Consider the following 57,339-nt stretch of genomic DNA (forward strand, 5'->3'; position numbering starts at 1 on the left):
ACGGATTAACACAACTAGCTCCAGCTTACGATCTATTATCAACAAGGTTAGTCATTCCAGAAAAAGACGATCCAGAGGAGTTAGCCCTAACTATGGATGGTAGAAAACGAAAGTTTAGAATTGGTGATTTCCAACAATTAGCAAAGAGTCTAAAGTTAAAACAAAAACAGGTTGATAATATATCAAAGCGATTTCAGAAAGTGATGCCAACGGTTCTGGATTTTATAAATAATTCCTTCTTGCCTGAACATAAGAAATTAGAATATAAAGAATTAATTCAAGAGAGAGCTAGCAGGCTTTTTACTTAGTTTTATTCTTAGACGAGGAAAAACGGTTACTTTCCATAAAAAAATAGTATTAAATGAATAAATTATACCATAACGGGTATAAGTAGACCAGTACAGTCTTATATTATACCCGAAAGGGTATTGAATATGAAATTACAATACACCAATCCAAAAGGGAGACACATAGGTTTTAATTTTATGATACAACGGGCTTTTTATTTAACTCCTAACAAACTTTTCCAAGGGTTCATAATCATGTCTGTCCGCTGCCCTAAGAGCTTCAATATATTTCTTACGGACATCTCCTTTACTAGTCAAATCACCATTTCCCCATGTGAATGGCTCCAATCCAAAAACATCAGTCAATAAGGTATCGGCAATAAGTCGTGCATGTCGTCCATTTCCATTTGGAAAACAATGTATGGCAACAATGCGATGGTGCAATCTAACAGCAATCCCGTCGCTGTTAAATGTTTTGTTTTCAATCCAAAATTTAACATCATCAAGTAAATGCCTTAAATCGATAGCGATTTTAAATTTATCAACCCCGATATTTTTGTTGGTCTTTCTAAATGTTCCTGCCCAAGTCCAAACTTTATGAAACATCTGTGTATGAAGTTTCATGACAAAATCTTCATTGAGGATTTCAGATTTATTCTTCCGTTTATCCAGCCATTCCATGGCTTCTCCAATATTTTGCTGTTCCCAGCGATCGAGCTCACCACGGGTCTTAATAGTTTTTATCTTAAGACCTTCTAATTCATCTTCACTTAAGGGTGTCGCTCCTGGAGGATTACCGGTATCTATCATTTGCTCCAAAAATCTTTAGGGTTATCAATCAGTATTTTATCAACCATGTCTTTTAGGGCATTTTTTTTATCTTCATCTGAGAGTTCCTGAAGTTCAAGTGCCATTGTATGGTTCAACCGTTTCATTCTCACCATAGCAATTTTTCTAGCTTGGTCACGTACCATATCATCCAAAGTACCACGTGGTACAAAACCATACACGAATTCCATCCCCAAACCACGGGCAATATTCTGCAGGGATGATAGCTTGATGTTTCCATCAACTTCTGAATTCTCCAACCTCGAAATTCGAGATTGATCAATTCCCACTCTTTTACCAAGCTGTGATGTTGACATACCTAATGCCTCACGGATAGCTTTAATCCATCCGAATGATGTCGCTCCGGATTCTACCGCTTTTCTAAGAGGAAGAATCTTTTTATCAAGTTGTTCTCTAAGTATTTTCTTATCCCAATAACTCATTTCGATGCCTTATATAGCATTAATTATTTTCTATCTAATGCCAAAGGTAGCATTTATAAACAATTTTACAATGTCATTTATAGCATTATTAATTAATTTTACAATGCTATTAACAACATATATTTACCATTATTTTATGCTATATACAACATATATATTTGAGTATTTCTTGCTATTTATAGCATTTATAAACAATTCTATAATGAAATAAAGAGATAAAGGTAGGTTCTCTTACAGTAGTACAGTTTTAATTATGGAATTTGAAAATGATAGAATCTAAATTTAATGAATTAAAGATATAAGCGAATAAAAAGGATATTGTATTCCATGAAACTGACTCTATTTAACGTAATCATATCTATAAGACATTTAAAAATAAACTAAATTAAATTCAGAAGAAACAAGTCATTAATGGAGAGGTCTGTCTAATTGGCAAATCTTTAAAAGTTTAGCTGCATAATAGGTTTAATTTCAATAGCGTCCTAAATATCAATTTCAAAAAAATATAAACTAATAATTATAGGATTATACAAGCCTAAAATCTCATATTTCAAAACAAAACCCCTTGTATTGGCATTTCTGATTTAAATGGTATCTCATCAAATGGTTTATCTAACCATTTTTGCAATTCTATTTTCACAAAAAGATTCAATCTTATAAAGGCAACAAGGTTTGATAGTCTCCAACCAAATTTTGAGAGAGCTTTTAAATATTTTAGGACAAGTATGGTTATTAATGCAGTCCAAATTTGAATCATTACAGCATTTTCACTTGTTCCTATAAATGATTTAATATGGAGTAGCTGCTTTATTTCTCTGAAGAATATCTCGTACAGATTGACTTTTTGCAAATTGGCAAAATAACATCGATACTAAATGTGTCCAACTTGAATAACCTTTCTGGTGCTTGTCTGTTTCTCTTTCCTTTACTATAGATTTAAATGAACTACGGTCTAATTTTGAAATAATCTGAGAGAATAAATTTATCTTTGACATGTGAGAAGTTTTTTTTGTTGTGCAACTCAAAGATAATTTGAGATACTTAAATATCTTCTCACATTTTTAAATCGTTTAGGACGCTATTGGTTTAATTTATAAATGAATAAACATCTTACTTATTAATGCGACAGAACCGTAAATTAAAGTTGTCTCTGTTTTGCAAAGCTCTCAAATTAATTAATCTGCAAAACAGAAGCTATAAAAGATTCCAATATTAAAACCATTTCGATTTTCAATAATTAGGTTGCTCAGATTTTATTATTCATTGGGAAGTATATCAAATTTATACAATCCAGAATTGAGTAAATAAACAACCTTACCTTTCTCTTTTTTTAAGTATTTAATATCATTATTCTTATTTGTAACTACCTTTTGTCTATCATTTAAAGGTAAATATAACATAGCCGTTGTGTTGGCTGGCACTACAAAACGATAATGACAGGTATCATTTTTATTTTTCCAACTACTCTCTATCCGTCCATACATAGAATCATAATATCCTTTTGCATAAGTCATCTCTCCTGTAGGATCTGGCTCTGGTTGCAAAATAAAATGCTTGAATCCTGGATAATCTTCATTTCTCATAATACCTATCGAATAATTATACATCCATGCCCCTACTGCACCAAAAGAATAATGATTAAAGGAATTCATATGGTTATTCCCTCCAAAACCGTTGTTATGGGTATACGAATTTAACCGTTCCCAAATAGTAGTAGCTCCCTGTGTAACAGGATATAACCATGATGGATAAGAAGTTTGTTGCAGCAACCTGTATGCTATATCTGAATAACCATTATCGCTCAAAGCCTTATTAATCCAGGCGGTTGAAATAAACCCGGTCATTAGTGAATAGGGCTCACACATGGGGCCATTATCAATTTTATTCTCTCTTGTAATAGAATTAACAAAATGACCCAATACATTTTTCTTATTTTTCTCATTAATAACATTAAATGCAAGAGGAAGCACATAGGATCCTTGTGTATCAATTACTCTATCACCAAAAACAGTTTTTCCGTTATCTTCACATATATAAGTATGATTAAAGAATTTTTTTCGTTCTGTCTGAAGGCCTTCAAAATATCTTTGATCTTCATTTTCACCTAGAAAAGAAGCCACCTTTGACATGATTTTTAAATTATAAATGAAGTAACACTCCCAAAGAAGTGTTTTCTCATTCCTACTGTCTTCAAGCGACAACCAGTCTCCAAGAGCCCCCCACTGATTGCGTTCATCTTCACATAAAATGCCTGATTCAGGATTTATTCTAGTTACAAGATAGTCTATATATTTTTTCATGGCATCGTAATGAACTTTTAATAATCCAAGATCTCCATATTGTTGAAATGACTCCCAGGCAACTGTAATACCAGCACTTCCCCAGAGTGTTTCTCCAAAACCAACATCCAAAGGTGCAACATTTGGGAAATGACCATCTGCCCGTTGAAGATCACGCATTGCCAACATATGCCTGCGTAAAAACAAGGGAAGATCTGCTAAATAAGTTGCAGTTCTTGAAAAAACAGAGATATCTCCACTCCATCCAAGTCTTTCGTTACGCTGGGGACAATCAGTAGGTATCGACAAAAAATTACCCCATGTTGACCATGTGATATTCTCCCACAATTTATTAACCTTAGGATTTGATGTTTCATAATCTGAATTAATTTTATGAACAGAACTCAACACCACTCCTTTTACATCCTTGGGGGGCAAGGGGCTGGTGATACCTGTTATCTCTACATATCTATAACCATGATACGTAAACCTCGGTTGTATTATTTCTTGCTTTGATCCTCTTGTTATATAAATATCCTGAGCCATGGCTGCCCGGATATTTTCCAGCATAAGCATTTGCTCTTTCGACTTATACTCTTTTAAATTCGGATATAACACTTCTGAAAAGCGGAGTTTAATCTCCTTTCCCTCTGTAGTATTATGTAATATTATTTTAGGAACACCTACCATATTTTGTCCCATATCATATATAAAAACACCAGGGCGAACTTCAAAAACGCTTACCGAGGATAATTCCTTCACTTGCTGAACAGAAGGGTCTATTTGTCCCATTAATTTTGTATCTACAAAATCATTAAAATCCGGCCAATTGGCATTATGCTCTTTACTTACAGTACCATCTTCTTCTATTACCGAAGCCGGATGCCAGTTGGATGCATCATAAGATGAAGTACTCCACCCTTCTATGTTTTTCTCCTTACGGGCATCATAAACTTCACCCTGGAATATACTACCATAAATAACTGGTCCCTGGTTGTAATAGCTCCAGGTATCAGGTTTGGTAACAATCACCTTTTTACTACCATCCTCATAAGTAACAACCAGCTTGGCAAGCAATGATTGACGGTCTCCATAGTAATTCCAAAATTCACCCTGATAAGTTATTCCACCACTCCACCATCCTTCACCTAACTTAGCTTCCAATGCGTTTTTGCCACTATTTACAAATTCCGTTACATCATAAGATTGATACAATTGAGTTTTGTTATACTGTGTATTCTCTGGTGCAAAATAACTGTTACCAATCCTGTTACCATTCAAATACATTTCATAAATCCCTCTTGCTGATACATACAAACGAGCTTTTTTGACTGTAGCACCAGCATCAAAGGTTGTACGTAATAAAGGCATCGAATTTTTACTGGGATTTGCAACAATCATTGCTCCGCATTCCCCTCCTTTTATAACATACGAATTGTCCTCAACCCCAAATCCACTATCTTTTTTTGTAAATATTCCTTTATAATTTCCGTTGCTAAGATCTTCACTAAAAATCACATTTGAAGGTAATCTAAAATGAGAAACATTCACATTTGAGAACAAGGCTGTATTATTCTTTGGAACATGGAATCCAATATCTCCTAATACAGGAAATGCGAAATAATCTCCACCTCCTCGTCCTACAGGATTTAAGTTTACATTGCAGATTTTATTCTCATTTTTTAATCCATCAATAAAGATTGTAGTAATACCTAAATTAGATTGAATAGTAACACTATGTGAAAGGTATTTATTTTCATTATTTATAATTCCATTTAGAATTTGGTATGACTTGAAAGGCACCCCTTTTTTATCATCGGGATGATAACCAACCCTATAAATATTGAGCAATGCGTTTTCTCCTGATTCCAACGGTAAAAGATCCAATTCAATTTTTATATACGATCCGTCTTTTTCATTTTCTATATTGTAGATATTTTTATCACGATCCAATAACCTACTATCATTAGCTCCATATACGAAAGCGGCTTTTGTTGATTTTGTTTCCTCACCTAATTTAATAGTATAGTTAATTTTAAATACAGGAAGATAATGGGAGTATATTACCATATCCTCATTATTCCCACCAATCCAGCAAGCACCATCCCATGCAGGCGACTTATAATCAGGATTCATCAACCCCGTTTCAAACCATGAGCTTGATTTATGCTTTTTATTGTGATTGTCCCAAACTGTAACTTCCCAAAAATACTGGTGCGTTGAGGATAAAGACTCTCCTTCATATTTTATATTAAGGGACAAACCACTTTCTACTTTACCAGAATTCCAAACTGAATGCCCATTCTCATCAATAACATTTAACTGATAAGCCTTCTGCGAACAACCGTTTTGTTCTTTTGAAGCTTGCATTTGCCAGCTAAAATGAGGTTTATCAACATCTATACCTAATGGAGCCTGGACATACTCTACTTTAAGATTAACAAGGTTAACTTCTGCCTTCAATATTGAAATTGCAGCAATTAAGAGTAAAGGAATTATTTTTAGCTTATTCATCAACATCTATTTCTTATTATTTCCTATTATATTTCACCAACAAATTTTATCACTTTGCAATCCCTATAATTATGGCACAACCTGGACCTTACCTTTTTGAATTGATTAATCAACCAGAACTATTACTTCAAGAGGAGAGAATAAAAATCACATTATTCTCTCCTTTATATGTTTAAAAATACGGGTTCAACTCTGATTGTGATGATGGAATTGGAAACAATTGATTAATTGTAGTATAAGAGGAAGGTGAAACACCATATCCCTCAGGAAAGTAATAATCCTGAGGATTGGCTTTTACTCTTTCTCCATATTCTTTCATTACAGTTTCCGCTATATTAGTCCGGACTAAATCCAGCCATCTCTTGTTTTCAAATGCAAATTCCACTCTCCGCTCACGAATAATAGCATCCCGTACTTCATTCTGACCTGTAGCAATACTTCCTTCCAATCCGGCCCGGGATCTAACCTGATCCAAATATATCAATGCCTCATCTGTTTTGTTTTGTTCATTTAGGGCTTCTGCCATAAACAACAAAACCTCAGAATAACGGTAGACAGGCCAGTTGTCATCAGTATTATTTGTTAAAGAGTGAGGGTGAGCATACTTTTTAATAAATGGATAATCAACACCACTCGCTGAGATATAACCTATAGTAGCATCCTTTCTCAGGTCATTTACTTCGTAAGCATTAATAATATCCGGCGTAGGGATGTTATACCCTTCAATATTTCTTGCCACCTCTGTAATCCCTGTAACAACAGATATCTCATCTGCAGTTATTGGTTGAACCAGGAAAGTATAAAAGAAATTACTTTGAAAACCTTCAGTTCCTTCTTTATATTGAATTTCGAAAATAGATTCGCTATTGTTTTTCATTGAAGGATCAAAAACATCATTATAATCAGGCAACAAGCTATATCCCTTGATAGCTTTTAAAACAGTTTCTGCCTCTGACCAATTCTTTTGTACAATATATACGTTTGCCAACAGCGTTTTGGCAGAGCCTGTAGTAACACGTCCAGCTTCCTGAGTGTCTTTGTCAGGCAATAATTCAGAAGCCAAATCCGCATCGGCAATAATCTGTTGATAAATTTCATCTACATCAGATAATGGCAACGCTGTTTCATCTAAAGTTGCAGCTGGCGTAAGGTGTAAAGGTACTGCCCCAAAATATTGAACTAAATCAAAATAACAGAACGCTCTTAAAAACAATGCCTGTCCTTTAATATTATTTTTATCATCATTATCAAAATCCACACCATCAATCAAATCCAAAATTTGATTTACACGGGCTATAACATAATAATTATTGGCGTATTTAGTGTAAAGTATACCATTAGAGCTTTCTTCTATAAAATCAGCAATATATTCACCCTGTATGGTCCCCCTGTCATTGGGATTATACTTATAGGTAGAATTATCACTTCTCAACTCACCCATTGCCCATGCGCCATATGTACCATTATAAAGGGCTCTAAGAGGGGCGTATGCTCCATTTATGGCTTGTTCAAAATCACTTTGTGTATTAAAATATATGGGCGTACTTAAAGTTGTTTCCGAAGGGATCTCAACAAAGCTTTCATCACAACTAATAAAACAAAGCATCCCTAAAATTGATAATATTATTATATTCTTCATCTCAATATATTTTTAACCTTCAAATTATTTTAAATTCACATTTACACCAAAGGTGAATGTTCTGGGAACCGGATATGCTGAAAAATCAATACCCTGTGTAGTTGAACTTGGTTGATTTCCATTAAAATCCACTCCAACTTCAGGGTTTCCATATTTATAATTTGTAAAAACAAAAGCTTGTTGTACACTGGCATACACACGCAGGCTCTGTATAAAACTTGCAATTTTAGAAGGGACGGTATAGCCTAGAGTAATGTTTTTGATAGTAAAATAACTTCCATCTTTTACATACCTAGAATGGAAATCATCCCGATCGTGAGAAGTGGAACCTGTTGTTTTACCATATAATCCGGCACCTGGATTTTCCTCTGACTGCCATCTATCTTCAACATCTTTCAACACATTAAATACGCCATCCAGATTAACCATTCCTTGTTCTAATGCCGCTACAACTTTATTTCCATAGGAGCCCTTAGCAACAATTGACAAATCAAGGTTCTTATATTTAAAATTATTTGTAAATCCATAAACAAACTTAGGAAATGGGTTTCCTATTTCTGTCCTGTCGTCATTTTCAGTTACACCTGTTGTTATTACTCCATCACCGTTTACATCTTTAAACTTAATTGTTCCTACTTCTGAATCTACCAGCTTTGGAGAGCTGTCAAAATCAGCCTGATTTTTATAAACACCTTCTTGTTTCAATCCAAAATACTGGCCTATCCTTCCACCAACTTTCGTCCTTGTAGAAACAAATCCCTGCCATACAATTAACTGGTCGCTCAAGGAAGATAATGCCAATACCTTATTGTCACTAAATGATATATTAAAATTGGAACTCCATTTAAACTTTCCCACTAAATTGTCGGAGTTAATATTAAATTCGTGCCCCCAAAAACGAATCTTACCTACGTTACCTGTAAATGAAGAAAAACCTGATTCTATTGGAACTGAAAGAGTATACAATAAATTTGAAGTTTCTTTTTTATAATAATCATAAGTCAAAGCTACACGGTCTTTAAAAAATGCAAGATCAACTCCCAGGTCAAATTCCCTGGTTTTTTCCCAACCCAAATCATCATTACCTAAGTTTGTAACCGCACTACCACTATAAGTAGTATTATTAAAGGTTGTATTTACATCACCCTCAACTGTACTATATTGGGTATAATTACCAATATTATTATTACCTGTAACACCATAGCTACTTCTAACTTTCAAAAATGACACCCAATCAAACTTGCTCATAAAAGGCTCCTCACTAACTACCCACCCCACTGCAACAGCAGGAAAGTTCCCCCATTTATTATCTTTACCAAAACGCGAAGATCCATCACGCCTGATGCTGGCAGTTACTAAATACTTACTTTTATAATCGTAACTTAACCGGCTAAGATATGACAACATACTCCACTCCTGAATATCCATTGTTGGATTGTTTTTAACCAAAGCTGCATCTATAGTTTCAACCCTGTCATCAGTAAAATTATATCCACTTATTACACTTTGATCATATCGGTACTTTTGAGAAGTAAATCCTGCAAGGATATCTAAATTGTGCCCATTAATTTCTTTAGAATACTCCATGGTATTTTCTGTTAACCATGTCCAAAAACGTCTGTTAGTTTCTCTAAGGTTGGCAGTAAGCTGACCTGGAGCACTTGCAAATGCCCTTCCTGCTGTTGAGGGTTGAAAATAATGAACTAGTGTTTGAACTAATTCCACATTGGCCGCAGACTTTAGCTTTAATCCATCTAATACTTCATATTGAATGTATTCATTTGCTATTAAGCGTGTATCTATAGTTTTATTTGTTATCTCCTTAATTGACCTAACCCAGTTAGGCGTTGGAAATGAAGTTACACCGGGAGTAGTAACAGTGACAGGATAACTGCCATCTGCATTTTTATACGAAAGGATTGGAGGTGTAAGGGTGGCATTTGACAACAACCCACCGCCGCTAAAAAACTGTCCATCAGTAGATGGAGAATTATCGATATTGTAGGTAGGTGCAAGGTTTACGCCTATTGTTAGTTTATCATTAAGATCATATTTTACATTTGTTCGCAAAGAAAAACGGGTGTAATCAGAATTGAGCATTACCCCTTTTTGCTTAAAATATCCCCCTACAACCGAACTACTTAATTTTCCTTTACTTGAACTTATCGTTAAGCTATAATCATTAATAGTACCAGTCCTTAACATAGCATCATACCAATCATAACCTTTACCATATTGATCCGGATTCTGATAAGCCTCTGGCACTGATTGTCCCAAATCCTCATAATATTCCTTTTTAAACCGGGCCCATTCTGTACCATTCATAACATCCGGCCTTCCCTTATCCGGAACTATTTGAAAACCGGAATAAGCATTAATGGAAATATTCGATTTGCCTGATTTGGCTTTCTTTGTTGTGATTAAAACTACACCAAATGCAGCTCTGGAACCATACAATGAGGTTGATGCCGCATCTTTAAGTATGGATATTGATTCTATTTCATTGGGATTAAGATCTATCACCCCCCAGAAACAGGAAAACCATCTATAACATATAAAGGAGATGAGTTGGTAGATAAAGAAGCTGCTCCACGAATCTGGATATTCAATCCCTGCCCGGGTTTCCCTGTTCCCTGTGAAATATTTACACCGGCAAATTTACCCTGTAGCTTTTGCGTAAACTGAGTAACCGGAATATCTGTCAATTCCTTTGATTTAATGGATTGTAACGAACCCGTGGATTTTCTTTGCGTTGTATTACCGTATGCAATTGCAACAACTTCATCTAGCCCTATGCTCTGATCATCTAAAACAACATCAATCTGCAATTGGTTTGAAACCATGATCTCTTTTGTTTTCATACCAATAAAAGAGAAAACGATGATTCCATCATTAGGAACTTGAGCTAAAACATATTTCCCATCTATATCGGTTATAGTTCCGATACTTGTATTTTTAACAAACACAGATACCCTGGAATAGGTAAATTAGCTTTATCCACCACTATACCACTAATTGTTTTTGTCGCCAAAGAATTCTGACCGTGCAAAGTACTTTGTGTTATTTGCAACAAATTCAGAAGCGCAATAACAAACAGCAACTTTGGGATTAAATTTAACAGATAATTTTTCTTTTGATTCAAATTTGAACCCATTCTGATTTTTTCATTCATGATTAACAATTTTCTTAATACTATTTTTGACTTTTAAGGAACACATCAAAATTAGTTTGAGAAGAGACTAAAGGGGGGATGATATTTTACTTACAAAGAACTCTTTTCTTATTTAACAGATCTTTATTTTACTAATTATGGACGGTATTTTATCACCTGAAAAAATCAGGCTATACAGGCTTCATTTTAAGGACAAAAGGATTTATCTTTGTTAAGAACTCAAACAGCACTAATGAAGGAATTGCATACACCTTTTTATAAGTTCACCAATATTTCAAAATTTACAGGCTTGTACTTGTTCAATATTAAAAAGCTGGTTTTTATCATCATCATTTTATTTATAGTTATAGATTCATTTTCACAAAACACAACAACTATTGATAAAATAAATACTTCGCATGGCTTATCGGATAACTACATTCTAAGTATCAATCAGGACGAAAATGGTTTTATGTGGTTTGGAACTGAATGGGGACTGAATAGGTTTGACAGTAAAACTTTTAATGTATACAAAGCCAAACCATCCAATAAGTTTACGGTAAACCACAATGGGACTAATAAGGTTTTGGTGGATACTGTTGATCATTTAATATGGATTGGAACCAAGGGTGGAGGATTAAACGTACTTGATCAGAAAACACAAGAATTTTATAAATACCCTACCTCTCCTAATGAGCCCAACAGCACAAAAACATCAGGAATCACTGATTTACAACTCGATAAAAAAGGCAACTTATGGATTGCAACCTATAATCATGGCATAAAAAAACTCAATAAGAAAAACAACACCATTAGTGACATTAATTTAAGAAACATATCTCTTCCTAAAAATTACAAAATCAAGTGCATACTAGACGATCACCAAGGTAATTTATATATTGGACACTGGGGAAATGGGTTTACTGTTCTTTCTACAGAAAAACTAACCACAAAACACTTTGAATATGATCCAAACACTCCTGATGGGCTTCCAGGTAATGAAGTTATGAGCATTTTTATGGATTCTTTCCATAACCTATGGGTTGGCACACATAATGGTCTTGCAATTTATGACCCTAAAAAAGATACATTTACCAATTTCCATCATAACCAGGAACATTTAAATGGCTTGTCTGATGATGACATTCATGTAATAAAAGAAATAGATGAGCAGCTTTGGATAGGAACCTGGAAAGGAGGAATAAATATTCTGGACCTAAAAACGGCTAATTTAGATGATACTAAAAGCGTACACTTCAAACACATCTTGTCAAATGATTTACCTTCGGGACTATCCTCGCCTTCTATTGAAGATATTTTCCAGGACACGTATGGCAATATTTGGATAGGCACTTCCGGTGAAGGTATAAATGTAATAAGTCACACAAAACCATACTTTAGCAAACTATCTTATTCGCCAATAAAAGGTTATACAAATAGTCTAAGTGATAAAACTGTAAATTGCGTAAAAATAGATTCGAACAATAATTTATGGGTTGGACTTGGGAATGGGTATGTTGACCTTTATAAAAAAAATAATACAACAGGGGTTCATAACAAGTATAAAAGCATTTTTCTCGACAATTATATTCTCTGCTCAATGGAAGACCATGATGGTAACATGTGGTTTGGGAGAAATATGGATGGTATTATATTTTATAATCCAAAAACTGAACTCTTAAAAAAAATTGATGTATTTAATAACGAGGAACAAATCGAATATATTAGTTCTCTTTACGAAGATCAAAACCAAAACATTTGGATTGGAACAAACTATGGCATCATTGTTTATAATTTAAATGATAAATCTATCATCAAATATGATGGAAAAGCCATTGGCCTGGTTGATAATTATATTAGAGATATTGTACAGGATATCAATGGGAATTTTTGGATCGGGAGTGCAATAAATGGAGTTAGCGTAGTAACTCATGATTTTGAGCTGATTCGGAATTTTAACACATCAAATCGCTTGCATTCAGATATTATCAGCCATATCTATGCCGATTCTCAGAATCAGATATGGATATGTACAAATAATGGGATAAGTATCTTTCCCCATATTAAAGAAAAAGATTATGACTATATCGAATTTATTAATGATAGTAATGGTATTCGCGACAACTACACCCATTCAATAAGCGAAGGCAAAAATGGTGAAATGTGGATAACAACCAATTCAGGTATCTCCAAATACATTACCAATTCCGGCCGGATAGAAAATTATACCAATAGTGACGGGATCCTTACCGCGACATTTAAAAATGGAGCGGTTACAAAATCTTCGGATGGGACTATATATTTCGGGTCTCAAAACGGTATTTGCTATTTTAATTCAACCGATAGTATTATTCAAAAAAAAATGCCTCCGGTTGTAATAACAAACATCGACATATATGACTCTAAAGATGATATTACTATTAAAAAGACCCATCTCCCCAATCATAGGATGAATAAACTAAAATATTCACAAAATACAATATCCATTGATTTTAACATTCTTGATTATGGATTAAAAAAACAAGTTGAGTATGCTTTTCTTTTAGAAAGGATGGAAGACTATACCTGGCATCAAACTCAAATGCAAAACAATGTCACTTTCCGAAATTTATCGCCAGGAGAATACACATTTATAGTAAAAGCAAAAATTTATAACCAATATTGGTCTGATCAGGCAGAGAGCATTTCATTTAAAATCTATCCTCCCTTATGGCTTTCCTGGTGGGCAAAAGTTCTGTATTCTTTTACTTTTATGATTATAGCTTTTGGCATTGTGTTTTTTTTCAGACATAAGCTAAAACTTGAAAACCAGTTAATACTTCAAAAACAAAGTAACAGACAAGAACATGAACTTCATACCGAAAAAATGCAGTTCTTCACCAATATTACCCATGAACTAAAAACACCCTTAACTCTGATAATTGGTCCACTGGAAGATATATTACAAAACAGTACCGAAAATAAGAAAAAATTATCCCTTATTCACAAAAATGCCATTCGCCTTCTGCATTTAATCAATCAACTCATGGAGTTCAGAAAAAGCGAAACCAACCATAGAAAACTGACTGTTACAAAAGATGATATTACTTTTATTTTGCAGGATATAGTATTAAAATTTAAAGATCTAAATAAAAATGAAAAAGTATCAATTGATTTACTAATAGAGGATTCTGAAACGGTATATTTTGACAAGGAAGTTGTTTCGATTATTATGGATAATTTAATTTCAAATTCTATAAAAAACACCCAGGAAGGATCTGTTTTAGTTAAGGTTCGAATTATAAATAAGGTTGAGACAAAGTATCTGGAAATTGAAGTTGCTGATACGGGTTTGGGTATTCCGGAAGAAGATTTAGAGCATATTTTCGACAGGTATTACCAGGTTAAAAGAAACAAACAGATTTCCGGCACCGGTATTGGCTTGGCATTGGTTAAAAATCTGGTAAAACTACACAAGGGCTCCATTTCGATCAAAAGTAAAATAAATCAGGGCACTCATGTTTTTGTTCAATTTATGGTGAATGAATTTTATCCTGAAGCTGAGCATATACAACCTGATTATATCCCCAAAGAAACGAATAAGATTTTTACAAAACGCTTATTAATTGTAGAAGATGATGAAGATATTTTGGATTACATCTCTGAAATCTTCAGTGATTCCTTTGAAATAATTACCGCAGTAAATGGTCAGAATGCTTTTGAATTAGCAAAAAAGGACATCCCCGATATTATTGTTAGCGATGTTATGATGCCCATTATGGATGGTATTGAATTGTGTAACGATATTAAAAATAATATACTCACTTCCCATATCCCCATAGTGTTATTAACAGCAAAGGATTCTACCACAGATCAAACTGAAGGATATTTAATTGGTGCGGATTCATACCTAACCAAACCATTTAGCGCTAGTTTACTTAAATCCAGAATCATAAACCTATTACAAGGCAGAGAAAAATTATCAAAATATTACACCTCAAATATTTATAAAACAGATATTATATCAAATTCAATCTCTGATCTGGATGACAGTTTCATAAAAAAAACGATTTCAATTATTGAAGAAAATCTAGGGCAGGAAAAAATTAGTGTTTCTTTATTGGCGGGTCAACATAATATGAGCTATTCCTCATTCTCAAGGAAGATAAAAGCTGTAACCGGCATTACTGCCAACGAATTTGTCAGGGATATTAAATTAAACAACGCTGAACAACTCATATTAACCAAGAAATATTCCATTTCTGAAATTGCTCTACTAACAGGTTACAATAGCATGTCCTATTTTAGGGATGCTTTTAAAGAAAAATTTGGGTGTCTGCCTTCTGAATATATCCACAGTATACAAAAGTGATTTTGTATACTGCGTGATTATTATTCTTAGAAAAACAGCAGGTTATAAACCAATTAAAGAATTTCGGTTCTGTCGCATTAATAAGTAAGATGTTTATTCATTTATAAATTAAACCTATTATGCAGCTAAACTTTTAAAGATTTGCCAATTAGACAGACCTCTCCCATTAATGACTTGTTTCTTCTGAATTATTCGCATTAATTCAAGTCCGGTTAAAGTATTTATTGCCGAAGAAAAACTCTTAAAGCCAAGCATGGGATTAGTCCTTCTTTTTATGAATCGGTGGTCCTGTTCTATTCGATTATTAAGGTATTTGCTACAGCGTTTTTCAATTCGGGTTATTTCACCACAGTTTATATAATCGTCATTGATCTGATCCAAGGCTGCTATATTGGCTCCACTTTTGTCGATGGTGACTTTCTCTGGAATTCCATTATTAGCGAATGCCTTATAAAAGAATGTCAGTGCAGTTTTATTCTGGAAAAGTCCCAAAACCCCAAAAATTATTCAAAAAAAGACCGTTTTTGAGACTTTTCCGAGCCGGCTTCGGGAGACGTTCGGGTAGCGCTCGGGTTTGTTCGGGTGGTGTTCGGATAAGCATTGGCTATGGTACCCGAACACAACCCAAAAACATATGCAAAATTATCCCAACTACACCGAGGTTGCTTCATAACTAATACGGATAGTTCCTGCTTAAAACTCTTGCTTTAACAAGTATTTTTTAAAATGCCCCCCTTGCTTTTTCGATTTAACCCATATATGGAAATGAACTTTCTTTAATTTTATCATGTATTTAAAAAATATATATGATCGTGTGGTTAACACATTGAAATTTTTAAAAAATGAAGAATCTAATTTATTTTACGGGACTTATCATCACCCTGATGTCTTGTTCAAAAGGTGATAGTAAAAAAGCGAATCTGCTGAAATTATGGTATTCAAAACCTGCTACTGCATGGGAAGAAGCCTTGCCACTTGGCAATGGACGTTTAGGGGCAATGGTTTTTGGTACTGTTGAAAAAGAACACCTGCAATTGAACGAAGAAACTGTATGGGCAGGAGAACCCGGAAATAACCTACCCAAAGGTTTTAAGGATGTTTTACCCCAGGTTAGAGAACTTGTATTTGCTGGAAAGTATAAAGAAGCTGAAGAGTTAACAATGACAGTAACTCCCCGACATGCCCCGGAATGGAATAACTATGGCATGCCATACCAAACTGTAGGAGATTTATTTATTGAATTTCCGCATCAACAAAATTACAGCAATTATTATAGAGAGTTGGATATAAGCAATGCTTTAAGCAAAACTTCGTACGAAGTAGATGGGACAACATTTAATCGTGAATATTTCATTTCTGCGCCGGATCAGGTTATGGTTGTTCGCTTAACCGCTAGTAAAAAGGGGCAAATTTCCTGTACCCTCAAAATGGATTCCCCACATTCTCAACATAAAGTATCTACTTTAAATAAGCAATTGATTTTAACAGGAAACGGAGAAAATGTAAAGAACAAAAAAGGGAAAATTCGTTTTCACACTTCTGTAAAACCGGTTCTTTCCGGTGGTGAACTGATACAGGGAGCAGACCACTTAGATATCAAAAATGCTGACACTGTTACTGTTTTTGTATCTATTGGAACAAATTTTAAAAACTACAAGGATATTAGTAACGATGAAACAAAAGCTTCTGAAGGGTATTTAGCAAATGCTATTAATGAGCCATACGGAGCGCTAAAAAGCAACCATATTAAGGATTACAAACAATACTTTGATAAAGTGGAGCTTGACCTTGGAATAACCGACTCCATAAAAAACCCGATAGATCAGCGAATTGTAGATTTTAACAAAGGCTATGATCCTCAGTTGGTTTCACTTTACTTCCAGTTTGGGCGTTATTTATTAATATCATCTTCCCGTCCGGGTACACAACCTGCCAATCTCCAAGGCATCTGGAATTGCAAGAACAACCCTCCCTGGGATAGTAAATATACTGTAAACATTAACACTGAAATGAATTACTGGCCAGCGGAAGTGACTAATTTATCAGAGATGCACAAACCCTTGTTTTCAATGTTAAAGGATTTGTCAATTATTGGACAGGAAACAGCGAAAGAAATGTATGGAGCCAGGGGCTGGGCTATGCATCACAATACGGATATATGGCGAATTACCGGACCAGTAGATGGTGCCTTTTATGGTATGTGGCCAATGGGAGGAGCTTGGTTAACCCAGCATTTGTGGTATCATTATTTATATTCAGGTGACAAATTATTTTTAAGGGAAATTTACCCAATATTAAAAGGAGCTGCATTGTATTACGTTGATGTTTTACAGCAAGAACCCGAAAATGGATGGATGGTGGTGTCCCCTTGTATGTCACCGGAAAACAAACATCCGCACCAAACCTCAATGGCTGCAGGAAACACTATGGATAACCAGTTAGTTTTTGATGTTTTTTCGAATTTGATGTCAGCTTCTGATATATTAGATACAGATAAGGATTTTGCCAGGGAAGTAAAAGTAATGTTTGATAAATTACCCCCCATGCAGATTGGAAAGCATAGCCAATTGCAAGAGTGGCTTCAGGATTGGGACCGAACAAACGATCACCACCGCCATGTATCTCATTTGTATGGATTATTCCCGGGAAGCCAGATTTCACCATTCTCCAATCCTGAATTATTCCAGGCAGCAAAAAATTCACTGATATACCGGGGCGACAAATCTACAGGATGGTCAATGGGGTGGAAAGTAAATTTGTGGGCCAGGTTGCTGGATGGAAACAAAGCGTTCAAACTCATAAAAGATCAGCTATCGCCGGCTCCAATTGAAAAAAAAGGGGAGCATGGTGGCACCTACCCTAATTTGTTTGATGCCCATCCCCCATTCCAAATTGATGGAAATTTTGGATGTACTTCTGGTATTGCTGAGATGTTGTTACAATCATACGATGGCGATATTTATTTACTTCCTGCATTACCCAAGGAATGGAAAAAAGGTTCTGTAAAGGGATTAAAAACCATTGGGGGCTTTACTATTGATATGGTATGGGACGACTGGCAGGTGAAGCAGCTTGTTGTACATTCCTCTGTTGGCGGAAATTGCAGACTCAGAACAATGAATAATTTAAAAGGAGACGTAACTCTAAATAAGGTAAAGGATGGAATGGAAAATCCTAATCCTTTGTTTACAAAAACAAAAATAAAGACCCCAATTATAAGCAAAAAAGCCTCTGTTCAATCTTTAGAATTACCAAAAACAAACTTGTTTGAATTTGATTCAGAGAATGGCAAAAACTATTTATTTAAGGCGTTATAAGGCTAAAGGCAAACCAGTGAAGCATCCTGCTTCACTGGTTCTACACATACAAACATTGATTTATAATCCTATTTTATTTTAAAAAACTGATGACCCAAAACTTTAAAACTAGCCTTAATTACTTCTGTAGACAAAGCATCGTTATCACCACTAAAACCAGGTTGCTCACCTCCCACATAAATATCAAATGTACCAGGTTCAATAACTCGTTGAGTCTTTTTATTAATCATAGATAATTGTCGTGGTGTTAAAGTAAATTCAATAATTTTACTTTCGCCTGCTTTTAAATGAATCCTGTCAAACCCTTCCAGCTGATGGATAGGACGAGGAGTAGAAGATTTTACATCTGAAATATAAAGCTGTACTACTTCATCACCATCTCTATCACCAACATTAGTAACTTTTACCGATACATTCAAGGTATCGCCGGCTTTTGTTTGAGTTGGCAATTGCAAATCTGAATATTTAAAACTGGTATAACTTAATCCATATCCGAACGGGTACAGAGGTTTTCCTTTATAATATCGATAGGTTCTGTTTTTCATATCGTAATCCTCAAACGGAGGTAATTCATCCAACGAAGCATAATATGTTATTGGTAACCGACCGGCAGGATTATAGTCTCCAAACAAAACATCAGCCAAAGCGTTCCCCCCTTGCTCACCTGGATAACCCACATTTACAATAGCATCAATATTATCTTTTGCCCAGTTAATAGCTAACGAACTTCCTGCATTTATAACTAAGATAACAGGCTTACCTGTAGCTTTAACAGCCTCTATTAATTCTTCCTGCTGCTTTGGCAATGAAATATCATTTCGATCTCCACCTTCTCCTTCCAGGCGTTGCGACAATCCAACTACAACAACTGCAACATCGGCTTCTTTTGTGACTTTTACAGCGTCATCAATTAAGTTTTTATCGGGCATTGCCCATAATAAACAGGCCTGAGCATTCGTTTCATCGGTGTAAAATTCAATCTCAATATGATATTTCTTACCCCCTTCTAATACCAATCTGTCGGTAGCATATTGAGGATGATGAGCAGATCCTTTTCCTATGGAAATTTCTTTGCCTTCAATTTTAATGGTCATTCCTCGTTTGGCATACAATCCTAGCTCATAAGTTCCATTTGCAGGAGGCAACAGATAACCTTTCCAACGAATAGAAAAAGTATCAACTAACGTTTTTGAAACAGGAGCATATTGCCATGAAAAATCAATTTTATCATCAACCCTGGTAAATTCAGGCTCCCCTGAACATTGAGTATTATTAAAATACGCCCCTTCTAATCCTTGTCGGCCATCTTCTGTTTGCAGATATACTGATGAAATAGGTTTTAAATTTAATGTTTCATCATCAAGGTGGGAACCTTCTGCATAAAGCACTTTTATTTGAGGTTCTACTTTATTTTTAATTCCTTTAAAAAAGGTAACAGGATTTTTAGGTGTTCCATGATAATTACCAACTAATGATTCCCAGTTATCGGCATTAGGACCAATGACTGCAATCTTTTTAATCTGATCTTTAGCTAGAGGCAACAAATTATTACTATTCTTTAAAAGAACTATACTTTCCTGAGCTGCTTTTCGTGCCAACTCAGTATTAACATCAGAGCACACTATTTCAGTAGGTATTTTTGAATAAGGAACTACTTCTTCCGGATCAAACATCCCCATTTTAAAGCGAGCCATCAAAATTCTGCGTAGCGCAACATCAATCTGTTCTTCAGTAATAAAACCTTCTTTAACGGCTTCTCCCAAACTTTTATAATAACTTCTACAATTTAAATCGCATCCGCCTTTAACTCCAATAGCAGCTGCCTCTGGTTTACTTTTGGCAATATGATGACCTGTTTCTATATCCCGAATAGCACCACAGTCAGAAACTACATAACCTTCAAATCCCCAACTATCACGCAACAATTGATTTAATAAGAAATCGTGACCACTACAGGATTCTCCCCTGAAACGGTTGTAAGCACCCATTACAGAATATACTTTAGCTTCTTTAATGGTTTTAAAGAACGCAGGTAAATAAGTTTCATACAAATCCCTGTCGCTCACATCAACATCAAAAGAATGGCGTAATTTTTCAGGTCCGGAATGAACAGCAAAATGTTTAGCTGTTGCAATTGTTTTGTAATACTTAGGGTCGTTACCTTGTAAGCCCAAAATAAATTCAGTAGCCAACTCACCTGTTAAATAAGGATCTTCACCATAAGTTTCATGGCCTCTTCCCCATCGTGGATCTCTGAAAATATTAACATTAGGAGACCAAAAATCCAGCCCTGTATAGATAGTTCTTTTATTCTGGTGTAAAAACTCGTGATGTTTAGCACGTGCTTCATCTGAGATAACAGAACCGATCTCTTTCATCAACTCTTTATCGAACGACGCTGCTACACTAATTGATTGTGGAAATACGGTTGCATAGCCAGCTCGTGCAACACCATGTAAACATTCATTCCACCAGTTGTATTCAGGAATCTGTAACCGAGGAATGGATTTGGATTCATTAGTCATTTGACTGACTTTTTCATCCAATGTCATTTGACTCAATAATACATCTACCCTTTCTTCAAAGGGTAGATGATAATCCAAATAGCTAAAATCTATTGTCGTTTCCTGTGCATTACAGTAAGTCCCACTCAATGAGAAAAATCCCAATAAGCTATACAATGCAGTTACTTTTAATTTTGAAAACATACTTTGATTTAATACCTTATTAACTATACGTTTTTTCTTATTCTAAAAAGACACTTTAAATACTTCACTATTCACCTTAACAATATACAAACCGTGTATATCAAGTTTCTTTGAATAACTTCTATCCGTTGTTTTCTCGATAGAAATCAAATTCCCACTTAGAGAATAAACAGATATAACTGATGCTCCTTTTAAATTATCAATATGAAGCACAGAATCATATATATTGACAAACACCTGAGCCTCATTAAAATCACTTACCGACAAACTCACATCGTTAGTAATTTCTTCAGACAACTCACTCAAGCTACCATATTCATTTGCCGCACAAACACTATAAGTATAACTTGCACCTGATTCAGCATCAAGATCTGTATAAGAAGGTTCTGTTGTAAATCCAATAACCTCTCCATCACGAAAAACGATATAACAAATAGCATAATCCGACAAATTCCAATCTAAAATATTATTATTTATAGACAATCCTGTAGGTTTTTCTACCGGTTCAAAGTACATCCGGGGATTCCAGCTATCATTACCACTTAATACATTATCATATGTATATTGAGCTGCTTCTTCCTGAGATAACACAGCTTGTAAACCAGAAACTGTTTCACCACCTTCTCCTTCACTTTCGGTATAAGTAGTTTTTCTATTCGACAAATCAATTGCGTTTCCATTAGAATCCATACTATTATATTCGGCAAACAATTTGGGGATTACTCCCATATTTGTCCAACCTTCTACAGCTGGTAAAATATTCATCTTTGTGTTAAGATAAACTGCAATTGGTTCATTATGCCAGGGACGCCCTAATTTCAAATTTCCATCTGCCGCACCTTCATTTCCATCAATAGTGCAGCTATTAAAAACATAACCGTATTTGGTTCCGTTGACATGTGCTGGTGCTACAATAACAGATCCACTCCGCATATTATACAACGTACATTGATCAATAAATACATCTCCGGAACCATAAATATAATCAACTGCACCTTCGATATAACAATTGTATGCATAATGTCGATCATTTAAACCATTGGTTGTATACCATGTATCCTGAAAGGATTTGAAATTACAATTATTGAAAGTAAAACGATCATTGTTTGATCGCATAGCTAAAGCCATTGGGCCATTCTGAAAATCGACACCATAATTATTAACAAATGAAATATTTTCAGCATAAAAATTGCTTGCAGAAACAACCACAACAGCACAATCACTCATTCCCCACAGTTCTTTTCTATAATCCCAATCACTATATGTTGAACTTGCACTGCAGCAAATAGCAAAAGAAATAATGGTATTTTCTTTATCCTGACCTATTAAATACATATATGGTTTATCTTCAGAAATGCGGACCAATTCATTATATGTTCCCTTTTTAACAAAAATCAACCATGGAGATGTTTGATTTGAAGGTGCTCCATCAATGGCCTCCTGGATTGTTGTATAGTCTCCACTTCCATCTTTTGCCACAACTGCATCATACAATCGTGCAATTGGCTGAGGGCGATTCATTGTTTTAAATGTTAATGTTAAACCACTATATGCATTCCCTGATTTATCGGTCAGAGCTCCATCCTGCACTGTAAAAGTATATTCTGTATTATAATCAAGTTTTGTGTAACTAAACGTTACAGTTTTAGATCCAAAACTTGGAGAAAGTACCGTTGAGCCAAGAGTACAGCTACCCGTTCCGGCCATCATAGACTCATCAAAGGTTAATACTATTGAACCATTGGCAGAAGCATTTGTGGCACCTTCTGCAGGTACAGTAGATATTAATGAGGGAGCAGTTATGTCGTTTACAACAACTTTATCTGCAAACACAAAAACATTTGTTATGGCTGTTCCATCAACATCAACAGCATTCCCAATTTCCGGGCTCGAAGTGTCTGCAATCCATCTCACATACACCTTTGCCTGCCCCTCTGCATCATCCGGTAAAGTAACATTTAGATCAGCCCATGATATCCCCCATACTGAGGTAAGATCCACAGTTCCTAATTGAGTATAGGTGGTACCATCTAACGAATATTGAATAGTCATTACCGAATATCCGTGGTACGAACCAGAAAGCATAGAGTTAACCTGTACATTTTCATATCCAACGGTTGAAAACGAGGTTTGATACGCTCTTGGAGTTGCAAATTCAGATGTTGATGCCCAAAACTGAGCACATGCATAACCTGGTGAAAATGAACTGGAAGTACGAGCTAACCAACCGGTTGTTGATCCATCATTTTTTACAACGCTGAACATACCGGTATTATCCGTTGCAGAAAAATAATCAGCAGACCTGTCACTTGTAGGATCTTTTTCAGCAAAGTCCCAACCCACAATAAACGGTACCTCATCAAAACTTGCTGTATAATTTTTGTCCTCATTAACCAATACCGTACGGCTCAATTCAGTTGTGTAATCTTCCCAGTTTAAAAAGTTAGCTACAGTATTAGACACTGCTGTCATAGTTACAATTGTTCCATCCTCATACTTACCTTCTGTAGGTTCCGGACTTAATGAAACCTCGCCCCAGTTACTGCCACTAACTTCAACATTAAACGAATAGGTAGTTTTTGCGTTATAAACTGCTTTTATACTTATATCTCCATCAATAATGAACGTATAAGGGTTTTCAGATGACAACACAGTTCCTGTATTACCATTCTGCCATTCAACAAATTCATAACCAAAATTATTAGTTGCCGCCAATGTAATCTCATCCCCTTCATTATAAGTCCCGGAAGTTGGAGAAACCTCTCCTGCTGCCTCATCTGATAACAATACAGTTAGCTCTACTACATTTGTTAATTGTTTTAACCAACGTGAATCTCCAATTATACCCCCGGTTTTACTTGCTGTAGCAATAGGAGATGTTGATAATATTGTAAAATCACCACCATCAGCATTTACAAATCCTATTTCGGACAAACCTAAAGTTTCAAGCGAATTATCATTAACAGATGATGTACCACTTGAAATATTGTAACTTCCATAGTTAACCACAAGATTGTTCTCGGCAGATAATGTTCCCCCAGTCGCAACAATTATATTAGGTAAAGTTGTGGCTCCCGCCTCTGCAATAATATTATCCGAAAAAATATAATTTGAATTCGTACTATAAAGGTTTCGAACATTACATAAAGCACGGCTACTATCTTTACCCCATTTATACACAGTATTATTAGTAAATGTAAAAGTGAAATCATTACTGCTGTCTGTGGTTTGTGGATAGAAGAAACTTTCTCCGTTTAAGTAGTTATACAGTGTGGTATTAGTAACGCTTATAGAATTAACAATATGCTTTGTATAAATAAAGTTCCAACCATTATTGCCACAATCTTTTATTATACAATTATCAAATACGATAGACCCGATACTATAACCATCGTTCCCGGTCCTTAAAAAACAACGGTTAACATTTTTAATTATTACATTATAAAAGCCAAGCTCTGTAATATCTCCTATATTACCACTTATAAAATAATCAGATCCCCTGTCAATAATAACTCCATCAAACTTTAAACCACAGTTTGTAAGGGCATCTCCCATCGAAATTTGCTGGGTTATTACTGCATCACCTGCAGCTTTTAAAGTTAAAACTTTATCACTTTGAAAATTTATACCGGATGAATATGTGCCCGCTTCCAGTATTAAGACATCACCATCCATGGCATTTCCTATTACTGCCTCTATTGTGGCAGGACTAACATTTATGGATGCCCCATAACTTTGGATTATGGCAAGCATTAATCCCCAAAGTAAAATGTAAACTTTTTTCATAGATAAATCATTTAGTTGCGTAAAAACTTTTGTTTTCACACCAAATGTAAATCGCAAAAATTGCCGATAGGTATTTCATTTTACAATTACAATAGGGCTATATTGCAACTAACAATATACATGAACATTAACCAACTTAAACTACCATTAACAAGTTTAAGCCATCGCAGTATTGCACCCAAATTGTGACTCATAACTCTAAAGAAATGCTTGTTTCTATATTTTAAAGATTTGCTTATATATCAAAAAAAAGAGTAGCTCAACAGAACTACTCTTTACAAACTATAAACTTACATTTTTATGTAATTACAAAATATTATTTAAACTGCACATTATTTTCAGGAGTACCAATAACCTTCACATACTTTTTGGGATTGGATACATTTTTAAAGTCAAAATAAACGTTACCTGTTGACTCACCTTTAACAACAACCCTATGCTGATCAATATCATCCACCTTGCTATTAACAAACTTAACATCTTCACTATTCTGAACAATAATGGATTCAGGCTTTTTTACATCCAGGCTTAAGCCTTCTATTTCAATTCCTTTTGCATATCTTAGTAAAATACCTTCGTTAGATACTATTTTACTGTTTTTAATTTTAATATTCTGAACGGGCATTTCAGGGATTCCATTGATTGTGATTGCTTTTTCAACATCATAACATTCAATATCTTCAAAAACAAAATTTCTAAAACAAGGGGTTTCTTCGGTAATCGGTTCTGTGGTGATTCCTATAATATTTCCGTTTTCATCTTCTTTAATTTTTCCACCATAATACAGGTTAAAACGAATAGCATCTGTAGGGATATTGGTCATACGAACACCTTTGACGTAAATATTTTCAACAACACCTCCCCTGCCTCGTGTACTCTTAAAACGCAGACCGCAATCAGTTCCCAGGAAGGTACAATTTTCAACATACATATTTTTTACTCCTCCAGACATTTCACTACCAATAACAAAGCCTCCGTGCCCATGATAAACAACACAGTTACGAACAATAATATACTCGGTAGGAACACCGATATCACGACCTTGCTTATCTTTTCCTGATTTTATACAAATAGCATCGTCGCCCACATCAAAATTACAGTCCTCAATAATTCCATATTTACATGATTCTAAATCTATTCCATCACCATTTTGAGCAAACCAGGGATTACGAACATTAATATTCCTGACTGTAATATTTTTACACTGCAAGGGATGAATATTCCACGACGGAGAATTTTGAAAAGTAGGGCCATCAAGAAGTACGTTTTCACATTGAGTCAGGTTTATCAATTGAGGCCTGAAAAAATCTTTATAGGGTTGAAGAGCATCTACATTGTCATAATCCACTTTTCCCGAACGCACTAATTGCTCCCCGTTGTAATAAGATTCTGAGGGATACCAAGTTTTTTCGTTATAAACAAAACCCCCTCCGGCAACAACTTCTTTCCATTGTCCTTCAGTTAACTTACCTTTTTTTATTTGTCTCCAGGCACCTCCTGCCCCATCAATAACTCCCTTTCCGGTAATGGCAATATTCTTTAGATTTTTACCTGACACAGGGTTTTGACATCTGGGATTTTTTTTCCCTTCATAAAAATTATCTAAAAGCGGATATAGATTACGATCTCCACTAAATTGCAGCAAAGCTCCACCTTCTAAATGAAGATTTACATCATTTTTTAAAACAATTGGTCCGGTTAACCAAACACCCTTAGGAATAAGAACAACACCTCCATTATTTTTTGAGCATAAATCTATTGTTGAGTTAATCACTTCTGTGTTCAAAAACTTCCCATTTGAAACAGCTCCATAATTTACAATATTAAATGTATCAGTTTTAAATTCAGGAACTACAACATTTGGCATTTCAAAAGGCAAATCCAATGCTAAGTCTTTCGGTTCTGATTTTTTTACAGCATTACATGAAACACCTCCTACTAAACTTATTATTAATACCAGAGTGTATATATTCTTTGACAAATTCTTCATTTTCTATTATTATTTAGTTACTCTAAACCAATCCACATCAATCCAACCGCTATCCTTATGATATTTATGACGATTTATAAATAATCCCATCTTAGCACCAATCCATTGACCTTCGCGAGCCTTAAACGCCTGACCAATATTTATAAACTTCTTACCATTAAAACTATAGCTAAACTGACAATCGTTTTCACCTTGCATGGTAACTCTTAAATAAACAGGCTTGCTGTTTTTAATGGTTACTTTCTCATTCATAATCTCGCTGTTACCTTTATCGGCACCCTTACAAAAACCCTGAGAAAGAACAATTCCATCTTTAGTATCCTCTAAAGCCACAACACCATAGTCGCGCCCCATAATTACAAACCCGGCACGCTCCCCCTCATTTTCAGGATTGGGATGAAATGTCATTTTAACCGTAGCTGTAAATTCGGGTGCAGGAATCTTTTGAAGTAATAAATTAGGAACATCCCATAGGCTTTTATAATCTTCAGGAGTTAGTACCGAGTAAAGACGCATATTGCCATTAGCGGCATCATTAAAAACCCAGAAAGGAGAACTGTTTCCGTGCCATTGCCACTGGTATCCTGTTTTAGAATCGTTAAATTCATCACTTTCTTCAGGAGTCATTATCGGATAAGTTTTACCAACATTGGGTTTTTTATAGGATAGAACAGGATCGCCACAGCCATCATTATCCTTATCAATACCCATTAGCGGCCATCCATCTTTCCATGTCATTGGTTGTAAATGAACAATTCGACCTATGGCTCCTACATCCTGAAAATGAATAAACCAGTCTTCTCCTATTGGAGTATTAACCCATCCTCCCTGATGCGGTCCGTTAATTTCTGTTTTACCTTTAGCTAATACAATTTTGTCTTCGTAAGGACCGTAAACATTTTTAGATCTCATTACGATTTGCCATCCTGTGGGCACCCCACCGCCCGGAGCAAAAATATAGTAATAACCATCCTTTTTATAAAATTTAGGACCTTCGATAGTTGGATGTTTGCCATGGCCATCGAAAACTATAACACTTTCGGATATTGCTTTTGAGGCATCTTTATTTAGCTCACAAACCAATAATACACTTTTAAAAGATGCCCTACTTCCTGCCACTCCATGAACAAGGTAAACACGACCATCCTCATCCCATAACGGACAAGCATCTATTAAGCCTTTTCCTTCTTTTACTAATGTTAACGGAGCCCAGGGGCCGGCAGGATCTTTCGCCTTTGTCATGTAAACACCATAATCCGGATCTCCATAAAAAATATAGAATTCGTTGTTATGATAGCGAATTGATGGAGCCCAAACTCCATTACCATGCTGATGTTGTGAAAACACGTCAGCAGGAGGTAAACCATAAGGAATTGCTGCTCCAATCAGTTCCCAGTTTACCAAATCTTTTGAGTGTAAGATTTGCAGTCCGGGAATACAATTAAAGCTAGATGATGTCATATAATAATCATCACCAGCCCTACAAACATCCGGATCGGAGTAATCTGTATACAAAATAGGGTTTTTATAGGTGCCATCACCCTGATCGGCTACCCATACTTCAGAAACATAATTAGATTTTTCCTGAGCTAATACATTAGCTACTCCCACAAATATCATCAACAACAATAGTGATAATACTCTTGATTTCATTTTTAAATTCATATGTTTAATTTTTCTTTCATTACTCTTCCACTTTCCAATCTGGATTATTCTCCACCAATAAGCAGGTCATAATCAGTGGCCCAATAGCTTTTCCATCATTTGACCTGATTTTTTCTTTTATATAATATTCATAAGAACCATCTCTTACCGGATTATCAGCAGGCCCTAACCCGGCTCCTGCGCAACAATCAATTATTTCCAGGTTTCCATTTTGATCTTTCTGTACCAGATTTTTAAAGATACCATGATAGGCTTTTTTTGCAAAGGCCAAATACCTATTGCTTAATAATCCGTTTTGAATCCCCTTAAATATTCCATAGGCAAACATACATGATGCTGTTGCTTCCTGATAGTTCCCTTCTCTGTCCGGACAATCCATCACCTGCCACCACAAGCCGGAATCTTCCTGTTGAAACTGTATGATTGCATCTGTCAGATCCTGAAACATTAAAACTAATTCATTATAATCTTTATGATTCTTTGGTATGAAATCCAATACATCTACTAATGCCATATAAAGCCAGCCTACACCTCTTCCCCAAAAATTTTCAGACAATCCAGTATCCGGATCAGCCCAATACACTTTCTTTGATGCATCCCAGCCATGATAATAAAGTCCTGTTGCACCATCCTTTAAATGTTTTTTCACCAACAACAATTGGCTTGTTATATCATTTAAGCCTAAAGTGTCTCCATACATGGTTGCATATTGGGCGTAAAAAGGAAGCCCCATATAAAGGCCATCTAACCACATTTGATTGGTGTAAACCTGTTTGTGCCAGAAACCTCCCTCTTCAATTCGGGGCTGATCAGTTATCTGATCCCTAAGTATTTCTATTGCGGCACGATACCGCTCGTCATTAGTTTTAGCATAAAAGGGAAAAAGAATTTTGCCTGAGTTAATATCATCCAACTTAAAACTTTCTTTTTTGTATCCTGATATATAACCCGCTGAGTCAATCAAAACATCAACATAAGTATCTTTTACATAATTGTAGTATTTTGGAGACTCCTTTTGCTCAGACACATTAATAAGTGCCTGACAAACCAACCCTTCAACATATCCCCAACGAGGTTTACTTCGAAAATCCGTCATCCATGCTTTTGGGTTATTCTGCATCACTGCTTCTGCAAGTTGCACTGAATAACTTATTTGGCTCTTTTCTTTCTTTTTACCCGATTCACACTGTACAAATAATAAAATCAAACAGCCTGCTATTATACGTATCATATATCAAATTTTGTTTTACCCCTTACTTCATTGCATCAGTAATATCTGACACTAAACTATTTATATAAACCTCAATATTATCATACGCTGTACTTAAATTCCTTCCTTTATGATCTTTCACTTTGGGATCAAGTCCATTATCTGTTTCCCATTGATCAGGCATACCATCATTATCAGTATCCACCAAAGGCGTTCCTGCATCCAGATCAGGCCAGGCACTCCAATCATCACCGGCTCCTTCAGGCTTAGTATCATCCTGACTATCTATAATTCCAAACCTTGGATAATTGGTGCTTTTCCAGTTTACATCCGAACCGGGAAAATCGGTACCATAACCATTGTGTTCATTAAGTCCCTTATAGGCCGCCGTTCCATTAGTTACTTCATTTACAATGCGATTATCAACCGCATCGCGCACCAGTGAACTTCCAGCATAAGCCAATACTTTTTCGTAAGCAGTTTCTGCATCATGAGTAGTAACAGCATCCGTTTCAACATCTGTATACAACCTCAAAAGTGCTTCCGTACCTTCGGTAAAGCCATCTTTTTGATAAATATTAATCCCTGTCCAGTTATTTGCTGTAACACCACTGCTATAAGGGAAAACATTTCCGGAAATAAAATAACGCCCCCAGACTCCAATAATTTCTTCAAAATAACCACCAGTACCGCTTACATCAATCTGCATAATACGACTGGCCACTTTATCGGCCGTGCCAGGTCCTGGTTTATAATAATTATTAACAATATTTATGTGCATGGCTTCACCACCATAACATCCATTGCCATTCCAGTTATAGAATACATTATTTCGAACATCAACCCTATCGGTACCTGCATGTACTGCTCCCGGTCCAAATCTTGGCGTACGACTATCGTGATGAGCCATTAAGTTATGATGAAAAGATGCATTTACACCTCCCCAAATAGCCCCATAGCCATGAGGGCCTTTAGAGTGTTTTGAAAGCCTTAAACTTTCGGAAATAATAGACCATTGAAGCGTGAAGTTTTCATTATCGTAAAAAGAACAACATTCATCAGTACACCAGCTAACAGAACAATGGTCGACAATAATATTATTGTGCTGACGTCCCCCCAAAGCATCTGCACCATCAGCCACCCCTGCATCAAAAACTTTTTTATCGCCCATTCTGAAACGGATAAAACGTATTATTACATTATCTGCATTAACCGTAACCGGGAAATCTGCCAGGGTAACACCTTCACCCGGTGCTGTTTGACCTGCAATGGTAATATTGTTATTATCTATTGACAAAGAAGACTTTAAATGAATGGTGCCGGCAACATCAAAAACCACTATTCTTGCACCTTCCTGATTAATTGCATAACGTAAAGTTCCGGGTGTATTTGTATCTTCAACAGATGTTACCTTATAAACATCACCTCCGCGCCCCCCAGTAGCATTCATTCCCCCACCTTCAGCACCAGGGAAAGCATATGGATCTTCCACCACGGCGTTATTGTTTCCTCCTTTAGTATCATCATCAGATTCTGATGTAACCGGACTATTGGCCCATTTCTCATCCTTTTCGCATCCTAAAGAAATTAGCATGCTAAACGTAAGAATAACCAAGCAATACAAAATATTTTTCATTTTTTAATAATTATAGATAACCGCGGACTCGTAAAAAAAGATATAGAATTATCTTAACCTAAACCTATGCCCTAAAAATTTTACTATTTAGTGCTTGCAAGAAAACTCTATTTTATCCCAACCCGCACCCTCTAACTCTCCCGAATAAAAGTTCGGGAGGATATAGGGGTGAGCGGTAGGGTTCACTATAAAACAGGAGTTTTCTTGCAAAGACTATTTAATTAAACCATCTTTTATCTCCTGCCACTCCTGTACCAGCAAAACCAGCATCCTCCTGAATATGGAAATCACCATTAACCGGGTCAACAAATAATCCCTCCATACTTAGTGGTAATTCTGTAATTCCCGTTAACGGACGGTCTTTGATCAATAAATCATTGGTTTTGTAACTACCTGTATAATATATGGTAATATTACTATAAGTACCATAGGTGTCGTTCAATTCCACGCCTCCGTTTGGCCCACTGAAAATACAATCCTCAATAGTAACATTGGTAGGATTATTATTATCAAACCGCCAGAAATGGCTCATTGATCTGTTAATATTGCATAAAGTAATATTGCTAAATGTAATATCTGTAGAAACGCGAATATCTGCAAAACGAGTACTGATTTCGGTTAATGTACAATTGGTAACATCAATAGACCCAATTACGGATCCTGAGCCCACATTTAACATACCCCATCCACCGGTTTCTGAAATCATACAGTTATTAACCACAATACTATTTGCTGAACCACCACTACGCAGCCTAACAATTGAGTTGATTTCAGACACATTACATCCATCTATCCTGATATCAAAAGCACTTTTATCACTACTATCAATATCAATAAGGAAGTTGCCACCTGATGTAGTTGTAAGGTATTGAAGATTGATATTGTTTACAGCACTTTCTACTGTAAAATAAGCATTTTGCAGAGATGTTTTGACACCACTGGCATTCTCAGAACCAACAAAGGCAATATTATTCACACCCGTAGGGATGATAATTTTTCCGCTAATATCATAAGATTCTCCGGCAGCAAATTCCACGTTAATATTAGTATTTCCACCTGCTACAAGATCCTGCAATGCTTCAGCAATCGACTCTGCATTATCTGTATCCAAAACCTGGTATAAATAACCATCGGCAATACCGCTTGTTACCACATTAAGTGTACCCCGTACCTTATCTGCATTAAACATTTGAGCAATATAGTTTGTACCCATACTCAGTCCCTCAATCAGTAAATTCCCAGCTGCCTTTTGATCATCAGTTAACTCAAAATTACTAACCAACTCATTATTGATATCAAACAAACTCAAATTTGTAACCCTATCTGAAACCGTCCATGATAAAGCTATTGATGTTGGAGTAGGTGTATATCCTGTAAATATTTGCTCGGCCGGAGTTTCAAAGTATAGTTCACACCAGTTAGATTCCTTTCCACTTGTTTCATCCACACTTTTCATCCTTACAGAATACCCGGTTGTTCCATCCAAATCAATGATAGTTTCCCTGAATTCGTTTTTAGTAATTGTTGATGAAGATGAAAATGGAGTCAAAGTATCTGCATCCATTTCAACAGTCCTTATTATATCAAGAAATTCCAGACTATCTTCACTAAATTCAAAAACATATTTGGTAGCAGATACGGACTGCGTGAATTTCAATTCAACGGATGTTGACTCAATGCCCGAGACTTCAAAAAGCAAAGATTTAAAAAGTCTGTCATGCCCCTCTTCTATCTCCCAGTTGTTGTAATCATCCTCACAACTAACCCAAATAACCGAAAGAAGAGAAATACTAAGTATATATATTAATTTCTTCATTTTTAATAAACAAATTGATTAAACAAAACATTATTTAATAACCATAAGAATTTGTCAATTTCCCTTTTGATTCATAAATATCTTCGTAATAAATAGCATAAAAATGCCTGTAATTACAAATGTTATTACCCATTGAATATTGCGACAAGCTGGTTGCAATTTCATCGCCATAAGTTAATGTACCAAGGAAACTTGAGTAGTCATAATTAGCATACATCCCTGTACCTGCTAATAATGTTTTTACAGGCCAATCGATATAATATGTACTTGATCCCTCTTCGGGCTTGGCTGCTCTTTTAGGAAACCAGTCCACAGACTCGTAATCGACACCAGGACTAGCCCCCAACTCCTCATAATAATTTATAGAAGAAGGATCAATATACTCGTCATCTTCATATCTATAATATACGGTTTCAGGAAAATCAGAAGGTTGATACGTTTTATCAAATATTTGTACCTGTTGCGTATGATCCAGCATCAAACATATGGCTTTTTTCATATCTTCTATCTTATCATACAATAATCCCCAACGCACTAAATCCTGTTTGCGAATAGACTCACACCCAAACTCCCATGCTCGTTCGTTAACTATAGCCTCAAAGAAATCGGCATCGTATTGTTGAATTTTAGAAGAACCTGCCCCAAAAGCTCTTTCACGTACTTTTTCCAATGCCTGGCGAGCAGACATTTTTGCTGTTGCATTCACGTTATCAGATCCGTTTAAAGCATATTCTGCTTCGGCAAACATTAAATAAATATCAGAATAACGCATTAATATCCAGTTGATACCTGTAGCAATACGGCTATTAGCTGTTTTATGCAAGGCCAAATAAGCATCTGAAGTCCAGTATATACGCCATTTGGCAAAAGTTACACCGAGCGGATTGTTTGATAATTCCTCAATATTATCTTTAGAGTAATTCCTCCATGTCAAAGTAACATCACGGCGGGTATCTTCACGATCGAAAGAATAAAAATAATAAGCTGTTGAAGTCACATAAGAACCTCCAAAACCACGGGCTCCATATTTTGTATTAGAGGAAACACTGTATCCCATCAATGACCCAATATCACCATTGTTACCCATACCAAAGGCCACTTCAAACAAGTTTTCATTTGATGCATTTTGTTGTTGGGCACAAACTGTTTTCCATATATCTTCATAGTCAGGATCCAACTGATGAGGATTATCTTCGCTTCCAATAACCTCTGCGCATTGTTGTGCTGCTATGGTATAATACTCTTTCCAGTTTTGAACACGACCAACAAAATAGCCACCGCTTTCCGGGATAGTTGGATGATGCTCAATAGTTGTGCTTTCAAATAAATTACCATCGCGCAATGACCAACCACCTGCAAACAAGGCTACTTTTGCCAATAATCCTTTTACATATCCTTTAGATATACGTTCTGCAGTTCCATATTCAGTGTTTTCACCCAGCCATGGTACATAATCTACTGCTTCTTGTAAATCTGCGACCAGATATTTGTAAATAGTATCGCGATTTGTTTTGCTCATGTAAACATTTGAAAGGTCAGATTTAGAAGACTCTGTTTTAAAGGGAACATCGCCCCAATAACGCACCAACTCAAAATACACCATTGCACGTAATGTTAACGCTTCACCCAACATGGGTTTCATTTGAGATGCAGAACTCTCTAAAATTGGTGAGTTTCGGAATCCATCTACTGCTGTAGAAGCCAGTTCGGCCATTTCAAAAAGAGATTGCCATCGCGTTGTTCTATTATACTGATCATCATAATAATTTCCGGCTCCCTCATCCCTTGAGGTGGAGTTATAAGTTGTATTGTTAAACTCACGATTTGATTCTATATCGGTAACACCCTGCCAGTTTACAGACAGTTTCTGTCCATATATATATGTGTCGGTCATTTTTCCATAAAGCCCCATAACTGCAGCCTCGCCCATTGAAGCTGTTTGATATACTGTTTCGGAACTTAATTTTGAAGGAGAACTTGTTTCCAGAAAATCATCTTCGCAAGAAACTACTCCCAATGTTAAAAATATTGATAAGTAATATATTATTCTTTTCATTTTACTAGCGCTTAAAAAGTTACATTAATACCAAACAACAGTGTTTTTGCTTTTGGATAAGCTGAGTAATCCACTCCAGGAGTCAGAGGTGTAGAACGACGAGTATCAACTTCAGGATCCTGACCTGTATATTTCGTCCAACACTTTAAATTGTTTGCAGTTACATATACACGTAATTTTTTCATCAGAACCTTCTCCGATATTCTTTTAGGCAGTGTATAACCAAAAGTTAAATTACTCAATCTCAAGAATGAACCATCTTCAATGGCCCAATCAGTTAAAACTGTTGAATTAGATCTCGGATGCCATATTCTAGCATCTTTATTTAACTCTTTCAACAACTCAGGATTGGCATTTTCTCCAAACATAATATTGTAACCTGTTGCCGGATCGATAGTGGTAAAACGGTTATCCAAACTCATTACCGACAACAAATTTTGATATCTTTTTGAACCACTAAATGAGGTAAAATCAATTTTATTTGCATTATATATGTCATTACCATATGACCAATTAAATTGTGCTCCAAAATCAAAGCCCTTATAACTAGCATTTAATGAAAATCCACCGGTATGTTTTGGCTGGGCATGACCTATCACTTTTCTATCTTCATCCGGAGAAATCTCTGTACCCTCACCACTTAACTTTTTAAGTTTCATATGTCCGGGACCAAAGTAATCACCCGAATTGGTAAATACCGATGATGCATCAACAACTCCATCATTTAGCACCCATTTATTCGTAGTTTCGTTAAAAGTAAAATCATCAAAAGTGTACATACCATCAGAAACATAGCCATACATTTCACCAACCGGCTGACCAACAACAGCACGGAAATCATCACTACCTAAATTAAGTCCCCATCCCGAAGATGCTATTAACTCATCAGAACCATCCAGCTCTTCAATTTTATTCCTGTTAAATGAAATATTAAAGCTGGCAGAAAGTTTAAAATCGCTGTTATCAACAATATATCCGGTAGCCGCAATTTCAATACCTCGGTTCGAGGTACTTCCCACATTTTGGTATTGCTTATCATATCCTGAATTAGAAGGTAATGCTACACCAAGAATCAAATCCTTTACTTCGGTTTTGTAGGCATCAATATTAACTGACAATCTTTGATCAAAAAATCCTAAATCCAGACCTATATTAGAAGAAATGGTTGTTTCCCAGGTTAAGTCCTCATTTTTTAATACCGAAGAAGTAACCAAAGCACTTTGAGCCTCATCGTTAATATAATAGAGGTTTCTGTAATTATCCTCAAAACTATACTCTTGTCGCCAGTAAGAACCTACGCGGGCATTACCTACCGCACCATAACTCAAACGAAGTTTTGCATTTGACATCCAGCCTTTAACACCATCCATAAAAGCTTCATCCGAAAGTCTCCATGCAAAGGCTGCTCCAGGAAAATAACCCCAACGATTATTAGGTGCAAATACATTTTTACCATCGGCACGTAACGTTAAAGTAAGAAGGTAACGATCGTACAGATTATAGTTTAACCGACCAAAATAAGAATTGGTACGAGATGGCTCATTTATGGTGGTATAGGTAGGAGATGCCGTACCGTAATTCCACATTGCCAATACATCATCAGCCGAAAAATCTGAAGGGAAGAATTTTGACATCACTTCCATATCATTTCTTTCTGAACTATACAGCTCCTGCCCGGCCAACAGTTTGAATTTATGCACCTTGTTATTTAAGTCAAAATCATAGGTCAACGTATTTTGAACAGAATACCTAAAGCCCTTTTGATCGGTTCTTTTAGCTACCGGCTGGCCACCATTAGAACTGGCTTCGCCTGTTTTTTTAAGCCAGATATTATCGGTATAATTTTTCTCATAATCGTAAGATCCTTTTGTTGTATACCTCAAACCTTTAATAATATCCCACGATAAGCTGGCATTGTAAGTTTGTCTGAATTTATTTTGCTCCTTATATTCATTAACCGTATTAAAAATAGGATCGTTAAGCGAGCTCAAAGCCTCTGCCGATGTTACATCTTCATTCCCTACCAACTGATCTTCGGACAAATACGACAAACTTCGAACCGGAGCATACTTAACACCATCGCGCAGTTTTTTCCCGCTTGATACACTAGGGCCTTCTATTGTAGTATTAGACAATCTTGATGTTAAATTAAATGATAGCTTTTTCCCGATCTTTTTGCTTAGCTTCAGTGTTACGTAATCTCTTTTATAGGCAGAATTCAACATGATAAAATCTTCATCATCACGTGTATAATTAAGATTATATTTAAAATCCTTATCACCACCATTTAAGCTAACACTAAGATTTTTTTGCACACCTGTATTCCCGTACAGCTGATCTTGCCAATCAATACCGTCTACTCCTTTGTATATATCTATATCTTCCCACAAACCATAGCTATTGGTAAATGCTGAATTGGTACTGGTACTTGGATCAAGTTCCCTTTGATAGTATACAAACTCATAGGGAGACAAAACATTATTTAAATTATATGCCTTTTTAATTCCAACATATGAATTAATGTTTATTTCTGTTTTTCCTTCCTTACCTGATTTAGTAGTAATTAAAATTACCCCATTTGCACCCTGGGCACCATAAATAGCTGTTGAAGAAGCATCTTTTAATACATCAATAGTCTCAATATCACCCGGGGGTATATCACCAATGCTGCTAACCTGAAAACCATCAACTATATATAAAGGCGAATTATCCTGGGTAATAGATCCTCCACCGCGTACACGTATTTTTACTTCGGCGTCAGGCGAACCTTCTGTTACGGTAACATTAACCCCGGCCAAACGACCTGAAATAGCTTGCATGGCAGATGTAGCAGGTATATCACTTAACGCCTCAGCACTAACTGAAGCTACCGACCCGGTAAGGTCTTTTCGTTTAGTTGTACCGTAACCTACTGCAACAACTTCCTCTAAACCAATAAACTCATCTTTCAAAACGGTATTAATCACTTTCCTTCTATCAACACTAATTTCCTGCGATTTCATACCAATAAAAGAAAATACAAATATCCCATTTGAAGGCACATCATTTAAAATATATTCGCCATTTACATCTGTAATAGTACCAGTATTTAACCCTTTTACGGCAATTGTAACACCAGGAATTACCATTCCATTTTCATCAGAAACTTTCCCTGTAACCGTAATTCTCTCTCCTCCTTGAGAAAACATGATTGAGGAATACATAAGAATTGAAATCAAGACCAGAAATTTCAATTGTTGATTCTTCCACAAGTCAAAGAATCTCTTTGACAGATAATTTTTCATAGATTTTTGATTTTTAAATTAACAATATTTGAATTACAAAACTTCTTTTCTTGTTAAATATCCCATTTCGTTCATCCAGGCTTCACATAAGTGAGACCATAAATTGGTAGCCCCCGGATTGTTACGCAATGCAATTGAATGCTTACCCCTGGAAAAAATATGTAAACAAGATGATATGCCAACAGCTTGCAATGCCTGATAGTAACGCAGGCTATTCATTGGGTTTACAACCGGATCATCAGAAGCACAGGCTATAAAAGCAGGAGGGGTATGAACTCCGACATTCAGCTCTCCTGAGAATAAAGATTTCATTTTCTCATCTGGATTTTCTCCCAGCAATGCATTTCTGCTCCCCTCATGGGCATCTTGTTGCATGCTGATGGCTCCTGAAATTGAAATCTGAAAATCAGGAACAAAAGGGAATTGATCGATTGAGTCCTCAACACAAGAATAATCATTTTGTATGGTGGATAAATTGGATACCAAACCACCACCTGCAGAACATCCCATCACACCTATCCTTTCGGGATCTATATTCCAAAAGGCAGCATGAGAGCGAACTCGCTTCATTGCTCTCTGGGCATCAGTCAAAGGACCAAATGCACTATCTGTTAAATCAGGGGAAGTAGGCAAACGGTATATTACAACAAAAGCATTAACCCCAAACGTATTAAACCATTTTGCCAACTGGATGCCGGCTATATTATAAGCTTCTTTACGATATCCTCCCGGAGGAAAAATCAATACGGCCGAACCGGTATTTTCTTCTTTCGAAGTAAAATAACAATACATGCCCGGAACATCAATCTGTGTTATTCTTTCACGCTCTTCGATTCGGGGCAATTCCATTCCCCTGGAATTTGGCATGTTATAATTGCTCCATAGCGGCATATACTCCTGTGAGTAAACACTAACACTAAACAGTAATATAACACTACCTAATATCATTAACTTTATATGTTCCATCGCATTTTTTAAATTACTATAGCAAACCTATTTAATATCTATCCAGACATAGGATGGCACATTGCAATATGTAGGTAGTCATTCTGCAATAAGGGTATTTTTGTATAAATATCAGACAGGAGGTGATTATGCAGAACAATTGATATACAGTCTATTTCACCGCATGAACAGGGGGTATTTCACAACATGGGAAGGGTCGATTTACAATAATACCAACAATCATTTATGTTTAATTAATAACTCTTATTTTTATGAAAAAAAAAGCGCATGAAAATATTGAGTACATACTCTATTATTCTTTTTGTTTGCATCATATCCTTTGTCAAAACAAGTGGCCAGGTAGTTTCTACCCTAAATCATTATTTGGTTGAAGACGGGCTTCCCCATAATTTAATTAATGATATTATCCAAGATAAAAAGGGTTTTATATGGATCAGTACCTTCAATGGTTTATGTAAGTATGATGGTTATACATTTCACCAATATATACCTCAAGCTTACGACTCAACAATATTAAAAACCAACAGAATAGGTAAAATAACAGAAGACAGCCTGGGCAGAATCTGGATGGAATCAAGGGCTTTTGGACCTATTATTAATTGCTTTGATCCGGAAACTGAAAAGTTTTGGGATAAAAAAACGGATAAGGATAAACTGATTGAAAAATTTAATTTATCACGTATTGTACCTACAAAATCGGATATGGTTTGGCTCCTTTCCGACTCTGCAGGATGCATTTGTGTTTCGGGTAAAGATTATTTAGTAAGATATTTTAATTCGTCTCAAAATAATTTAAATGCAACAGGTGTATACAACGTACACGAGGATCTGCAAAATAATACGTGGTTATTGACAAACAACGGGATTACCATGTTCCCAAAGAATAATTTTAAAACTCCTGCTCACTTTTTTGACAAAGAACCTGGAAAAAACACCCCTTTTTACGAATACCTGGAGTTTGATGATGAAATATGGTTCGGTGGCATTTCCGGAATTATTGCCAAATACTCCAAATCGAATAAATCATTCAGCATACAAAAGCTGCCTATTGATGGAAATATAATTAAACTAATGCCATTAAATAACTTTAGCGTATTAGCGGTAACAAACAACAAAGGATTTTGTACTATACACCGTTATTCACGGAACACTAAAGTTTATAATTCTACCACATATCCTCATTTGAATATAAGGCAGCTACATCCTTTAACAATTACAAACGACTATCAGTTTTGGTATTACAACAGCTCAAAACCTGGCATAAACCTTTTTAATTTTAATGACAACAACAACACATTCTTTCCCGCAATAAGATCAGGCAATTCTAATTCTTCCAAACAATCAACCCCTTATGTTCTAACAAATAGTAAAGGACAAATTTGGGTACAAGCTCTTAATGGGGGCTTTTCTTTATATAATCAGGAATCCAATCAGCTTATTCCTTTAAAATCGGAATATAAAGAACCCGAAATGGCCTTTTCAAATGCTTTCAGAGTTGCCTTGTTTGACAAACAGGACAATTTATGGTTTAACAGTTATGCTGCAGGATTGGGAAAAATAGTTTTTAGTAAAAACAATTTTGAAACCCTAAAAATAAAAAGCCAAATCAGCAGCAACATCAGAGCCATATACCAACTAAAGAACAATTACATTCTTGTTGCCAATAAAGACAACCAAATATTAGTTTTTGATAAAGACTTAAACTTTACCGGACAGCTTTCATCCAATGGTAAACTGGCAGATAATTCAAATTGGGGAAAACCGGCTTACAATTTTTTTGAAGATTCAAAAGGAAACCTATGGATTGCAACAAGAGGAGATGGAGTATATAAGTTAACGCCCAATAAAAAATTATTTAATTATTCGGTTTCCCATTTCAAGCACAATCCGAATAATATCCATAGCCTTAGCAATGACCAGGTATACTCAATATTTGAAGATAGCAATAAACGTATATGGATTGGGACTCTCGACGGGCTTCATCTTGCCCTAAACAATAAAGATTCCATCCAGTTTATTAATATTCATAATAAATTTAAAATAAAAGATATTGGCAAAAGAAGAATCAGGTGTGTAAATGAAACCCCTTCAGGATTGCTGTGCTCAGGATCCATGAATGGTTTATTAATTTTTAATCCAGACTCTATAAACAGTAAAAATTTAAGCTGGAAAACTTATAATAAACAGATATTACCAAACAAAGGATTAGGAAGTAATGATGTTATTGATATATGTGTATCAAAATCTAAAAAGGCATTTATTGCCACAGCTTATGGAGGCATAACACGTATTGACTCTGTTGATAACTTGGGGTATCCTGAAGTCTTTAAAACTTACACAAAGAAAGACGGTTTGCCTTCAAATAATATCCTCTCGTTAGTTGAGGATTTAAATGGGAAATTATGGATTACCATGGACTTTCAGATATGCAGGTTTGATCCTGACAAGGAGCACATTGAAGTATTTCCGGAAATAAAAACCAAGATTCACGGCAGAAACTTTTCTGAAGCCACAAGGTATTGCCTCAATTCCGGAGAACTGCTATTTGGCTATAGCAACGGTGTCATTCATTTTTTTCCCGACCAAATTAAAACAAACAATTATTCGCCATATATTTCATTATTGAGTATTCGGAAATTCAACAAAAGGGGTTCATCTCAAAATCAAATCACAACTTTAAATGGTGTCGACAACGGCCACCCCGTAGTGTTTTCCCATCAAGAAAACTTTTTTCATATTGACTATGCTGCACTGGATTACGACAACCCTTCAAACATAAAATATGCATACAAACTAGAGGGTTTTGATAATTACTGGAATTATGTAGATAAACAAAGAACTGCTATTTATACTAATGTTCCTAAAGGAGACTACCTGTTTAAGGTCAAATCTACCAATAGCCAGGGTGTGTGGTCGAATAACCAAAGGGAATTACCCATTACCATTTTACCTTCATTTTGGGAAACAAACTGGGCCTATGCTCTTTATATTTCCATCATGTTAATTATTCTATTAACCACCAATTACACATTAATAACCATTTACAAACTCAAATCAAATATTAATGTGGAGAGAAAAATGTCTCGTTTAAGACAAAAATTCTTTACGGATATCTCTCATGAAATACGAACCCCTTTAACCATGATTACAGGTCCTATTGATTACCTGATTAATGATCCCCGCACACCTAAAAACGTAAAAAACCAATTGAGTTACGTAGCCCAAAGCTCATCGCGCATGTTACGACTTGTAAACCAAATTCTTGATTTCAGAAAAGTACAGGAGATGAAATTGAAAGTATCTGAAATTGAAATCGGAACCTTTGTCAAGGAAATATATAATGATTTTATTGAAATTGCCCATGAACAGGATATTTCTTTTAATTTTGAAAACCACGCTGAAGGTGTAAAAATTTGGGCAGACCATAAAAGCCTTGAAAAAATCGTGATGAACCTTCTTTCCAATGCTTTTAAATATACTCCTCAGGGAAAATCAATTACAGTCAGCATTTTTTCTGATGAAAAAACTACAACCATAAATGTTAGTGATCAGGGCATTGGTATTTCAAAGGATGTTATTAACAAGCTATTTACCCGTTTTGTTTCTTTTAGCGAAGATGAAAATAAACCGAGCACGGGGATTGGCCTATCCATAGTTAAAGAGGAAGCAGACAAGCACAAAGCCAGGGTAACAGTAAATAGTCAACCAGGCAAAGGAAGCGTATTTTCAATACAATTTAAAACCGGGAAAAACCACTTTCCTGGCGATATAGTATTCATAAACACAAATCCTGCTGATCAAAGCGACTCCGAAGTATCAAAAAATCAAGCAACCACAAAAATCAAGATCCCTAATAGCAGTAAAGTAAAGGTACTTATTGTTGAAGATGATCATGAGCTACGGTCTTTTATTAAAAACATTTTAGAACAAGACTATGAAATATTAGCCGCAGAAGACGGATTTGCAGGTTTTAATATTGCTGTTGAACATTGTCCTGATTTTATTATTAGCGACATTATGATGCCCAAAATAAACGGCATCGATCTGCTTAAAAAACTCAGGGACGATATTAGAACCAGTCATATCCCAATCATATTATTAACGGCAAAAGCAAATATCGAAAGCAAGCTGGAAGGCTTAACCTATGGTGCTGATGATTATATAACCAAGCCGTTTAGTGTTCCTTATTTTAAAGCAAGGATTGAAAATTTGTTAACCCAACGAAAGAGGTTACATGAAATATTTACCCGGGGAGACAATGCCGAATTTAAAGAGTTTAAACCTAAGCCCTTCCTGATTACCAACCAGGACGAGGCTATTATGGAAAAAATAATACATATCATTGAGCGAAACATGGACAACGGAGAGTTTTCTGTTGAGGATTTAGCCTCTAGTATTGGTTTAAACAGAACAACTATGTTTTACAAAATAAAAGGTTTAACCGGGTTTTCGCCTGTTGAATTTGTAAGAGATTTTCGCCTGAAACGCGCTGCTCAAATGATTACCGACAGTCAACTGCTTATAAAAGAAATAGCTTTTATGACAGGATTCCAGGACCTGAAGTATTTTGGGAAATGTTTTAAAAAGAAATACGAAATGACCCCAATGGAATACAGGAAAAGTAACTTGAAATAGTTTAATTTATTTCAAGTTACAGTTTATTCATTAGTCCATCTCAACTTCAAACCTAAAGATATTATCAATTGAATATTGCTTTGCCTGCTTTTTAGTTAACTGGTGCGACCATTTAACCCGTTTCTCAACATTTGCACCAGTACCTTTGCTGTTATATTCAGCATAAAAAGAAGTTTTCTCCCTATTGGGTTGCCCCCAATTATGCCAGCCTTCCGGTACAATATGAGCCCCCATTTCACATTCAATAAAAACTACATTGGCATAATCCCGCCATGGTCGCCCAAGGTACACTTTATCTACTCCTTCTTCTGCAGTTAGTTTACAGCCTTTAAAAACATAACCATATTTGTGATCCTTTGTAGTGCTTGCGGCTGTTATATATGAATTTCGTTTACTATGTAGCGTACAGTTTTCAAATACAGCAATGGCTGCACCAAAAATAAAATCAGTCGTCCCATCTATAAAACAGTCTTTAAATAACTGACGACTATTTTTTCCTGCTGCATATAATGTGTCTTGATTTCCCAGTAGATTACAGTCTTTAATTTCAAACAAATCACCTTCTACATGTAAGGCTACTGCCTGTCCTACTTCACCTGATGCATTTTCAATTGTTAAATTAACCATCGTAATATTATCGCCTAACACTTTCACTGTATAGCTATTAAAAGTCCCAACACCAGGCATTCCGGCATGATCTGAGTAAGTAATTATCGTATTTTCCTTACTTTCCCCTATCAGTTTTATATTTGTCAAAAATGAATCTACAAGAACCTTTTCGTGATAAATTCCATCCTTAATAAAAATCTCCTGTTCATAATCTCTAAATGCTTTACAGTGATTCAATGCTTCCTGAATTGTACTATAATCCCCACTTCCATCAGCGGCAACAATAACTTTATCCTGCCCTGATACTGTTACACTTAACAGGAAAGTCAGCATAATTATTCCAAAAACTTTATTTAATATCCATTTCATAATTCCTACTTCATTACTTTGTTCATAAAATCCACCATATAATCCACTGTTTCATCTATAAATGGATGAAACAACCAGAACGTATGCATACGCACTTTAAACTTTACCACATCGTTATATATTCCCCATTCATCTAACATACCAATTAACTCATCCTGCCCTGCATGGAATCTGGGATAACCACTATTGATGAACAACATTGGAACTGAGTTTTCATTAGCCCAGTATATTGGTGATACTTCTTTCCATAGCTCAGGAACATCTTTAAATTGTCCACCTATCCATTGAACGTCCGGAGAATCATCACGCCTTTCTTTGTTTAACGAAAGAGGAGCCATAAAATTCAGCACTCCGTCAATATCAATAATTGCCTGTACAAAACTGGAGTGGGATTCATTTCCCATAGTTCCTTCAAATTTTTCTACTCCATTGGTTAATCCCACTAAAGAAGCCAGGTGACCTCCGGCTGATGTGCCGGAAATAGCAATTCTTTCAGGATCAATATTATATTTTTCAGCATTAGCACGCATCCATCGTATTGCAGATTTTATATTATGAACAGCAGCAGGATAAGGCGCTTCCAAAGCCATTTGATATTCTACAGCAATAGCCACAAAACCTCTTTTGGCAATCATTTGTGCCATTGGCACTAATAGTGACTTGTTGCCAGATCTCCAGCCACCTCCGTGAACAAGAATGATGGAAGGGTATTCTCCTTCTTTTTCTGGACGGAATATATCTAAATGCAGATCGCGTTTACCATACTTTGTTTTTTTTAGTGTTGTATAGATCACATCTCTATACTCAATTACACCTTTATATAACTCATCCTCCGCTGCCAATAAATATGGGTAATATTTTTGATATTTCCGCAACTGGTTTGCAACCGTATAACTGGTGTCAACCGGAAAAGCCGGCGTTTTTGTTTGCGCACCCGCAATTGAGGCAAAAAATAAAAAACAGATTATTACAGTAGTTGTTTTTAAACTCATAGTAATTTATTTTAATTGTGTTCGGATCCAATCTAAAATAGAATGACGTGTGGTTTGCGAAATCCAATGTTCATTTACGGGGGTAACTAACGATTCTTTTTTAGTGTTTAGGGTATTATATACAATATAACTTGTTGTTGGGGGACAAACATTATCATTATACCCCCATGTCATAAATACTGGAACTCTAATTTTTCGGGCAAAATTTACAACATCAAAATACTGCACGGTTTTCAATTTTTCGGGAGTGTCCATCCCATCAAATTTTGTAAATAAATGAGGATACCCTCCTGCTTTACCTGTTTTATATCTGCCCATATCACTTAAAGCCGGATGATTTGCTGCACAAGCTGTAACCCGGGAGTCAAGACCCGCTGTTATCAGAGCCAATGCTCCCCCCTGACTTCCGCCTTGTGCTATCAGGTTTTTACCGTCCCATTCAGGTAATGATGTTAAATAATCAAGAGCCCTGACACATGATAAGTAAACTTTCTTCATATAATAATTATCCCTGTTATCCAATCCGTTAACCAGATAGCTATTATGCTTATTGCCAAATGCACTATTAATCTCATCATAATCTTTACGCTCAAGATCTGGCCTGATACCATGAATCTCCATATCAAAGCGAATAAATCCGCTTTCGGCATAAAAAATATCTTTTAAAGGATTCATAGGTTTAATACCTGCTCCCGGTGGAGAGAAAACCACAGGGAACTTACCTTCTTTTTTGGGGATTGATAAATAGCCATAAACATATCGCCCTTTTTCATAAGCTTGTATTTTTACCAAATAGCAATCTACTTTATCGCTTGAATATTCAGGAACAAAAGTACGTTCCACTTTCATTGGACATGCTGCAGCTTCTTCTTTTGCATTTTCCCAGAAGGAATCAAAATCTGAAGGTATTTTAGTATAAGCGGTTAACTTTTCAGGATCAAATCCTACCTTAATATGATGTTTGTATTCTTTGCCATTCAGGTTTATCTTCAAATTCAAATCCAGAAAACCAGGATACTTTAATGTCCCCATGTTAATAGAAGCTATTCCATTTTTGATTTTTACAGATCCTGATTTGTCAGACTCCATCATATCCGGAGCTATACTGTAATTTACAGTAAGTGTATCTTGTAGTATTCCATAATGGTAAACAGCAACTGAAATTTTTGCCATTTCATTTGTTTTATACAGCCAATTGGAATGATCCGGAGTTGTTACCCACAACACATCACTTCTGTGAGGATAATTTTCAGCTGATATTTTTGTGGATACACCAAATAAAAAAGCAATTACGAGTAGAATATTTATTCTGTACATTATCATAAAAAGATTTAAAATATTTTCATACAAAGTTATAGAGTATTTACTATAAACACGGGGATAAATCATCCCAAAGAAAGGGTCATTTAACAAACCGCTATAGTCAATAGTAAAATGCCCCTTTCTTTTCTGCAAAACACAACCGCCTATATACCAATCTACAATCTACTTTTGTTAATTAGTTTATGCAAGAAAACATCTGTTTTATATGCCCCCCACCGTTCACCCCTATATCCTCCCGTTTGATCGGGACAGGCTCTAAAGGGGAAGCCAATCACACTGTTCGGGTTGAGATTCTCCCTTTAGAGAGTTGGAGGGTGTGGGTTGGGATAAAACGAGTTTTCTTTCAATCACTAATTAGTAACAAGTCATATTCATAACAATAAAAACAAAAAGAAAATGAAGACCTTACGTCCATTTTTACTAATCATCTTATTGGCATGTGCTTATTTTCCATCATATGCCATAAACAATTCTGAATGTTTTATTACAGTTTCTTTAGATGGAACCGGAAACTTTTCGAGCATACAGGAAGCTATTAATGCTATAAAAAGTAATCAGGAAGAACGAACTGTGATATTTATCAAAAATGGATTGTACGATACAGAAAAAATCTTAATCCCTGAGGATAAAACGAATATTACTTTTCGGGGAGAAAGCCGCGACAAAACAATTATTAGTTACCATATTTATGATTGTAAAGGAGGGTTTAACAATAAATGTCCTGCAGAGGATGCTGCCAGGTGGACCGGGCAAGCCATTAGGACTTCAGCATCTATAACCATCCAAGGAGATGGGTTTCAGGCAGAAAACATTACTTTCCAAAACACAGCAGGAGCTGTCGGTCAGGCCTTGGCCATATTTATAACATCCGATAAAAATGCATTTTACAATTGCGCCTTTCTTAGTTATCAGGACACCATGCTGTTAGGTAAAAACCAGACCAGGAGCTACTTTAAAAACTGCTTAATTTTAGGCCGGACAGACTATATCTATGGCTCAGGAATTGGTTTCTTCGATTCGTGTGAAATCCGCAGTTACGGTGGTGGATGGATAACAGCTCCAAGTACACCTAAAGAACAAAACTATGGCTTTGTATTTTATAAATGCAAACTCACATTCGCAAACAACAGCCCAAGACCTAAAGATGACAATCAATTAATCAGTTTAGGGAGGCCATGGCATAATTACCCCAAAGTTGCCTGGATAAAATGTGAAATAGGAGAAAAGATAAATCCCATAGGGTGGCCTACTTTATGGCATATGGATTATGCCCCAACAAGCACAGACTTGCATTTATACGAATACAAAAACACAGGTGCGAGCTCAGATATTTCCCAAAGGGCTAAATGGGCCGGATTACGAGAACTTATGCCTAATGAAGCAAAGCTATACTCAATAAAAAATGTTTTAAAAGGCAATGATAACTGGGCACCAAAACTACAAAAACGATAAAAAGTCATTATGAAAAAAATTATTCTCAGCTTAATCGCTTTAATAACGTGTTATAACCTCTTTTCACAAAACGAATTAACACTATGGTACGATACACCATCCAAAGCCTGGACAGACGCTTTGCCATTGGGAAATGGAAGGTTGGGAGCTATGGTATATGGGATTCCGTCAAAAGATACCATTCAAATAAACGAAGACACTTTTTGGTCAGGCAGCCCCTACCAAAATGTTAATCCCAACGCAAAAAAAAGCCTGAAAACAATTCAAACACATATTGAAAACGGCAACTATATTGAAGCTCAAAAGCTAGCTCTTAAAGATATTATTGCTGACAGAAAAACAACTTCTCACGGCCAGGTTTATCAATCAATTGGCAACCTTGTTTTAGATTTCCCCGGACATGAAAACTTTACGGATTTTAACCGTGAACTAGACCTGAAAACAGCCATAGCAAAAATGACCTATAAAGTCAATGGTGTTATGTATAAACGTGAAGTTTTTACGTCCTTCCCTGACCAGCTAATAATCATCCGTATAACATCAGACAAAAAAGGGGCAATTAGCTTTAACACCTCGTTTGCAGGCCCTTTAAAAAAGCATATGGTATCCGTGGCTACTTCAACACTTGATAATCAAAACGAATTACTTGAAGTAACCGGCAAATGCACTAGAGAAAAAGAAGAAAACATCTTAAACTTATTAAACTTCAATGCTCAAATTAAAGTAAAATCGCAAGGTGGTTCACAGGCAATAAACTCCAATAGCATTTTAGTTAAAAATGCTGATGAAGCAACAATCTATATATCTGTAGCAACAAACTTTAAAAACTATCAGGATATTTCAGGTAATGCCAGAAGTAAAGCCCGAAAATTCCAGACTGACTATACTAAAGATTATGAACAGGCAAAATCCGACCATATATCTGCATATCAAAAACAATTTAACAGGGTTAAGATTGATTTAGGAAAATCAGCACAAACTTTAAAACCAACAGATGTAAGAATCCGGGAATTTTCAAGCAGCTATGATCCTGATTTAGTTTCCACCTACTTTCAATTTGGCAGATACCTGTTGATAAGCTCATCGCAACCGGGAACACAACCTGCAAACCTGCAAGGAATTTGGAATCCCAATTCGGGCCAATATCCGGCATGGGACAGTAAATACACCACGAATATCAATGTTGAGATGAACTATTGGCCTGCTGAAATAACCAATTTAAGTGAATGCCATGAACCTTTTATCCAAATGGTTAAGGATGTAAGTATTACAGGGAAACAATCAGCATCAGAGATGTACGATTGCAGAGGATGGACACTTCATCACAATACAGATTTATGGAGAATGACCGGAGCTGTTGATAAAACTGCAGGTGTATGGCCTACCTGCAATGCATGGTTTTGTGCCCATTTATGGGAAAAATATCTCTTTTCAGGAGACAAAGCCTATTTAGAAGATGTATATCCTATTTTAAAAAGTGCCAGCGAATTTTATCAGGATTTCCTGATTAAGGATAAAAACACAGGCTATCTGGTTGCATCCCCATCCATTTCCCCTGAACACACACCTGGCTTGCATTTTTATGAAGAGATAAGAGCTGATGGCAGCAGCCATAGAGAAAGGTGCAGTGTTTTTGCTGGTATTACCATGGACAATCAAATGATTTTTGATTTATTATCCAATACAATTGATGCCGCCCATTTATTAAATATTGATACTGAATTTACAGCTCAGCTAGATAAAATCAGGTCTCAACTTCCTCCTATGCAAATTGGAAAACATACCCAATTACAAGAATGGATAGAAGATTGGGATCGGAAAAATGATAAACACCGTCATATATCACATTTATGGGGTGTATATCCCGGAAGACAGGTTTCCGCATTTAAAACTCCTGAACTTTTTGAAGCATCAAAAAATACTTTAATCGGGAAAGGCGATGCCAGCAGGGGCTGGTCTATGGGATGGAAAGTTGTACTCTGGGCCCGTTTTCTGGATGGTGATCACGCATATAAACTAATACAGAACCAATTAAATTTAAAACCTGCAAATGCTACCATAAAAGATCCTGATGGAGGAACTTACTGCAATATGTTTGATGCCCACCCTCCCTTCCAAATCGATGGAAACTTTGGGTGTACAGCAGGTATTGCTGAAATGCTTATCCAAAGCCACGATGGTGCACTTAGCCTGCTGCCTGCCCTGCCCGAGGTATGGGAAAAGGGAATGGTTTCGGGTTTAAGAGCCCGTGGAGGATTTGAAATTGAAAATATGGAATGGAAAAACAATAAAATACATACCGTAACAATTAAATCAAAACTCGGAGGAAACCTTAGATTAAGAACCTACAATAAAATTGAAGGTAAAGGCATCAGCATGGCCAAAGGTGATAACAAAAATGATTTCTATAGATTTCAACCCATAGAAACACCTGTTATTTCATCGCAAGCAGAGCTAAAAGGAACAAGCATCAAGCCCGTTTATGAATATGACATACAAACCAGCAAAGGAAAATCATACACTTTTAAGCTTGCGGAGTAATTCTTTATTTTTTTCAACTAAATTTGAATCACTATTACTTAACTTAGCTTTCATATTTTTCTCTGTATAAATTTCTTATGAAAAAGAATATGGTTAAAACCAATACTCGATACAAACTTCAAAAAAACATTTGAATTTGCAAATATTTCTTAATTTTTCAATTTATACAAAGTCTATTGTATTTTTTAATGATTGGATTGATGAGTATAAAAAACTTATATGTTAATAACTAAAACTATAGATAAGATTACAACTTAATGTATCACCAAACTGGGGTTTATAAGTATCACCAAACCCCATTTAAGGGGGAAAAGAGTACGATATACACCACAATAATAATATATTGAATTCGTTAATTAATGAAATAACATTTATATTGTGCAGGTAATATAACTCAATCAAATAAAATAAGATGACTAAACAAGAATTTGTAAACGCAATAGCTTCAGAAAGCGGATTGTCTAAAGTAGATACAGAAAAAGCATTAAAAGCAACAACAGAAGCAATTAAAAATGCATTAGCTAAAGGCGATAGTGTTCAATTAATTGGATTTGGTACCTTTTCGATCAGCGAACGTGCAGCTCGTACGGGTAGAAATCCTCAAACAGGGAAAGAAATCCAAATAGCAGCTAAAAAAGTGGCTAAGTTCAAACCGGGTAAGGCTTTAGATGAATCAATTAATTAAGAAAAGAATTAATAAATAGATTAAGAACTCCTGGTTATGTATAACTGGGAGTTTCTTTTCTCTTAAATTAAAATGTTATACTGCCTGTTTATTACAATTTTCTATTTCTAATAGGTTTCTTGGTAAAACAAAAAAAGCATTTCCATAGGTTTTGAAAATGCTTCTTTTATTTTTAACCAAACCTATCCTTATACGGATTAATAGCTAAATATAATAAAATATCATAAATTATATATAGATTATTATTTTATAATATCATCAACAATTTCTATTAATGGTTCCTTAACTCCTTTAAGATAGGTGCTTTTCATTTCTTCAAAGTGACATTGTACAAGGTACTATTAAATCCTCAGGATTACTTTATTGATATCATTTTCTAATTATTCTTATGATATAAAATTTGAGGAGAAAATCGTATCAATCGGTTTAATACTTCCTATTTATGCTATCTCACGTAAATAGGAAACTAATTCTTTACAAGTAAGTTTCACATTCAAGTATAAATCTTCACATTCAATGATATTTACCTTTATAGTTATTTGTTTGGAGTTGACATCTTCTGCATTCATACAATGTCAGGACATAATTTATTTCTTAAACAAATATTACCAATCTTCACTTCCTTGAATCTCTCCAAAATCAATCTCATCATGAAGATTATTTTTGCTAATACCTTTTAATAAAATCATCTAGTTTATATCGATTTTCCTTGGTTTAATAAAGCAAACACCTTTTTTTAGGGAAGTAAGTTCAACATGATCATTTGCATCAAAACCATATTCGTTAATGACTTTATCAGGCAAGCGTAGACACAAACTACCTTCTAATTGCGCTATTAGTTTTACTGTATATTTTTTCATAAGTTTTAATGAATAAAAAAATGGGAGGCCGTTGCCTCCCAAAAACCAAAAAGTAGTGAATCTGATATTCAGACCCACTTAAAATTATCTTTTATATTTCAATAGTAAACAAGTAATTCGCTTCACAAGCCTTATCCTCAAATAAATCAACTCTCTTCAGATTGCAAATCAATATTTTCTTTGTCATGTCTTTAACAGCATGATTTTTCAACCACTCTTCACTGGCTATACTCTCAATTTCAAATTGAACACCCATATAAAGAGATCTGTCAATTTTACCATTTGAGGCCTTTCTGTGGTTAACTAAATATTTGGCTCTTTCCTGGGGGAAGGAAAAACTTGCGAACTCTTCAGTATTATCAATGTAAATAGCAATATCAGAGAAGTCTATTCTTTCATCATTAATATCCTTCGCCATAATACCTTCTGTAGTATCATCCATAAGATGGATATAATTCCCATCCCAGACAATAGGGTATGAACTAGAATCAAAATCATATGTGCCAAATTCCTGGTTTATATATGCAAAGAACTTTTTATTTCCGTCATACTGCTTAGCCTTAGCGGCAAGCTCTTTCTTTTTGCTAGAGATTAATGAATTAAAAGCGAATTCATCCTGGTAATTTTGTTTGTACTCATTTCTATAAAACCGGTACAGGTATTCTTTGACATCGTTATTGTCAATAGTCTCACTTAAGGTGGCTAAAAATGCTTTTTCTTTAGAAAAGCTTTGCGGTTTATTGTATAACTCAATCAATTTGTCACTGGCTATTTCTCCCATTTCTATACCTTTATTTATATTTATAGCCCAATTAAAAAGCTTATCAACTACAGCATAGGTGCCTTCATTCTCATAATGCCTAAATTGCTTTATAGCACATTTGGTATATCTGATATCAACCATTTCACCTTTCTCAAGCACAGACTCCCTAATCGCCACTTGTGATTCCTGAAGTTTATTTCCTACCTTATAGCATACATATCTATTACTAAAATCTGCAGGACTAGTAATAATTATCGAATCTCCTATATGATACGTTTTTCCGTTGCTTGCGGTGAATGGTTCTTCTGATTTTTTGAATTTTTGTGCATTCACCTTAATTGGCAACAGGGTACTTGCAATTAGCAATGCAGTAGTAAAAATTTTAATTAGGTTCATTTGTTTGTTATAATATTAATTAAATGTGATTGTTCTACTTTGAACTACAATATTTGGATTTGAATACAACTCTGATGGACATGGAATTTTCGTAAATCCCTTATCGCCAATCTTCAAAACATCATTGAAAAGATATTTTGATAATTCTGATTGTGGGTATGTTTCTGGCCTATCATAGCACAGAACCTTTTGGCATCTTTGTTTTTTATATTCTCCCCTATTTTGACAGGTGTAAATAATCATATTGGCTATGTGCATTTTATCACTACTCTTTTTTAAGTATTTATTATACCATGAGTTAAATGACTGCCATACTAAATTGATTAACTGACCCACTGAATATATCCTTATTAGATCTTCCATAATAGGAACTACTGCAGCACCTTGATCTGTAATAAGTCCTTTTGATTCCAAAGTTCCAAAGAAAATTTCTACTACTTCCTGTACAGCTATTTTCCTCCAAAGGACAAATTTTTCATCTAGGTGAAAGGGAAATAATGTACCAGACTTAAAATACCAGTGTGCTATTTCCGGGTCTATATTAATATTAACCTCATGTGGATAATAGCCCTCTGCTCCAAGTGTTGTCATTAAATATTCTTGATATCGCACATTAGGAACCAGTACATCAGTGCTTAGATTCTTGCCATTAATAACTGTGTAGTCCTTTGATATGCCTTTATCAATTAAATAATGTAAAAACAGTTTTACATCAATATCTAAAGATTCATATTTTGCTTTGGATATTGAAATTATTTTGATACTTGATAATTGTTTTGTTTTACTTTTCTTGTTCTTGTGGCTTGATTCTGGAAAAAACTTTTTATGAACTTCTACATCTGATAATACCACCTTTTCACAAGAAGGACAAAATGCCCCTGATAGTTTACCCCTTTTAATATGTCTAATAAGAGGTAGTACCACACATTCAGCACAGCTTTTATCTGAAAGTAAAAGTGGCGGTAAAAGTTTTAGGAATTGAGCGAACGTTGCCTGTCCAAGATTATAATTTTCTATTATCTTAGAAAGAGTTAAATCTTTATTATGAAAGTGAGAAACTATCTCTACAAGCTGCGTATGTGATAAACCTTTAAAATAAGGTTGAATATTTGATTCATCAAATTGATAACTGGTCATAGGCTCGTTCCTTAAATGGTTCACGAACCCCTAAAAATGAAGGTGGGCGTGAAACCTTTGCTATATTAAACTAGACAGGTACGACCAAGCACCTAAAGCATTTAATAAGCGAAAGGAACACACCCATATCAGGTGCATTCACTTTCTGACTTCTCGTGCTTAAAAATTGGTCGTTTTGTCTAGCGAGAAGCGTCAGTGACGCAATAATTATATCTATATTTCAGCTCCAAAAATAGTAAATCATTGCTGACAATTAAACTTTTTATTTAATTTGTTTAAATTTAAATTCTTTTTTCCCTTATGGTAATCCAATATTGTTCCGATCTACATCTAGAGTTTTTCCAGAATAATATGTATCTTCATAAAAATCCAATTAATCCAGTTGGAGATATACTAGTCCTGGCTGGTGACATAACTTATTGGGGTAAGAAGCATTTTAAACACTCTTTCTTTGATTATATATCAGAACATTTTAAAGCTGTATATTATGTTCCAGGAAATCATGAGTTTTATACAGGAAAAGATTTAAGGATTATAGACAAGCCTGTGTTTGTATCCATAAGGGAAAATATATGGATGGTTAACAACACATCTATTGCTATTGAAGGAGTGGAATTCTTTTTTAGTACTTTGTGGTCAAGAATACCAGTTGATAAATCTCTTTATATTGAAAATAATGTAAGTGACTTTTATAAAATCAAATATCATGGAAAAGCTTTGAATACAGACATTTTTAATGGATTACATGAAAAAAGTATTGCTTTTCTTATGCAATCAATTCTCAATTCTAATGCCTCTAAAAAAATAATTGTTACTCATCATGTTCCAAGTCAGCTGTGTAATCCTGAGAAATACAAAACATCAATTATCAATCCTGCTTTTGTATCAGAATTACATACATTAATTTATGACCTAGATGTTGATTATTGGATATATGGTCATCATCATGATAATATGCCTGAAAAAGAAATTAATAGAACAAAATTAGTTACAAATCAGCTTGGATATGTACATTTGGGCGAACATCATGAATTTAAAAACTTTGCAAATTTTGAAATATAATTTAATTATTGCTTTATAATGCTTACTAACAAAGACCGTCATTACGCTGTAAAAAGAAAGAAATTATGGGATTCCTTTGGCTGGGTATACAGAGGAACAAACTACCTAAGCAAAAATCATTCGTTAAATTGTGGATGTAAATGGTGTCGGATGAAAACAATTAACAATAGATTAGAGAATAAACGAAATAGATTAAAAGCTAGAATTTCTTTAGCAAATAAAGAAGTTCGAACTTCAATTGAAGATATAAATATGGAATATAAAAGAGCAAGGTGGTATTAAAAAATTTTATCTTCTGCCAATCACAACTCATCTAAAAGATATACTTTTTTAGGATGGAATCCTTTCTTTGTTTTCACTTTCATATAATAGTAATATTCTTTACTGAACCAACTTATTTGAGATAGTTTAAATTGGAGAGTACTATTTTGACTAAGGTCAAACGCCATAAACTATAAATATATTACAACATCATACTCAATTATATTACCTCTTGGCTATTTCGGAGTGACCATGCCAGTATTATCGGTCAAAACATGCCACTTTGAAAGATGTTACAATAATACAAAAAAATTAGTTTTCACTTTTT

The 57,339-nt window shown here is 35.3% G+C and carries 32 protein-coding genes and 1 pseudogene; 9 read left to right on the forward strand and 24 right to left on the reverse strand.

Going from position 1 to position 57,339, the window contains the following annotated elements; all coding sequences use genetic code 11:
• Nucleotides 1–308 (forward strand): annotated as a pseudogene (locus tag OM075_RS15910) (type II toxin-antitoxin system HipA family toxin); the annotation flags it as partial.
• A gap of 198 nt (nucleotides 309–506) precedes the next feature.
• On the opposite strand, the gene OM075_RS15915 reads toward OM075_RS15910, so the two are convergent.
• From OM075_RS15915 to OM075_RS15945, 7 genes are all read right to left on the reverse strand, one after another.
• The gene (locus OM075_RS15915) at nucleotides 507–1,097 is read right to left on the reverse strand and encodes a mobile mystery protein B (protein ID WP_301191526.1); all 591 of its coding nucleotides are present in this window, start codon (nucleotides 1,095–1,097) and stop codon (nucleotides 507–509) included.
• Nucleotides 1,094–1,558, reverse strand: coding sequence for a mobile mystery protein A (locus tag OM075_RS15920; RefSeq protein ID WP_301191527.1), 465 nt, complete (start codon nucleotides 1,556–1,558; stop codon nucleotides 1,094–1,096). Before OM075_RS15920 ends, OM075_RS15915 begins: the two co-directional genes overlap by 4 nt.
• A gap of 788 nt (nucleotides 1,559–2,346) precedes the next feature.
• Nucleotides 2,347–2,553 (reverse strand): DUF4372 domain-containing protein, encoded by a 207-nt coding sequence (locus OM075_RS15925; RefSeq protein ID WP_301191528.1) that lies wholly within the window; start codon nucleotides 2,551–2,553, stop codon nucleotides 2,347–2,349.
• A gap of 261 nt (nucleotides 2,554–2,814) precedes the next feature.
• Complete coding sequence (locus OM075_RS15930; RefSeq protein ID WP_301191529.1) at nucleotides 2,815–6,351, reverse strand: family 78 glycoside hydrolase catalytic domain; 3,537 nt, start codon at nucleotides 6,349–6,351, stop codon at nucleotides 2,815–2,817.
• A 172-nt stretch (nucleotides 6,352–6,523) separates the two neighbouring features.
• The gene (locus OM075_RS15935; RefSeq protein ID WP_301191530.1) at nucleotides 6,524–7,990 is read right to left on the reverse strand and encodes a RagB/SusD family nutrient uptake outer membrane protein; all 1,467 of its coding nucleotides are present in this window, start codon (nucleotides 7,988–7,990) and stop codon (nucleotides 6,524–6,526) included.
• Nucleotides 7,991–8,014: 24 nt separating this feature from the next.
• Nucleotides 8,015–10,513, reverse strand: coding sequence for a SusC/RagA family TonB-linked outer membrane protein (locus tag OM075_RS15940; protein WP_301191531.1), 2,499 nt, complete (start codon nucleotides 10,511–10,513; stop codon nucleotides 8,015–8,017).
• Nucleotides 10,510–10,956, reverse strand: a complete 447-nt coding sequence (locus OM075_RS15945; RefSeq protein WP_301191532.1) for a carboxypeptidase-like regulatory domain-containing protein — start codon at nucleotides 10,954–10,956, stop codon at nucleotides 10,510–10,512. Before OM075_RS15945 ends, OM075_RS15940 begins: the two co-directional genes overlap by 4 nt.
• 438 nt (nucleotides 10,957–11,394) lie before the next feature.
• Here OM075_RS15945 and OM075_RS15950 point away from each other — a divergent pair, with 438 nt between their 5' ends.
• Nucleotides 11,395–15,492 carry a hybrid sensor histidine kinase/response regulator transcription factor gene (locus OM075_RS15950; RefSeq protein ID WP_301191533.1) on the forward strand — a complete coding sequence of 1,366 codons (4,098 nt, stop codon included), beginning with the start codon at nucleotides 11,395–11,397 and terminating at the stop codon, nucleotides 15,490–15,492.
• A 117-nt stretch (nucleotides 15,493–15,609) separates the two neighbouring features.
• Here the strand turns inward: OM075_RS15950 and OM075_RS15955 are convergent, their stop codons facing one another.
• Nucleotides 15,610–15,984, reverse strand: a complete 375-nt coding sequence (locus OM075_RS15955; RefSeq protein WP_301191534.1) for a DDE-type integrase/transposase/recombinase — start codon at nucleotides 15,982–15,984, stop codon at nucleotides 15,610–15,612.
• A 350-nt stretch (nucleotides 15,985–16,334) separates the two neighbouring features.
• On the opposite strand from OM075_RS15955, the gene OM075_RS15960 reads away from it, so the two are divergent.
• Complete coding sequence (locus OM075_RS15960; RefSeq protein ID WP_301191535.1) at nucleotides 16,335–18,809, forward strand: glycoside hydrolase family 95 protein; 2,475 nt, start codon at nucleotides 16,335–16,337, stop codon at nucleotides 18,807–18,809.
• Between the two features lie 68 nt (nucleotides 18,810–18,877).
• Here the strand turns inward: OM075_RS15960 and OM075_RS15965 are convergent, their stop codons facing one another.
• From OM075_RS15965 to OM075_RS16010, 10 genes are all read right to left on the reverse strand, one after another.
• Entirely contained in the window at nucleotides 18,878–21,517 is a 2,640-nt protein-coding gene (locus tag OM075_RS15965) for a glycoside hydrolase family 3 C-terminal domain-containing protein (RefSeq protein ID WP_301191536.1), read from the reverse strand.
• A gap of 42 nt (nucleotides 21,518–21,559) precedes the next feature.
• Nucleotides 21,560–25,303: a pectinesterase family protein gene (locus OM075_RS15970; RefSeq protein WP_301191537.1), complete on the reverse strand. Its 3,744-nt coding sequence runs from the start codon at nucleotides 25,301–25,303 to the stop codon at nucleotides 21,560–21,562.
• Nucleotides 25,304–25,619: 316 nt separating this feature from the next.
• A complete protein-coding gene (locus tag OM075_RS15975) occupies nucleotides 25,620–27,293 on the reverse strand; it encodes a glycoside hydrolase family 28 protein (protein WP_301191538.1) in 1,674 nt (557 codons plus the stop codon).
• A 9-nt stretch (nucleotides 27,294–27,302) separates the two neighbouring features.
• Nucleotides 27,303–28,946 (reverse strand): glycoside hydrolase family 43 protein, encoded by a 1,644-nt coding sequence (locus tag OM075_RS15980; RefSeq protein WP_301191539.1) that lies wholly within the window; start codon nucleotides 28,944–28,946, stop codon nucleotides 27,303–27,305.
• A gap of 31 nt (nucleotides 28,947–28,977) precedes the next feature.
• The gene (locus tag OM075_RS15985; protein ID WP_301191540.1) at nucleotides 28,978–30,189 is read right to left on the reverse strand and encodes a glycoside hydrolase family 88/105 protein; all 1,212 of its coding nucleotides are present in this window, start codon (nucleotides 30,187–30,189) and stop codon (nucleotides 28,978–28,980) included.
• A gap of 22 nt (nucleotides 30,190–30,211) precedes the next feature.
• Entirely contained in the window at nucleotides 30,212–31,804 is a 1,593-nt protein-coding gene (locus OM075_RS15990) for a pectate lyase family protein (protein ID WP_301191541.1), read from the reverse strand.
• 217 nt (nucleotides 31,805–32,021) lie between these two features.
• Entirely contained in the window at nucleotides 32,022–33,620 is a 1,599-nt protein-coding gene (locus tag OM075_RS15995) for a DUF5123 domain-containing protein (RefSeq protein WP_301191542.1), read from the reverse strand.
• Between the two features lie 34 nt (nucleotides 33,621–33,654).
• Nucleotides 33,655–35,676 (reverse strand): RagB/SusD family nutrient uptake outer membrane protein, encoded by a 2,022-nt coding sequence (locus tag OM075_RS16000; RefSeq protein ID WP_301191543.1) that lies wholly within the window; start codon nucleotides 35,674–35,676, stop codon nucleotides 33,655–33,657.
• Nucleotides 35,677–35,687: 11 nt separating this feature from the next.
• The gene (locus tag OM075_RS16005; protein WP_301191544.1) at nucleotides 35,688–38,960 is read right to left on the reverse strand and encodes a SusC/RagA family TonB-linked outer membrane protein; all 3,273 of its coding nucleotides are present in this window, start codon (nucleotides 38,958–38,960) and stop codon (nucleotides 35,688–35,690) included.
• Between the two features lie 33 nt (nucleotides 38,961–38,993).
• On the reverse strand, nucleotides 38,994–39,926 hold the full coding sequence (locus OM075_RS16010) for an alpha/beta hydrolase (RefSeq protein ID WP_301191545.1): 933 nt from the start codon (nucleotides 39,924–39,926) through the stop codon (nucleotides 38,994–38,996).
• 267 nt (nucleotides 39,927–40,193) lie between these two features.
• Between OM075_RS16010 and OM075_RS16015 the strand changes: the two genes are divergently transcribed.
• On the forward strand, nucleotides 40,194–44,561 hold the full coding sequence (locus OM075_RS16015; RefSeq protein WP_301191546.1) for a hybrid sensor histidine kinase/response regulator transcription factor: 4,368 nt from the start codon (nucleotides 40,194–40,196) through the stop codon (nucleotides 44,559–44,561).
• A gap of 30 nt (nucleotides 44,562–44,591) precedes the next feature.
• Here OM075_RS16015 and OM075_RS16020 read toward each other — a convergent pair whose 3' ends face one another.
• The 3 genes from OM075_RS16020 to OM075_RS16030 are packed head-to-tail and all read right to left on the reverse strand — an operon-like array spanning nucleotide 44,592 to nucleotide 47,848.
• A complete protein-coding gene (locus OM075_RS16020) occupies nucleotides 44,592–45,539 on the reverse strand; it encodes a pectinesterase family protein (protein WP_301191547.1) in 948 nt (315 codons plus the stop codon).
• Nucleotides 45,540–45,544: 5 nt separating this feature from the next.
• Entirely contained in the window at nucleotides 45,545–46,531 is a 987-nt protein-coding gene (locus OM075_RS16025; RefSeq protein ID WP_301191548.1) for an alpha/beta hydrolase, read from the reverse strand.
• 6 nt (nucleotides 46,532–46,537) lie between these two features.
• Nucleotides 46,538–47,848: an acetylxylan esterase gene (locus tag OM075_RS16030; protein WP_301191549.1), complete on the reverse strand. Its 1,311-nt coding sequence runs from the start codon at nucleotides 47,846–47,848 to the stop codon at nucleotides 46,538–46,540.
• A gap of 402 nt (nucleotides 47,849–48,250) precedes the next feature.
• Here OM075_RS16030 and OM075_RS16035 point away from each other — a divergent pair, with 402 nt between their 5' ends.
• The 3 genes from OM075_RS16035 to OM075_RS16045 all read left to right on the forward strand — a co-directional run bounded on the left by OM075_RS16035 (nucleotide 48,251) and on the right by OM075_RS16045 (nucleotide 52,532).
• Nucleotides 48,251–49,306: a pectinesterase family protein gene (locus OM075_RS16035; protein ID WP_301191550.1), complete on the forward strand. Its 1,056-nt coding sequence runs from the start codon at nucleotides 48,251–48,253 to the stop codon at nucleotides 49,304–49,306.
• Nucleotides 49,307–49,315: 9 nt separating this feature from the next.
• Nucleotides 49,316–51,847 (forward strand): glycoside hydrolase family 95 protein, encoded by a 2,532-nt coding sequence (locus OM075_RS16040; protein ID WP_301191551.1) that lies wholly within the window; start codon nucleotides 49,316–49,318, stop codon nucleotides 51,845–51,847.
• A gap of 412 nt (nucleotides 51,848–52,259) precedes the next feature.
• Nucleotides 52,260–52,532, forward strand: a complete 273-nt coding sequence (locus OM075_RS16045; RefSeq protein ID WP_301191552.1) for an HU family DNA-binding protein — start codon at nucleotides 52,260–52,262, stop codon at nucleotides 52,530–52,532.
• Nucleotides 52,533–53,221: 689 nt separating this feature from the next.
• Here OM075_RS16045 and OM075_RS16050 read toward each other — a convergent pair.
• From OM075_RS16050 to OM075_RS16060, 3 genes are all read right to left on the reverse strand, one after another.
• Nucleotides 53,222–53,392: a hypothetical protein gene (locus tag OM075_RS16050; protein WP_301191553.1), complete on the reverse strand. Its 171-nt coding sequence runs from the start codon at nucleotides 53,390–53,392 to the stop codon at nucleotides 53,222–53,224.
• 91 nt (nucleotides 53,393–53,483) lie between these two features.
• Nucleotides 53,484–54,551, reverse strand: a complete 1,068-nt coding sequence (locus OM075_RS16055; RefSeq protein WP_301191554.1) for a DUF4852 domain-containing protein — start codon at nucleotides 54,549–54,551, stop codon at nucleotides 53,484–53,486.
• Nucleotides 54,552–54,566: 15 nt separating this feature from the next.
• Entirely contained in the window at nucleotides 54,567–55,688 is a 1,122-nt protein-coding gene (locus OM075_RS16060; RefSeq protein WP_301191555.1) for a hypothetical protein, read from the reverse strand.
• 300 nt (nucleotides 55,689–55,988) lie between these two features.
• On the opposite strand from OM075_RS16060, the gene OM075_RS16065 reads away from it, so the two are divergent.
• The gene (locus OM075_RS16065) at nucleotides 55,989–56,750 is read left to right on the forward strand and encodes a metallophosphoesterase (protein ID WP_301191556.1); all 762 of its coding nucleotides are present in this window, start codon (nucleotides 55,989–55,991) and stop codon (nucleotides 56,748–56,750) included.
• 18 nt (nucleotides 56,751–56,768) lie between these two features.
• A complete protein-coding gene (locus OM075_RS16070; RefSeq protein WP_301191557.1) occupies nucleotides 56,769–57,032 on the forward strand; it encodes a hypothetical protein in 264 nt (87 codons plus the stop codon).
• Nucleotides 57,033–57,339: the final 307 nt, after the last annotated feature.

The organism is Plebeiibacterium sediminum (genome assembly GCF_026013605.1).
GTDB lineage: Bacteria > Bacteroidota > Bacteroidia > Bacteroidales > Marinilabiliaceae > Saccharicrinis > Saccharicrinis sediminus.

What these genes read in the sequence shown, in the direction of transcription:
- OM075_RS15915 (WP_301191526.1), bottom strand. Translation starts at nt 1,097, where the DNA reads ATGATAGATACCGGTAATCCTCCAGGAGCGACACCCTTAAGTGAAGAT.
- OM075_RS15920 (WP_301191527.1), bottom strand. Translation starts at nt 1,558, where the DNA reads ATGAGTTATTGGGATAAGAAAATACTTAGAGAACAACTTGATAAAAAG.
- OM075_RS15925 (WP_301191528.1), bottom strand. Translation starts at nt 2,553, where the DNA reads ATGTCAAAGATAAATTTATTCTCTCAGATTATTTCAAAATTAGACCGT.
- OM075_RS15930 (WP_301191529.1), bottom strand. Translation starts at nt 6,351, where the DNA reads ATGAATAAGCTAAAAATAATTCCTTTACTCTTAATTGCTGCAATTTCA.
- OM075_RS15935 (WP_301191530.1), bottom strand. Translation starts at nt 7,990, where the DNA reads ATGAAGAATATAATAATATTATCAATTTTAGGGATGCTTTGTTTTATT.
- OM075_RS15950 (WP_301191533.1), top strand. Translation starts at nt 11,395, where the DNA reads ATGAAGGAATTGCATACACCTTTTTATAAGTTCACCAATATTTCAAAA.
- OM075_RS15960 (WP_301191535.1), top strand. Translation starts at nt 16,335, where the DNA reads ATGAAGAATCTAATTTATTTTACGGGACTTATCATCACCCTGATGTCT.
- OM075_RS15965 (WP_301191536.1), bottom strand. Translation starts at nt 21,517, where the DNA reads ATGTTTTCAAAATTAAAAGTAACTGCATTGTATAGCTTATTGGGATTT.
- OM075_RS15970 (WP_301191537.1), bottom strand. Translation starts at nt 25,303, where the DNA reads ATGAAAAAAGTTTACATTTTACTTTGGGGATTAATGCTTGCCATAATC.
- OM075_RS15975 (WP_301191538.1), bottom strand. Translation starts at nt 27,293, where the DNA reads ATGAAGAATTTGTCAAAGAATATATACACTCTGGTATTAATAATAAGT.
- OM075_RS15980 (WP_301191539.1), bottom strand. Translation starts at nt 28,946, where the DNA reads ATGAAATCAAGAGTATTATCACTATTGTTGTTGATGATATTTGTGGGA.
- OM075_RS15985 (WP_301191540.1), bottom strand. Translation starts at nt 30,189, where the DNA reads ATGATACGTATAATAGCAGGCTGTTTGATTTTATTATTTGTACAGTGT.
- OM075_RS15990 (WP_301191541.1), bottom strand. Translation starts at nt 31,804, where the DNA reads ATGAAAAATATTTTGTATTGCTTGGTTATTCTTACGTTTAGCATGCTA.
- OM075_RS15995 (WP_301191542.1), bottom strand. Translation starts at nt 33,620, where the DNA reads ATGAAGAAATTAATATATATACTTAGTATTTCTCTTCTTTCGGTTATT.
- OM075_RS16000 (WP_301191543.1), bottom strand. Translation starts at nt 35,676, where the DNA reads ATGAAAAGAATAATATATTACTTATCAATATTTTTAACATTGGGAGTA.
- OM075_RS16005 (WP_301191544.1), bottom strand. Translation starts at nt 38,960, where the DNA reads ATGAAAAATTATCTGTCAAAGAGATTCTTTGACTTGTGGAAGAATCAA.
- OM075_RS16010 (WP_301191545.1), bottom strand. Translation starts at nt 39,926, where the DNA reads ATGGAACATATAAAGTTAATGATATTAGGTAGTGTTATATTACTGTTT.
- OM075_RS16015 (WP_301191546.1), top strand. Translation starts at nt 40,194, where the DNA reads ATGAAAATATTGAGTACATACTCTATTATTCTTTTTGTTTGCATCATA.
- OM075_RS16020 (WP_301191547.1), bottom strand. Translation starts at nt 45,539, where the DNA reads ATGAAATGGATATTAAATAAAGTTTTTGGAATAATTATGCTGACTTTC.
- OM075_RS16025 (WP_301191548.1), bottom strand. Translation starts at nt 46,531, where the DNA reads ATGAGTTTAAAAACAACTACTGTAATAATCTGTTTTTTATTTTTTGCC.
- OM075_RS16030 (WP_301191549.1), bottom strand. Translation starts at nt 47,848, where the DNA reads ATGTACAGAATAAATATTCTACTCGTAATTGCTTTTTTATTTGGTGTA.
- OM075_RS16035 (WP_301191550.1), top strand. Translation starts at nt 48,251, where the DNA reads ATGAAGACCTTACGTCCATTTTTACTAATCATCTTATTGGCATGTGCT.
- OM075_RS16040 (WP_301191551.1), top strand. Translation starts at nt 49,316, where the DNA reads ATGAAAAAAATTATTCTCAGCTTAATCGCTTTAATAACGTGTTATAAC.
- OM075_RS16045 (WP_301191552.1), top strand. Translation starts at nt 52,260, where the DNA reads ATGACTAAACAAGAATTTGTAAACGCAATAGCTTCAGAAAGCGGATTG.
- OM075_RS16050 (WP_301191553.1), bottom strand. Translation starts at nt 53,392, where the DNA reads ATGAAAAAATATACAGTAAAACTAATAGCGCAATTAGAAGGTAGTTTG.
- OM075_RS16055 (WP_301191554.1), bottom strand. Translation starts at nt 54,551, where the DNA reads ATGAACCTAATTAAAATTTTTACTACTGCATTGCTAATTGCAAGTACC.
- OM075_RS16060 (WP_301191555.1), bottom strand. Translation starts at nt 55,688, where the DNA reads ATGACCAGTTATCAATTTGATGAATCAAATATTCAACCTTATTTTAAA.
- OM075_RS16065 (WP_301191556.1), top strand. Translation starts at nt 55,989, where the DNA reads ATGGTAATCCAATATTGTTCCGATCTACATCTAGAGTTTTTCCAGAAT.
- OM075_RS16070 (WP_301191557.1), top strand. Translation starts at nt 56,769, where the DNA reads ATGCTTACTAACAAAGACCGTCATTACGCTGTAAAAAGAAAGAAATTA.